General features: G+C 60.9%; 61 protein-coding genes and 1 pseudogene (2 of these 62 cut by a window edge). 38 read left to right on the top strand and 24 right to left on the bottom strand.

Annotated features, from left to right (window positions below):
- From H4P12_RS07955 to H4P12_RS07910, 10 genes and pseudogenes are all read left to right on the top strand, one after another.
- Positions 1-533, top strand: partial view of a GNAT family N-acetyltransferase gene (locus tag H4P12_RS07955; RefSeq protein ID WP_187793111.1) — the 3' portion only. It extends 223 nt beyond the left edge of the window; the window shows 533 of its 756 coding nt (coding positions 224-756); its start codon lies off the left edge, out of view; its stop codon occupies positions 531-533.
- 188 nt (positions 534-721) lie between these two features.
- A complete protein-coding gene (locus H4P12_RS07950; RefSeq protein WP_187793110.1) occupies positions 722-1,534 on the top strand; it encodes an urease accessory protein UreD in 813 nt (270 codons plus the stop codon).
- 1 nt (position 1,535) lies between these two features.
- Positions 1,536-1,846, top strand: a pseudogene (locus H4P12_RS07945) (urease subunit gamma).
- The gene (locus tag H4P12_RS07940; RefSeq protein WP_187793109.1) at positions 1,847-2,407 is read left to right on the top strand and encodes a HupE/UreJ family protein; all 561 of its coding nucleotides are present in this window, start codon (positions 1,847-1,849) and stop codon (positions 2,405-2,407) included. It begins immediately after the preceding pseudogene.
- Positions 2,408-2,411: 4 nt separating this feature from the next.
- Complete coding sequence (locus tag H4P12_RS07935) at positions 2,412-2,717, top strand: urease subunit beta (protein ID WP_187793108.1); 306 nt, start codon at positions 2,412-2,414, stop codon at positions 2,715-2,717.
- On the top strand, positions 2,718-4,406 hold the full coding sequence (ureC, locus tag H4P12_RS07930; protein WP_187793107.1) for an urease subunit alpha: 1,689 nt from the start codon (positions 2,718-2,720) through the stop codon (positions 4,404-4,406).
- 12 nt (positions 4,407-4,418) lie between these two features.
- Positions 4,419-4,898, top strand: coding sequence for an urease accessory protein UreE (locus tag H4P12_RS07925; RefSeq protein WP_187793106.1), 480 nt, complete (start codon positions 4,419-4,421; stop codon positions 4,896-4,898).
- Positions 4,885-5,526, top strand: a complete 642-nt coding sequence (locus H4P12_RS07920) for an urease accessory protein UreF (RefSeq protein ID WP_187793105.1) — start codon at positions 4,885-4,887, stop codon at positions 5,524-5,526. The genes H4P12_RS07925 and H4P12_RS07920 overlap by 14 nt, the downstream gene beginning before the upstream one ends.
- Positions 5,523-6,155, top strand: a complete 633-nt coding sequence (ureG, locus tag H4P12_RS07915; protein WP_187793104.1) for an urease accessory protein UreG — start codon at positions 5,523-5,525, stop codon at positions 6,153-6,155. Before H4P12_RS07920 ends, ureG begins: the two co-directional genes overlap by 4 nt.
- 17 nt (positions 6,156-6,172) lie before the next feature.
- Positions 6,173-6,622, top strand: a complete 450-nt coding sequence (locus H4P12_RS07910) for a hypothetical protein (RefSeq protein ID WP_187793103.1) — start codon at positions 6,173-6,175, stop codon at positions 6,620-6,622.
- Here H4P12_RS07910 and H4P12_RS07905 read toward each other — a convergent pair.
- The 3 genes from H4P12_RS07905 to H4P12_RS07895 form a co-directional block, all read right to left on the bottom strand.
- Positions 6,611-7,624: an acyltransferase family protein gene (locus tag H4P12_RS07905; protein ID WP_187793102.1), complete on the bottom strand. Its 1,014-nt coding sequence runs from the start codon at positions 7,622-7,624 to the stop codon at positions 6,611-6,613. The two genes, H4P12_RS07910 and H4P12_RS07905, sit on opposite strands and share 12 nt — an antisense overlap.
- A 125-nt stretch (positions 7,625-7,749) precedes the next feature.
- Positions 7,750-8,199 (bottom strand): DNA polymerase III subunit chi, encoded by a 450-nt coding sequence (locus H4P12_RS07900; protein ID WP_187793101.1) that lies wholly within the window; start codon positions 8,197-8,199, stop codon positions 7,750-7,752.
- A 6-nt stretch (positions 8,200-8,205) separates the two neighbouring features.
- Positions 8,206-9,792: a leucyl aminopeptidase gene (locus H4P12_RS07895; RefSeq protein WP_187793100.1), complete on the bottom strand. Its 1,587-nt coding sequence runs from the start codon at positions 9,790-9,792 to the stop codon at positions 8,206-8,208.
- A gap of 119 nt (positions 9,793-9,911) precedes the next feature.
- On the opposite strand from H4P12_RS07895, the gene lptF reads away from it, so the two are divergent.
- From lptF to rsmA, 6 genes are all read left to right on the top strand, one after another.
- A complete protein-coding gene (gene lptF / locus H4P12_RS07890) occupies positions 9,912-11,045 on the top strand; it encodes an LPS export ABC transporter permease LptF (protein ID WP_187793099.1) in 1,134 nt (377 codons plus the stop codon).
- Complete coding sequence (gene lptG / locus H4P12_RS07885; protein ID WP_187793098.1) at positions 11,042-12,151, top strand: LPS export ABC transporter permease LptG; 1,110 nt, start codon at positions 11,042-11,044, stop codon at positions 12,149-12,151. Before lptF ends, lptG begins: the two co-directional genes overlap by 4 nt.
- The gene (locus H4P12_RS07880; RefSeq protein WP_187793097.1) at positions 12,148-14,526 is read left to right on the top strand and encodes an LPS-assembly protein LptD; all 2,379 of its coding nucleotides are present in this window, start codon (positions 12,148-12,150) and stop codon (positions 14,524-14,526) included. The genes lptG and H4P12_RS07880 overlap by 4 nt, the downstream gene beginning before the upstream one ends.
- Before the next feature lie 33 nt (positions 14,527-14,559).
- Entirely contained in the window at positions 14,560-15,831 is a 1,272-nt protein-coding gene (locus H4P12_RS07875) for a peptidylprolyl isomerase (RefSeq protein ID WP_187793096.1), read from the top strand.
- A gap of 3 nt (positions 15,832-15,834) precedes the next feature.
- Positions 15,835-16,800 carry a 4-hydroxythreonine-4-phosphate dehydrogenase PdxA gene (gene pdxA / locus H4P12_RS07870; RefSeq protein ID WP_187793095.1) on the top strand — a complete coding sequence of 322 codons (966 nt, stop codon included), beginning with the start codon at positions 15,835-15,837 and terminating at the stop codon, positions 16,798-16,800.
- Between the two features lie 64 nt (positions 16,801-16,864).
- Positions 16,865-17,719, top strand: a complete 855-nt coding sequence (gene rsmA, locus H4P12_RS07865) for a 16S rRNA (adenine(1518)-N(6)/adenine(1519)-N(6))-dimethyltransferase RsmA (protein ID WP_187793094.1) — start codon at positions 16,865-16,867, stop codon at positions 17,717-17,719.
- Positions 17,720-17,772: 53 nt separating this feature from the next.
- Here rsmA and H4P12_RS07860 read toward each other — a convergent pair whose 3' ends face one another.
- The 4 genes from H4P12_RS07860 to speB form a co-directional block, all read right to left on the bottom strand.
- On the bottom strand, positions 17,773-18,501 hold the full coding sequence (locus tag H4P12_RS07860) for a DUF4167 domain-containing protein (protein ID WP_187793093.1): 729 nt from the start codon (positions 18,499-18,501) through the stop codon (positions 17,773-17,775).
- Between the two features lie 263 nt (positions 18,502-18,764).
- Positions 18,765-19,589, bottom strand: a complete 825-nt coding sequence (prmC, locus tag H4P12_RS07855) for a peptide chain release factor N(5)-glutamine methyltransferase (RefSeq protein WP_187793092.1) — start codon at positions 19,587-19,589, stop codon at positions 18,765-18,767.
- Positions 19,586-20,638, bottom strand: a complete 1,053-nt coding sequence (gene prfA / locus H4P12_RS07850; protein WP_187793091.1) for a peptide chain release factor 1 — start codon at positions 20,636-20,638, stop codon at positions 19,586-19,588. The genes prmC and prfA overlap by 4 nt, the downstream gene beginning before the upstream one ends.
- Before the next feature lie 10 nt (positions 20,639-20,648).
- Positions 20,649-21,611 carry an agmatinase gene (gene speB / locus H4P12_RS07845; RefSeq protein WP_187793090.1) on the bottom strand — a complete coding sequence of 321 codons (963 nt, stop codon included), beginning with the start codon at positions 21,609-21,611 and terminating at the stop codon, positions 20,649-20,651.
- A 274-nt stretch (positions 21,612-21,885) separates the two neighbouring features.
- Here speB and rpsF point away from each other — a divergent pair, with 274 nt between their 5' ends.
- The 4 genes from rpsF (at position 21,886) to bmt (ending at position 24,266) form a co-directional block, all read left to right on the top strand.
- Positions 21,886-22,275, top strand: a complete 390-nt coding sequence (rpsF, locus tag H4P12_RS07840; RefSeq protein WP_187793089.1) for a 30S ribosomal protein S6 — start codon at positions 21,886-21,888, stop codon at positions 22,273-22,275.
- Positions 22,276-22,289: 14 nt separating this feature from the next.
- A complete protein-coding gene (rpsR, locus tag H4P12_RS07835) occupies positions 22,290-22,517 on the top strand; it encodes a 30S ribosomal protein S18 (protein WP_187793088.1) in 228 nt (75 codons plus the stop codon).
- 12 nt (positions 22,518-22,529) lie between these two features.
- Positions 22,530-23,123 carry a 50S ribosomal protein L9 gene (gene rplI, locus H4P12_RS07830; protein ID WP_187793087.1) on the top strand — a complete coding sequence of 198 codons (594 nt, stop codon included), beginning with the start codon at positions 22,530-22,532 and terminating at the stop codon, positions 23,121-23,123.
- Positions 23,124-23,297: 174 nt separating this feature from the next.
- Positions 23,298-24,266, top strand: a complete 969-nt coding sequence (gene bmt / locus H4P12_RS07825) for a betaine--homocysteine S-methyltransferase (RefSeq protein ID WP_187793086.1) — start codon at positions 23,298-23,300, stop codon at positions 24,264-24,266.
- A gap of 4 nt (positions 24,267-24,270) precedes the next feature.
- On the opposite strand, the gene H4P12_RS07820 is transcribed toward bmt, so the two are convergent.
- Complete coding sequence (locus tag H4P12_RS07820) at positions 24,271-25,350, bottom strand: PA0069 family radical SAM protein (RefSeq protein ID WP_187793085.1); 1,080 nt, start codon at positions 25,348-25,350, stop codon at positions 24,271-24,273.
- Between the two features lie 114 nt (positions 25,351-25,464).
- Here H4P12_RS07820 and yghU point away from each other — a divergent pair, with 114 nt between their 5' ends.
- The 3 genes from yghU to H4P12_RS07805 all read left to right on the top strand — a co-directional run bounded on the left by yghU (position 25,465) and on the right by H4P12_RS07805 (position 27,900).
- Positions 25,465-26,337 (top strand): glutathione-dependent disulfide-bond oxidoreductase, encoded by an 873-nt coding sequence (yghU, locus tag H4P12_RS07815; protein ID WP_187793084.1) that lies wholly within the window; start codon positions 25,465-25,467, stop codon positions 26,335-26,337.
- 145 nt (positions 26,338-26,482) lie between these two features.
- Positions 26,483-27,520 carry a hypothetical protein gene (locus H4P12_RS07810; protein ID WP_223115735.1) on the top strand — a complete coding sequence of 346 codons (1,038 nt, stop codon included), beginning with the start codon at positions 26,483-26,485 and terminating at the stop codon, positions 27,518-27,520.
- A complete protein-coding gene (locus H4P12_RS07805; RefSeq protein ID WP_187793082.1) occupies positions 27,517-27,900 on the top strand; it encodes a barstar family protein in 384 nt (127 codons plus the stop codon). The genes H4P12_RS07810 and H4P12_RS07805 overlap by 4 nt, the downstream gene beginning before the upstream one ends.
- 74 nt (positions 27,901-27,974) lie before the next feature.
- On the opposite strand, the gene ilvC is transcribed toward H4P12_RS07805, so the two are convergent.
- On the bottom strand, positions 27,975-29,042 hold the full coding sequence (ilvC, locus tag H4P12_RS07800) for a ketol-acid reductoisomerase (RefSeq protein WP_187793081.1): 1,068 nt from the start codon (positions 29,040-29,042) through the stop codon (positions 27,975-27,977).
- 83 nt (positions 29,043-29,125) lie between these two features.
- Here ilvC and H4P12_RS07795 point away from each other — a divergent pair, with 83 nt between their 5' ends.
- Together H4P12_RS07795 and H4P12_RS07790 are read left to right on the top strand one after the other, a co-directional pair.
- Complete coding sequence (locus tag H4P12_RS07795; protein ID WP_187793080.1) at positions 29,126-29,581, top strand: Lrp/AsnC family transcriptional regulator; 456 nt, start codon at positions 29,126-29,128, stop codon at positions 29,579-29,581.
- On the top strand, positions 29,578-30,045 hold the full coding sequence (locus tag H4P12_RS07790; protein WP_187793079.1) for an Lrp/AsnC family transcriptional regulator: 468 nt from the start codon (positions 29,578-29,580) through the stop codon (positions 30,043-30,045). The genes H4P12_RS07795 and H4P12_RS07790 overlap by 4 nt, the downstream gene beginning before the upstream one ends.
- Before the next feature lie 64 nt (positions 30,046-30,109).
- Here the strand turns inward: H4P12_RS07790 and ilvD are convergent, their stop codons facing one another.
- From ilvD to H4P12_RS07770, 4 genes are all read right to left on the bottom strand, one after another.
- On the bottom strand, positions 30,110-31,948 hold the full coding sequence (ilvD, locus tag H4P12_RS07785) for a dihydroxy-acid dehydratase (protein ID WP_187793078.1): 1,839 nt from the start codon (positions 31,946-31,948) through the stop codon (positions 30,110-30,112).
- A 129-nt stretch (positions 31,949-32,077) separates the two neighbouring features.
- The gene (locus H4P12_RS07780; protein ID WP_187793077.1) at positions 32,078-32,392 is read right to left on the bottom strand and encodes a DMT family transporter; all 315 of its coding nucleotides are present in this window, start codon (positions 32,390-32,392) and stop codon (positions 32,078-32,080) included.
- 147 nt (positions 32,393-32,539) lie between these two features.
- The gene (locus H4P12_RS07775; RefSeq protein ID WP_187793355.1) at positions 32,540-33,739 is read right to left on the bottom strand and encodes a UbiH/UbiF family hydroxylase; all 1,200 of its coding nucleotides are present in this window, start codon (positions 33,737-33,739) and stop codon (positions 32,540-32,542) included.
- A 75-nt stretch (positions 33,740-33,814) separates the two neighbouring features.
- Complete coding sequence (locus H4P12_RS07770) at positions 33,815-34,483, bottom strand: pyrimidine 5'-nucleotidase (RefSeq protein WP_187793076.1); 669 nt, start codon at positions 34,481-34,483, stop codon at positions 33,815-33,817.
- 58 nt (positions 34,484-34,541) lie between these two features.
- Here H4P12_RS07770 and H4P12_RS07765 point away from each other — a divergent pair, with 58 nt between their 5' ends.
- From H4P12_RS07765 to H4P12_RS07755, 3 genes are read left to right on the top strand one after another with little or no spacing between them, the layout of a single operon-like run.
- The gene (locus tag H4P12_RS07765; RefSeq protein ID WP_343069785.1) at positions 34,542-35,180 is read left to right on the top strand and encodes a GntR family transcriptional regulator; all 639 of its coding nucleotides are present in this window, start codon (positions 34,542-34,544) and stop codon (positions 35,178-35,180) included.
- Positions 35,170-35,820, top strand: coding sequence for a DNA glycosylase family protein (locus H4P12_RS07760; RefSeq protein ID WP_187793074.1), 651 nt, complete (start codon positions 35,170-35,172; stop codon positions 35,818-35,820). The genes H4P12_RS07765 and H4P12_RS07760 overlap by 11 nt, the downstream gene beginning before the upstream one ends.
- Positions 35,817-36,470, top strand: a complete 654-nt coding sequence (locus tag H4P12_RS07755; protein WP_187793073.1) for an alpha/beta hydrolase — start codon at positions 35,817-35,819, stop codon at positions 36,468-36,470. Before H4P12_RS07760 ends, H4P12_RS07755 begins: the two co-directional genes overlap by 4 nt.
- A 7-nt stretch (positions 36,471-36,477) precedes the next feature.
- On the opposite strand, the gene H4P12_RS07750 is transcribed toward H4P12_RS07755, so the two are convergent.
- Positions 36,478-36,909 (bottom strand): VOC family protein, encoded by a 432-nt coding sequence (locus H4P12_RS07750; RefSeq protein WP_187793354.1) that lies wholly within the window; start codon positions 36,907-36,909, stop codon positions 36,478-36,480.
- 180 nt (positions 36,910-37,089) lie between these two features.
- Between H4P12_RS07750 and H4P12_RS07745 the strand changes: the two genes are divergently transcribed.
- Positions 37,090-37,689: an HNH endonuclease gene (locus tag H4P12_RS07745; protein WP_187793072.1), complete on the top strand. Its 600-nt coding sequence runs from the start codon at positions 37,090-37,092 to the stop codon at positions 37,687-37,689.
- A 6-nt stretch (positions 37,690-37,695) separates the two neighbouring features.
- Here the strand turns inward: H4P12_RS07745 and H4P12_RS07740 are convergent, their stop codons facing one another.
- Positions 37,696-38,061 (bottom strand): hypothetical protein, encoded by a 366-nt coding sequence (locus tag H4P12_RS07740; protein WP_187793380.1) that lies wholly within the window; start codon positions 38,059-38,061, stop codon positions 37,696-37,698.
- A complete protein-coding gene (dapA, locus tag H4P12_RS07735; protein ID WP_187793071.1) occupies positions 38,061-38,936 on the bottom strand; it encodes a 4-hydroxy-tetrahydrodipicolinate synthase in 876 nt (291 codons plus the stop codon). The genes H4P12_RS07740 and dapA overlap by 1 nt, the downstream gene beginning before the upstream one ends.
- 111 nt (positions 38,937-39,047) lie before the next feature.
- Here dapA and H4P12_RS07730 point away from each other — a divergent pair, with 111 nt between their 5' ends.
- Positions 39,048-41,141, top strand: a complete 2,094-nt coding sequence (locus tag H4P12_RS07730) for a lytic transglycosylase domain-containing protein (RefSeq protein ID WP_187793070.1) — start codon at positions 39,048-39,050, stop codon at positions 41,139-41,141.
- Between the two features lies 1 nt (position 41,142).
- Here H4P12_RS07730 and H4P12_RS07725 read toward each other — a convergent pair whose 3' ends face one another.
- The 3 genes from H4P12_RS07725 to H4P12_RS07715 all read right to left on the bottom strand — a co-directional run bounded on the left by H4P12_RS07725 (position 41,143) and on the right by H4P12_RS07715 (position 44,286).
- Positions 41,143-42,102, bottom strand: coding sequence for a DMT family transporter (locus tag H4P12_RS07725; protein WP_425498205.1), 960 nt, complete (start codon positions 42,100-42,102; stop codon positions 41,143-41,145).
- 387 nt (positions 42,103-42,489) lie between these two features.
- Positions 42,490-43,281 carry an inositol monophosphatase family protein gene (locus tag H4P12_RS07720; RefSeq protein ID WP_187793352.1) on the bottom strand — a complete coding sequence of 264 codons (792 nt, stop codon included), beginning with the start codon at positions 43,279-43,281 and terminating at the stop codon, positions 42,490-42,492.
- Positions 43,282-43,371: 90 nt separating this feature from the next.
- Positions 43,372-44,286, bottom strand: coding sequence for a LysR family transcriptional regulator (locus tag H4P12_RS07715; protein ID WP_187793351.1), 915 nt, complete (start codon positions 44,284-44,286; stop codon positions 43,372-43,374).
- An 88-nt stretch (positions 44,287-44,374) separates the two neighbouring features.
- Between H4P12_RS07715 and metF the strand changes: the two genes are divergently transcribed.
- Positions 44,375-45,253, top strand: coding sequence for a methylenetetrahydrofolate reductase [NAD(P)H] (metF, locus tag H4P12_RS07710; RefSeq protein WP_187793069.1), 879 nt, complete (start codon positions 44,375-44,377; stop codon positions 45,251-45,253).
- A gap of 44 nt (positions 45,254-45,297) precedes the next feature.
- On the top strand, positions 45,298-46,209 hold the full coding sequence (locus H4P12_RS07705) for a DMT family transporter (protein ID WP_187793068.1): 912 nt from the start codon (positions 45,298-45,300) through the stop codon (positions 46,207-46,209).
- On the opposite strand, the gene H4P12_RS07700 is transcribed toward H4P12_RS07705, so the two are convergent.
- The 4 genes from H4P12_RS07700 to H4P12_RS07685 all read right to left on the bottom strand — a co-directional run bounded on the left by H4P12_RS07700 (position 46,194) and on the right by H4P12_RS07685 (position 49,864).
- Positions 46,194-47,243 (bottom strand): DUF2235 domain-containing protein, encoded by a 1,050-nt coding sequence (locus H4P12_RS07700; protein ID WP_187793067.1) that lies wholly within the window; start codon positions 47,241-47,243, stop codon positions 46,194-46,196. The genes H4P12_RS07705 and H4P12_RS07700 overlap by 16 nt on opposite strands.
- A gap of 34 nt (positions 47,244-47,277) precedes the next feature.
- Positions 47,278-48,432 carry a type III PLP-dependent enzyme gene (locus tag H4P12_RS07695; protein WP_187793350.1) on the bottom strand — a complete coding sequence of 385 codons (1,155 nt, stop codon included), beginning with the start codon at positions 48,430-48,432 and terminating at the stop codon, positions 47,278-47,280.
- A 134-nt stretch (positions 48,433-48,566) separates the two neighbouring features.
- Positions 48,567-49,052 (bottom strand): PRC-barrel domain-containing protein, encoded by a 486-nt coding sequence (locus H4P12_RS07690; protein WP_187793066.1) that lies wholly within the window; start codon positions 49,050-49,052, stop codon positions 48,567-48,569.
- A gap of 146 nt (positions 49,053-49,198) precedes the next feature.
- Positions 49,199-49,864, bottom strand: coding sequence for a winged helix-turn-helix transcriptional regulator (locus H4P12_RS07685; RefSeq protein WP_187793065.1), 666 nt, complete (start codon positions 49,862-49,864; stop codon positions 49,199-49,201).
- 102 nt (positions 49,865-49,966) lie between these two features.
- Between H4P12_RS07685 and H4P12_RS07680 the strand changes: the two genes are divergently transcribed.
- The 6 genes from H4P12_RS07680 (at position 49,967) to H4P12_RS07655 (ending at position 53,689) form a co-directional block, all read left to right on the top strand.
- Entirely contained in the window at positions 49,967-50,689 is a 723-nt protein-coding gene (locus H4P12_RS07680; RefSeq protein ID WP_187793064.1) for a DUF1428 domain-containing protein, read from the top strand.
- A gap of 73 nt (positions 50,690-50,762) precedes the next feature.
- Positions 50,763-51,434, top strand: a complete 672-nt coding sequence (locus H4P12_RS07675) for a glutathione S-transferase family protein (RefSeq protein WP_187793063.1) — start codon at positions 50,763-50,765, stop codon at positions 51,432-51,434.
- Positions 51,435-51,444: 10 nt separating this feature from the next.
- Complete coding sequence (locus tag H4P12_RS07670) at positions 51,445-52,251, top strand: VOC family protein (protein ID WP_187793062.1); 807 nt, start codon at positions 51,445-51,447, stop codon at positions 52,249-52,251.
- A 62-nt stretch (positions 52,252-52,313) separates the two neighbouring features.
- On the top strand, positions 52,314-52,694 hold the full coding sequence (locus H4P12_RS07665; RefSeq protein WP_223115734.1) for a hypothetical protein: 381 nt from the start codon (positions 52,314-52,316) through the stop codon (positions 52,692-52,694).
- A 117-nt stretch (positions 52,695-52,811) separates the two neighbouring features.
- Positions 52,812-53,294: a VOC family protein gene (locus H4P12_RS07660; protein WP_187793061.1), complete on the top strand. Its 483-nt coding sequence runs from the start codon at positions 52,812-52,814 to the stop codon at positions 53,292-53,294.
- Positions 53,295-53,461: 167 nt separating this feature from the next.
- On the top strand, positions 53,462-53,689 hold the full coding sequence (locus tag H4P12_RS07655; protein WP_246449042.1) for a hypothetical protein: 228 nt from the start codon (positions 53,462-53,464) through the stop codon (positions 53,687-53,689).
- 277 nt (positions 53,690-53,966) lie between these two features.
- Here H4P12_RS07655 and H4P12_RS07650 read toward each other — a convergent pair whose 3' ends face one another.
- Positions 53,967-55,043: the 3' portion of a TRAP transporter large permease gene (locus H4P12_RS07650; RefSeq protein ID WP_187793060.1), read on the bottom strand. It continues 312 nt past the right edge of the window; the window shows 1,077 of its 1,389 coding nt (coding positions 313-1,389); its start codon lies off the right edge, out of view; it ends in the stop codon at positions 53,967-53,969.

The following is a 55,043-nucleotide window of genomic DNA, read 5'->3' as shown; positions in this document are numbered from 1 at the left end:
TACCGAACGGGCGGGATATTCACCGCAGCTATTCCGCGCAGTTCTACAACCTTGCCGCGCTGCAGGACTTTGATGGCCCGATGGTGGAAATGGGGCGCTTTTGCGTCCATCCCGAAAGCCGCGACCCCGATATCATCCGCATCGCATGGGCCGCGATGACCCGCTATGTCGATGACGCGGGAATCGAGATGTTGTTCGGCTGCTCCAGCTTTATCGGCACCGAACCCGAGGATCATGCCGAGGCTTTTGCCATGCTGCGCGAACGCCATCTGGCACCGCGGCGCTGGCTGCCAAGGGTCAAGGCGCCGAATGTCTTTCGCTTTGCCCGCAAGCTGCGCCTGCGCAAGCCGGACCCCAAACTGGCAATGGCCGCCATGCCACCGCTGCTGCGCAGCTATCTGGCCGTGGGGGGATGGGTCAGCGATCATGCTGTGGTCGATCCGCAGCTGAAAACCATGCACGTCTTTACCGGGGTCGAGATCCGCGCCATCCCGCCCGCCCGCAAGCGGTTGCTGCGCGCCGTGTCGCATTAGGCTTGCCTAAAGGACAGCTTCCGCTGAACGTGAATTGGGCATTCAACCGGCGAATACGTTTATCTTGTGCCTGTTTTGTCAGCAAAATGTCTGCCTGATACGCACTCATCACGTGTCAGGGCCGCACACGAACATCATCGCCAATCCGTCTGATTGACGCCCCCGGCTTGTGGGCGCCCTCTGCAGTCATGTTCGATGCACCGGTCAACAAGATCACAATGCAGCGCAGCAAAGGGTGCGCGGCAGTCACCATGGGATCGCGTGGGGTCATTGACCTTGCGCAATCGGGATCGGCCAAGGTCATGCTGCCGCGCATCACCGCCGGCCCGTCCGAGATCGTGTTTCTGAACACCTCTGGCGGGTTAGCCTCATGCGACAGGCTGGGATTTCATGTCGATTTGCGTCCCGGAACCAAGGCACTTGCAACGACACAAACGGCGGAACGCGCGTATCGTGCAAATGCCCCCGCCACTGCGCTGGTCACGCATAGCGTCGGCGAAAACGGCTGGCTGGATTGGCTGCCGCAGGAAACCATCCTGTTCGACGGCGCAAGGCTGAATCGCACGACAACCGTCGATCTGGCGTCTGGCGCAGGTTGCATGCTGCTGGAGATGATCGTTCTTGGCAGGCAGGCGATGGGCGAGCGGATCAACCGGCTGCATCTGCGCGACCGTCGCATCGTGCGGCAGAACGGACGCGCCATTCATCACGACGCTCTGGCGCTGGACGATGCCACCCTGCCGCGATTGGCTGGCCCAGCCCTGCTGGGTGGCGCGGCTGCAATCGCCAGTCTGGCAATCATTGCGCCCCATGCAGGCGATTTGTTGACGCCTGCCCGCGATGTTCTGGATGAACCCGGCGTTACCGCCGCCGCCAGTGCCCCACCGGGTCGTCTGGTCCTGCGCTTGCTGGCCGATGATGGCTGGCCGCTGCGGCGTCAGATCAACCGTCTTCTGGGTGCGCTGCGCCCTGACCCTCTTCCCCGTATCTGGCGGGTCTGACATGAACCTTACCCCCCGCGAGCGTGAAAAGCTGCTGGTATCCGTTGCCGCCATGGTCGCCCGGAACCGGCTGGCGCGTGGCGTCAAGCTGAACCATCCCGAGGCCATCGCCCTGATCAGCGATTTCGTGGTCGAAGGGGCGCGCGACGGCCGCAGCGTCGCCGATCTGATGCAGGCGGGCGCGCATGTCATCACGGCTGACCAATGCATGCCGGGCGTGCCCGACATGGTCGAAACCGTGCAGATCGAGGCGACCTTTCCCACGGAACAAAACTTGTGACCGTCCACCACCCGATCCGTCAGGAGGCCTGAGTGAAAAAACTTTCCATCATTACCGCTGCAATATTGCTGCCGCAGATCGCACTGGCCCATCCCGAGCATGAACAAGGCCAGTTCATCGGCGGCCTGTCACATCCCGTAGGTGGGGCCGATCACCTGTTGGCGATGGTCGCCCTTGGCCTGCTGGCCGCGCAAATCGGGGGGCGTGGGTTATGGGCATTGCCCTGCGTCTTTGTCGGCACCATGGTCGCGGGCGGCGTGGCCGGTTATGCAGGACTGCCCTTTCCGGGGGTCGAGCCGATGATCCTTGCCTCGGTCGTGATCCTTGGGGCGCTGGTCGCTATGGCCGCGCGTCTGCCGCTGCCGCTGTTGGTTCCGGGCGTCGCCTTGTTCGGATTTGCGCATGGCTGGGCGCACGGAGCCGAAGGTCCGGCGCAAGGTCTGGTGGCCTATGGCGCAGGTTTTGGCGTGGCCACGATGGCGCTGCATCTGGTGGGCATTGGCATGGGCAAGCTGCTGCAACGCGATCTGCTGCTGCGGGCCATGGGTGGCGCGACGACGCTGGCTGGTCTGGCGCTGACCGTTGCAGGGTGACGCCATGGTCCCCGGTGAAATCATCCTCGCCGATGGCAAGATTGTCCTGAACCAAGGACGCGACGCGATTACCCTGCTGATCGCGAACACTGCCGACCGGCCCATTCAGGTTGGCAGCCATTATCACTTTGCAGAAACCAACTCGGCGTTGCTTTTCGACCGCGCGGCGGCACGCGGGATGCGCCTGTCCATTCCCGCTGGCACCGCCATCCGGTTCGAGCCGGGACAGATGCGCGAAGTCAGGCTTGTCCCCTATGCCGGCAACCGCATCGTGCAGGGTTTTCGCCAAGACATCATGGGGGCGCTGTAAATGGCCCACACGCTTTCCCGCGCTGATTACGCGGCACTTTACGGTCCCACGACCGGCGACCGCATCCGGCTGGCCGATACCGAATTGCTGATCGAAGTCGAACGTGACCTGACCATTCCCGGCGAAGAGGTCAAGTTCGGCGGCGGCAAGGTCGTTCGCGACGGCATGGGCCAGTCCCAGATCAGCCGCGCGGATGGCGCCATGGACACCGTGCTGACCGGCGTCGTGGTCTTTGACCATCAGGGCATCGCCAAAGCCGATGTCGGTCTGCGTGATGGCCGCATCGCCGGGATCGGCAAGGCGGGCAACCCCGACATTCAACCGGGCGTGACGCTGATCATCGGGCCGGGGACCGAGATCATCGCGGGTGAAGGCCGCATTCTGACGCCGGGCGGTTTCGACTGCCATATCCACTATATCTGCCCGCAACAGGTCGATCACGCGCTGCATTCGGGCATCACGACCCTGCTGGGTGGCGGGACCGGTCCGGCGCATGGCACCTTGGCCACCACCTGCACGCCGGGGCCGTGGCACATCGCCCGGATGATCGAGGCTTGCGCCGAATTGCCCGTGAATATCGGCATCGCGGGCAAGGGCAATGCCAGCCTGCCCGCACCGCTGGTAGAACAGATCCGGGCGGGTGCCTGCGCACTGAAGCTGCACGAAGATTGGGGCACGACCCCCGCCGCCATCGACAACTGCCTGAACGTGGCGGATGCGATGGATGTGCAGGTGATGATTCATACCGATACGCTGAACGAATCCGGTTTTGTCGAAGATACCATGGCCGCCATCGCTGGCCGCACCATCCATGCTTATCACACCGAAGGCGCGGGCGGCGGCCACGCCCCCGACATTATCCGCATGGTCGGCATGGCAAATGTGCTTCCTTCGTCCACCAACCCGACCCGGCCCTATACGGCCAACACCGTCGAAGAACATCTGGATATGCTGATGGTCTGCCATCATCTTGACCGCCGGGTGCCCGAAGATGTGGCCTTTGCCGAAAGCCGCATTCGGCGCGAGACCATCGCAGCCGAAGATATCCTGCACGATCTGGGCGCGTTCTCGGTGATTTCATCCGATAGTCAGGCCATGGGCCGGATCGGAGAGGTCATCATCCGCACCTGGCAAACGGCCGACAAGATGCGCCGTCAACGCGGCAGGCTAGAGGGTGAGACCGGCCAGAACGACAATCTGCGCGCCCGCCGCTATATCGCGAAATATACCATCAACCCCGCCATCGCGCATGGCGTCAGCCGCCATATCGGCAGCATCGAACCCGGCAAACGCGCCGATCTGGTTCTGTGGTCGCCAGCCTTTTTCGGCGTGAAGCCTGAAATGGTGCTGGTCGGCGGGCAAATCAGCGTGGCGCAGATGGGCGATCCGAACGGCTCGATCCCCGTGCAGCCGATCTTCAGCCGCCCGATGTGGGGGCATAACGGCCGTGCCTCGGCGCTGTTCATCAGCCAAGCCGGGCTGGAGGCTGGGGCAGGCGCCGATTTGCGCAAAAATCTGATCGCGGTCGAACATACCCGCGACATTGGCAAGGTGGACATGCACCTGAACGACGCCATGCCCCGGATCGAGGTCGATCCCGAAAGCTATGAGGTTCGCGCCGATGGTCAGCTTCTGACCTGCGAACCCGCGACGCAGCTGCCAATGGCGCAGCGCTATTTCCTGTTCTGAGGCCCGGCACATATGACGATCTGCACCACCATCATTCGCGCCGCGCCCGGCCCCTTCGCGGGCCAGATCGCGCTGGATTACGAAGGCCGCCTGTTGCGGCGAAAACGGCTGACCTTCGAGGGGGGCGACTTTCTGTTGAACCTGTCCGAAGTCACCAGCATCGAAGACGGCGACGCCTTTGAACTGTCGGACTGTCGCCGGGTCGTCATGCGGGCCCTGGCCGAGCCGGTGCTGGTGGTGCGCGGCAATCTGCCCCGGTTGGCATGGCATATCGGCAACCGCCACACCCCCTGCCGGATCGAGGCGGATCGCCTGATCATCCGGCAGGATCATGTGTTAGAGGCGATGCTGCGCCAATTGGGCGCAAAGGTAGAGCGGACCGAACTGCCCTTCAGCCCCGAGGGCGGAGCCTATGGCCACGGCCGCACCTTCGGCCATGATCACGGGCATGAGAATGGGAACGGGCATTCGTATCATCATGACCACGCCTGACGCCGCACGTTTGCGAATAGCGCAATATCTGTCACCCGCCTTTCCGGTCGGCGGATTTGCGTGGTCGCAGGGGCTGGAATGGGCGATGGATCGGGCAGAGGTCACGCGCACCAGCCTGCCGCAATGGCTGGCGGATTGGCTGGACTACGGTGCGGGCTGGACCGATGCGGTGCTGGTCGCATTGTCGCTGCGACCAGAGGCGGATCATGGCGCACTGAACGATCTGGCCCACGCAACCTGTGTCAGCGCCGAACGGCTGACCGAAACCACGGAACAAGGTGCTGCGTTCACCGCCAATATCACCGCGCTGACAGGCGTGCGGCATAAACCAGCGGCATTACCGGTCGCCTTCGGCCGCGCCTGCGTCGACCTGCCGCTACCCCATGCCGAAATCATCGCCGCCTATCTGCAAGCTCAGGTCTGCGCCCTGATCAGCGCGGCGATCCGCTTCATGCCGCTTGGCCCGGTCGAGGGGCAGATGATGCTGACCGCCTTGCAACCCGCAATGTTGCACACAGCATCCCGCGCCGCCAATGCCAACGAGGATGACCTTGCCAGTGTCGCCTGGGGCGCCGACATTGCCGCCATGCACCACGAAACCATGTCCGTAAGGATTTTCAGATCATGAGCCATCATGGCCCCTTGCGCGTCGGGATCGGCGGCCCCGTTGGCGCGGGCAAAACAACGCTGACCGAACAATTGGCCCGCGCCTTGGCCCCGCGCCTGTCGATGGCGGTGATCACCAATGACATTTACACCCGCGAGGATGCCGAAGCGTTGATGCGGGCGCAGGTTTTGCCGTCCGAACGCATTCGGGGCGTCGAAACCGGGGGCTGCCCGCACACCGCGATCCGCGAAGATGCCAGCATCAATCTGGCCGCGATTGCCGATCTGAACCGTGCCTTTCCCGATCTTGATCTGGTGCTGATCGAAAGCGGCGGCGACAATCTGGCGGCGACTTTCAGCCCCGAACTGGCCGATCTGACCATCTATGTCATCGATACGGCGGCGGGTCAGGATATCCCCCGTAAACGCGGCCCCGGCCTTGCCCGTTCCGATCTGCTGGTCGTGAACAAGACCGATCTTGCCCCTCATGTTGGCGTCGATGCCGCGCTGCTGGAATCGGATGCACGCACCGCCCGCGGCCCCAGGCCAGTGGTCATGGCGCAACTGCGGCACGGGATCGGTGTGGATCAGATCGCCGATTTCATTGTTCAGGAAGGTGGGTTAGACTTTCACGACACCGCAACCGCGTAACGCGAAATGACCGGGCAATGGCTTTGATTAAGTCTCGCTTTCTGACACTCGCACTGATCAGCTTTCTGGGCGGAAACATCCTTCCCGCATTTGGACAGCAAACAATTGCACCGGAACAGGCCCAAAACGCCCAGCCACAAGACCTGCGGGAATGGACAAGACAGCTATCGGCCCAGCTCGCAGGTTTGCCGATTTCCCAGTTGATGCCCGAACTGAAGGATCGAACCCAGCCGTTGCGGATCGTCCTGCGACTGAAGGCAAACCCGAACGGTCATATCAGGGATGTCACCCTGAACCCCGCCACCGGCCGGGTGCAAACGGATCTGCGCATCATCATGGCGGTTCGCGATCTAAGCCCGCTGCCGGCCTTCAGCGCAGACATGGGGCAAGAGCCCAAAACCTTCATCCTGCCAATGGTGCTGGACCCTTCTGCGCCGCCAGCGGGGATCGAAAACTCAGCCCCGTGATTCGGGGAGGGGCGATGATGATGGCGGCGACACCCGCTTTTCGATCCGCCTGCCCAAATTCATGAAGTAACGCTCTAGCGTGTTGGTCGAGATATGGGCCACAACGAAGGTCAGGAATATCGCGATCGGGCGTTTGACCAGATAGAAGAACACTTTGGACCCCTGCTCGCCCAACCAACCAAGGCGGAACAGCGGGTGCCAGATATACAACGCATAAGAAATCCCCGCGATATAGGTGAACACATTCCAGCGCAGGAAGCGGCGCAACCATCCTTCCTGATGGTCCAGTAAAGCGGTCAGAACCATGAAGCCGAAAAGCGGGCGGAAATACATCAACCCCTCCATGGATCTATGGCACGACAGCAGCAGCAGGGCGAACCACAGCCAGAAACCTTTGCCAATCACGTGATAAAGCCTGCGCGTCCAGCCGTGATCGCGATTCTGCCACAGCAGTGCCGCCAGACTGCCGGCGAAAATCTCATCCACGCGCAAATGCGTGCGGATATTTGATGTTGCTCCCAGGTCCATGCGCAGCAGCAGGATGATCAGAAAGACGACCGGAACGGCCCAGAAGCCCCGTCGCCCAAAGGCCCAGATCAACAGGCCGATAAAGAGATAAAAGTGAAATTCGACGCAGATTGACCAAAGATGCGACAGGCCCGGCAAAATCTGGGCATCACGATAATTAAGGGTGAAGGTGACGATTGCACCAAAACTGTCCCACCGGTTGTAAATCAGCACGGCGACGATGAAGCCATAAACCCACAGAAGCGGCAGAATACGCATACTGCGGCGAATAAAGAACGGCGCGATCCTGTCGGGCGTCTGATACAGAAAGTTTGTAATCAGGAACCCGGACAGCGCGAAAAACAAGCTCATCCCCAGCAGACCGGACGAGAAATTAAGGTCCATCCAGCTGGGACCAAGCGGCAACAGATGGGCGGCTAGCACCGCAAGGATGCTCAACGCGCGAACGCCATCCAACTCGTAAATATACTTCACTCTTGCACTCGCCACTCGGATCACAGGACATATCGCTACACGATAAGCGTCCCCCGGAAAATACCGGTTGCGCGTCGTGCAATCACGATCCTGTCTGTGCCTGCAGGCGGTATCAGGTCAATATTCTAGCGCTTTCGTTCCCACCGTCCCGACTCTTCGGACCAATATTCGGCGGTGACGCCCGCGCCGGTCAATTCGCGCCATTGGTCGCGGGCACGGGCGACGGCAGCGCTGTCGCCGCCATCGAAGATGATACAGGCGCGGTTCAGGTTCGGGATTTCATCCGTTGAAACCGCAACGCCGTCCAACGCCATCAGACAGGTTGATGCATTCGCGGACGCCTGTCCTGCCACCGTCAAAAGAACGGGCTGCATGGCATCACGCGGGCCACCGGCCAGACCATGTGGCAGAAAGCCATCGCCCTGCCACAATTGCCGGTCCAGCCAGTCCATGCGCTCGGCATCCTTGCCGCGCAGTTCTACCCGCCAACCCGCCGCCAGCGACTTGCCGATCAGCACCGGCAACAAGTGTTCGGCCGGGGAACGGGTCAGGTGATAGAACAGCGCGTTTCCCATGCCGATCTACTTGCCCTCGAACTTGTCGCGAACCAGACGGTCCAGCGTCATCACGCCCCAGCCTGTCGCACCGCGTGGTGCAAGATCGGTCGCGCCCGGAGGCAGCGCAACCCCGGCGATATCTATATGCACCCAAGGCTGATCCTTGCGGATGAAGCGTTGCAGGAACTGCGCGGCCGTGATCGAACCCGCCGCGCGACCGCCGGTATTTTTCATATCCGCCAGTCGCGAATTGATCAGCGAATCATACCCCGGCCCAAGGGGCAGACGCCATGCGCCCTCATCCTCCGCCTTGGCGGCGGCCAGCAGATCACCGGCCAGCTTGTCGTCATTCGAGAAAATGCCGGCATTGTCATGGCCAAGCGCGATGATGACCGCGCCGGTCAAGGTCGCCAGATCAATCACGGCTTTGGGCTGGAACCGAGTCTGCGCATACCAAAGCACATCGGCCAGAACCAAACGACCTTCGGCATCGGTGTTGATCACCTCGATCGTATCGCCCTTCATCGACTTGACGATATCGCCCGGACGCTGCGCCGCACCATCGGGCATGTTTTCGACCAGACCGACCAGCCCGACGACATTCGCCTTGGCCCGGCGCAGGGCCAGCGTGCGCATGACACCCGCCACGACGCCTGCGCCGCCCATATCCATGGTCATTTCTTCCATGCCGGCAGCCGGTTTGATCGAAATACCGCCGCTGTCGAATACAACGCCTTTACCAACCAGTGCCAACGGAGCCTCGTCCCCGTTGCCGTTCCAGCGCATGACGACGACCTTTGACGGCGAGGCGCTGCCCTGCCCCACGGCCAACAATGCGCGCATGCCCAGCCTGGCCAGTTCGTCTTCTTCCAGAACCTCGACCGTCAGGCCGATTTCTTCCATCGCTTTCAAGCGGTCGGCGAAATCGGTCGTGGTCAGGATGTTTGCCGGCTCGCTGACCAGATCGCGGGTAAAGAATACACCCTCGGCCAGCGCGGCGCCATCCTTTGCGGCCTTGGCAAGGGCTTGGGGATCTTTGACCATGAACGTCACCCTGGCCTTTTCGGACACAGGCTCATCCGCAACGTCCTGCGTCGTATCGGCCTGCGCATCCGCAAGAACGGCAGTCTCCTGACCACGATTGATGGTCTGCGGCACGCTGTCGGTGGCAATGTCGGCAGCGCCTTCGGCATCGTCCTTCCGGGTCCGATAGACCGAGAAATCATAGCCGCGCAGCGCGATGCCCAACGCGATTTCCGACGCATGCTTGTGGGTTCCTGCCAGAACCAGCGTATGATCCTTGCCCAACTTGGCACCAATGGCAGCACCCGCCTTGCGCGCATCTATGCCCGAGGCATTTGCCGCAAGCCCGACCAGCATCAGTGCATCTGCCTGCATCCCGGCAGGATAGGCCAGTTCGATCACACCCCCTGATTTCAGCGATTTTCCCGTCTTTGATTCCATCGCCCGCTGGGCCGCTTCACGTGCGCTGCGCGGCAGGCCCGCTGGCAAGCGGCCACCGGGCGCCACGATCAGCGCAACGCGGCCCTTATGGCCGGCCAGCTTGTCCGTCGCGGTTTCGGTAAAGGTGATTTCGACTGGATGCGTCATGTCTTGCGTTCCTCGCGTCTGCTTGGTCATGAACCTAGACCCGCATCCGGCCCTTTTCCAGAGCCGCCCTTACCGCTAAAGCTTGCAAACCACTTCGTTTCAGAAAGTCAGCCTCGCCTATGCCTCGGATAGACCGATACATTCTTAGCCTGCTGCTGACACTGTTTGGCTTTTTCGCGCTGGTGCTGGTTTCGGTTTACTGGATCAACCGGGCGGTCAGCCTGTTCGATGATCTGATGAACGACGGGCAAACAGCGCTTGTGGTGCTGGAATTCACCGCGCTGACGCTGCCCTTGGTGATTTCGGTGGTGCTGCCGGTCGCGGCATTCGTGGCGACGGCATATGGCACCAACCGGCTTTCCGGCGAAAGTGAGCTGGTCGCGATGCAGGCGGCGGGCCTGTCGCCCTGGCGGCTGGCGCGGCCCGTTCTGATTTTTGGCGTCTTTGTCGGTGTGATGGTCGCTGTGCTGGTGCATGGGCTGGTGCCAATGGCACGGGCGCGCTTGGCCGATCGTCAGTCGGAACTGGCCGAAAACATGACCGCGCAATTCCTGCGTCCCGGCACGTTCCAATATCCGACCGATGGGCTGACGCTGTTTATCCGCGATATCGCCAATGACGGGCGTTTGCTTGACGTGTTCATCGAAGATGCGCGCAATCCGAACGATCAGACCCTCTACACCTCGGAAGAGGCACTTCTGGTGCGCGCAGATAGCGGCCCGGTGCTGGTCCTGTTGCAGGGGATGGTGCAGAACCTGACCCAAAAGGACGATAAGCGAAACTTGGCGATCACGCGATTTGAGGAACTGAGCTATGACATGGGCGACGTCCTGCCCGAAGGCAGCAGCAAAGGCCGCGATTTGCGTGATTATGGCACGCTGCGTCTGCTGAACCCCGATGCCCAGCTTCTGAAGGCAACCGGCGCCACTGCCGGTGATGCCCGCCGAGAGGCGCATGAACGCATCGCCCAACCGCTGCTGTCGCCGGTTGCCGCAATGATCGGCTTTGCGACACTGATGATCGGTGGCTTCTCTCGCTTCGGGGTCTGGCGGCAGGTGCTGTGGGCCATTCTTGGCCTGATCGTCGTGCAATTCATCAGCAATGCTGCCGCCAATCAGGTTGGCCGCAATACCGATCTGTGGCCGTTGCTATACCTGCCCGCGATGGTCGGCGCCGGTATCTGCATCGTCCTGCTGTGGCTTGCATCAAAGCCACGGCGAATGAAATGCGGCACGACAGGGGATGCGACATGATCCTTGCCCGGTATGTTTCGCGTCGCTTTGTGCGCAGCTTCCTGATGGTGGCCGGGGTCTTTCTGTTGATCCTGTTCCTGATCGACATGATCGAAATGATCCGCCGTTTTTCGGCCCATGATATCGGCCTTGGCGGGGCCGCGCGGCTGGCAACGCTGAACATCGCCTCCAGCTTCTATTCGATTCTGCCGTTGCTGACCGTGCTGGCGGGAATTGCGCTGTTTCTGGGGCTGGCGCGCAGTTCGGAGATGGTGGCGATCCGCGCCTCGGGCCGGTCGGCCCTGAAGGTCGTGACGGCACCGGCGCTGACGGCTGGCATGATCGGCATTATTACCGTGGGCCTGCTGAACCCGCTGGTCGCTGTCACCGGGGCGCAATTTGACGATGCCGTCGCCGAAATCGAAAGTGACGGACAGCAAACGGTTTCGGTGGGCGACAGCGCGGTCTGGTTGCGTCAGGCCGATACAGTGGATGGCAAGCCAAACGGGCAGATTGTCATTCGCGCCCGCCGCGCCAGCCCGGATGCGACAACATTGTATGACGCAACCTTTATGGTTTTTGACGAAGACAGCGGGCCGGTTCGCCGGATCGAGGCACGCCAAGCCAGATTGCAGCCCGGAGAATGGGCGCTGACGCAAGTCCGCGATTTCCCGCTGACCGCCGAAAACCCCGAGGCCGAGGCCCAAACGCAGGAAACCCTGACGCTTGAATCCGAACTGACAGCGCAGCGCATTCGCGACGGCTTTGGCCGCCCGGAGGCCGTGCCGATCTGGCAGTTGCCGGGTTTCATCGCGGGCCTTGAACGCGCAGGTTTTTCCGCAGAACGCCACCGCGTCTGGTTGCACATGGAACTTGCACGGCCATTTCTGATGGCCGCAATGGTGTTGATCGCCGCCGCCTTCACCATGCAGCATATCCGTGGCAGAAATACCGGCATCGCAGTTCTTCTGGCCTTTGGGGCCGGGATCGGACTGTTCTTTTTACGAAATCTGGCGCAGGTTTTGGGCGATAACGGGCAGGTTCTGCCAGCAATTGCAGGCTGGACGCCACCTTTGATCGGTGGCCTGCTGGCGGTGGCAATGATCCTTGCACGGGAGGATGGATGACGCGACGGGGGCAGAACGGCTGGCGGTGGTCCGCGGGCCTTGCGGGGCTTGCCCTGATGCCGGGGCTTGCCCTGGCGCAGGACGTGTTGACCGAAGATCCGGGCCTCGGCGCGGGCAGCATGGTGCAATCGACAGACCTGAACTGGTCTACCCAATCCGCGCTTGCCCCAGCGGCCGACGCGCTAAGCGACAGTGTCATCAATGATGGCACGCCCGAAGCAAACGCGTTGGAATCGGTCGCGCCCACGTCGAATGTCACCATTCGCAGCCGCCCGACGGTTGGCGATACCGGCGACTCGGCGACGGTTCTCGCCGATACGATGACGCTGCAGGGGGATCGCACGCTGATTGCTGCCGGTGGCGTTGTGGTCTGGTATCAGGGATCACGGCTGGTGGCATCGCGCATCGTCGTTGACGGGGCCAGCGGCGATCTGACCATTCAGGGCCCAATTCACCTGTCACGGCCCGGCGCGGTCAAGCCGGATGAAGAGGCGATCCTGATCGCTGATTCCGGCCAGTTGGACAGCGAATTGCAAGATGGCATCATTCGTGGTGCACGATTGGTCATTGCCCGCGAATTGCAGCTTGCCTCGGATGAACTGACGCGGACCGGAAACGGCCGCATGACCAACCTGACGAATGTGGTTGCCTCATCCTGCCAGATCTGTGCCAGCGACCCGACCCCGCTGTGGGAAATCCGCGCCCGCAAGATCACCCACGATGCCGAAACCCGGCTGATCACGTTCGAGCACCCCCAGTTTCGTGCATTCGGCGTGCCAATCGCGGCAGCCCCCTTTACCGTCACCGCACCCGACCCCACGGTCGAACGCCGCACAGGCTTTCTGCGACCAGAGTTCCGCACGACCTCCCGTCTGGGTTTCGGGATGAAGCTGCCCTATTTCATCACGCTGGGCGATAGTGCCGACCTGACGCTGACCCCCTATCTGTCGACCAGCCGGACGCGGACGCTGGAACTGCGCTATCGCCGCGCATGGAGCAATGCCGTCACCGAATGGAACGGCGCGATCAGCCGGGACGACATCGAACCGGATGAGACCCGCGGCTATCTGTTCGGCAACGCGCTGGTCGAACTGCCGCGCGACTATCAACTGGGCATTCAGGTGCAGGTCGCGTCCGACCGCAGCTATTTGCTGGATTATGACGTCACCGATGCCGACCGTCTGTGGAGTGGTGTGATCCTGAACCGTGTGACCCGCGACAAGTTGGTATTTGCGCGTGTCGGCAACTATCATTCGCTGCGCGACGACGAAGATAACAGCGTCTCTCCCGCGCAGGTGGCCGACGCCATCTGGCTGCGCCGCCTGACGCCGGGCTGGATCGGCGGCCAAGCGTTGATGGAATGGTCGGCCCACGCCCATCGCCGCCCTTCGGACGAAGATATGATCGGCCGTGATGTTGCCCGTGGATCGTTTGGCCTGGACTGGCGCCGGACGGAAATTCTGCCCGGCGGCATCGTCGGTGCGGCGATTGCCGGTCTTGACGCGGACATCTATCGCATCTCGCAGGACAGCAATTACGATGACATCGTGACCCGCGCGGATCCTGTCGTGGGTGTGGAACTGCGCTGGCCACTGGCAGGCAGCGATGGCAGCGCCACCTATATGCTGGAACCCGTTGCCCAGATCCTGTGGTCGCCGCGTGGCAACGACGAAGACATCCCGAACGAAGACAGCCGCCTGATCGAATTCGACGAAGGCAATTTAATTTCGGACAATCGCTTTCCCGGCTACGACGCGCGTGAAACCGGATTGCGGGCCAATGTCGGCGTCACCTGGACCCGGCTTGACCCAAGCGGCTGGTCGTTGGGATTGACCGGCGGCCGCGTGTTTCGCGATCACGTCGAGGAAGCGTTTGGCCGGCAATCACCGCTTTATGGCCGTCAATCCGATTGGCTGCTGGCGGCGAATTACGACAGCGGCGATGGTCTGGCCGTCGTGAACCGCGCGCTGTTCGATGATTCGCTGGAGATGTCGCGCAATGAATTACGATTGGGTTGGCTGCGTCAGGATCTGCAGGTGTCAGCCGGACATCTTTGGATCAATGGCGACACGGACGAGGGTCGCGACGCCGATATCAATGAGTTTACCGGCAATGTTGGCTGGCAAATCAAAGATGGCTGGTGGGGCAACGCGGAAACACGCTATGACTTTGTCGCGGACAGTGCGCAAAGCGCGGCACTGGACCTTACCTATCGCAATGAATGCATCACGGTCGACATGGGCATCGAAAGACGCTTTACCTCCTCTGACAGCGTTCAGGCTGAAACCAGCGTGGGCTTTTCGGTTCGCCTTGGTGGTTTCGGCTCACAAAAAGACGGTCCCGGCACAGTGGCGCGGCGCAGCTGCTTGCGCTAATCTGACCGGCAAAGAATGATTTGGGGGCAGCATATGCGGCATTTACTTTCTGGCATCGCCATTTCGGCGACCTTGCTGATGGGCTCGGTCACGCCGGTGCTTGCGCAGAACCTGTTCGAGCCGGTGATCTATATCAACGATTCTGCCGTAACCCGTTACGAGGTGCAGCAACGCCAACGTTTCATGCAAATCCTTGGCGCATCGCAAACCACGGCCAAGGAGGCGCAGGACGCCCTCGTTCAGGACCGACTGCGCACCTTTGCCGGCAAGCAGATGGGAATGGAACCGACCGATGAAGCCATCCAGACCGGGATGGAAGAATTTGCGGGCCGTGCAAACCTGTCGGCCGCCGAATTTGTCGCCCGTCTGGAGCAGGCTGGCGTGGATGTTTCAACCTTCCGCGAATTCATCGCCGCCGGCACCGTCTGGCGTGAGGTTATTCGCCAGCGTTTCGTTGGCATGATCAACGTCTCGGATGCCGAGATTGATCAGGAACTGAAGCGTCAGATCGAAACCCCGATCCTGTCCCGCGTGCTGGTGTCGGAACTTGTGATCCCCGCCCCCGCCGGCCAAGAGGAACAGGCCCTGAACCTGGCCCGCCGCATTTCGGGCTCCAACCTTAGCGAAAATCAGTTCGCCGCTGCCGCGCGCGAATATTCAGCCTCGGAATCGGCCCCCGCCGGGGGGCGTCTGGCATGGATGAATGTCGACAATCTGCCGCCCGGCCTGTTGCCGGTCCTGTCCTCGCTGCAACCGGGTCAGGTCAGCCAGCCATTGCCGGTTCAGGGCGCAGTCGTCCTGTTTTACATGCGCGACACTCAGGGCACCCTGCGTCCGGGCGCGACCGATCAGGTCATTGACTACCTGACGCTGCGGATGGCCAACACGACCGACGCCGCAACCCTTGCCGCCCGCGCCAATAGCTGTGACGATCTTTATGTGCAGGCAGGTCCACAGGTCGCCGCACAGGTCCAGCGCCAGACAATGCCGCAGGGCCAGATCCCAACCTTGATCGCCACCCGCCTTGCATCCCTGGATGATGATGAGGCAGGCTTCGTAAACTATGGCGGCTCGGTCGATCTGGTCATGCTCTGCTCTCGTCAACCCGCGCTGGTCGCCGAAATGCAGAATGACGTTGCCACCACCGCACGGCCCGAAGATGGGGTCGAGGCCGCGGTGCCTAACGCGAATGCCCTGCCCAGCCGTGAACAGGTCCGCAGCGCGATTTTCAATCGCAAGGCGAATGCCGCAGCAGAAGCCTATCTGGCGGAACTGCGCGCGGATGCGATTGTCCGGCGCCCCTGAACCATGGACCGCCGCATCCTTCTGACCTGTGGAGAGCCAGCCGGCATCGGACCAGAGCTGGCGCCGCTTGCCTTGGCCTCGGGGGTGGAATTTGCATGGATCGGGGATCCCCGCCATTTGCCCGCAGGCACGGCTTTCACCAGGATTGCGGCTCCGAACGACCCGGTTCCCGCAGGGCATCTGCCGGTGCTGCCACATCAATTCGCAGCACCCAACACACCTGGCCGGGCCAATCCGGCCAACGCCACGGGCGTGATCGAGGTTATTGCCCGCGCCGTCCAACTGGTGCAGCAGGGTCAGGCCAGTGCCATCACCACCCTGCCGATCAACAAGCAGGCCTTGAAAGAAGGGGCCGGGTTCGCCTTTCCGGGCCATACGGAATATCTGGCCCATCTGGCAGGTGATGTGCCTGTCGTGATGATGCTGGCCTCGACAACGGTGACGCCGGCTTGCCGCGTGGTTCCGGCAACGATCCATATCCCGCTGGCAGAAGTTCCCGCCGCACTGACCGATGAGACATTGGAAAGCGCGATTCGCATCACCCACGCGGCGCTGATCCGTGATTTCGGCATCGCCGACCCACGCATCGCGGTTGCCGGCATCAACCCGCATGCCGGCGAAAATGGCGTCATGGGCCGGGAAGAGATGACGCGCTTCACTCCTCTGTTGAAACGCCTGCGCCAAGAGGGTCTTGACCTGACCGGCCCCCTGCCCGCCGATACGATGTTTCACCCGGCCGCGCGCGCCCGGTATGACGCCGCGATCTGCGCGTATCACGATCAGGCATTGATCCCGATCAAGACACTGGATTTTGCGGGCGGTGTGAATGTCACACTTGGCCTGCCCTTCATCCGCACCTCACCGGATCACGGCACAGCCTTCGACATTGCGGGCAAGGGTTTGGCCGATCCTGAATCGACCATCGCAGCCCTGCGCATGGCCCGCGATATGGCGGCGACGCGCGCATGACGCTTCTTCTTTGTCAAAATACCCTGCGGGGGTTTGGGGGCGCAAAGCCCCCAAGGCTGCCAGCATGAGCACGATCGACAATCTGCCCCCCTTGCGCGAAGTTATCCAGAAACACGACCTGCGCGCCAGGAAACAGCTTGGTCAGAATTTCCTTCTGGATCTGAACCTGACCTCAAAGATCGCGCGGCAGGCGGGCGAGCTGTCGGGACATGACGTGCTTGAAATCGGTCCCGGTCCCGGCGGCCTGACCCGTGGATTGCTGGCCGAAGGCGCACGCCACGTCCTCGCCATCGAAAAAGACGCCCGCGCCCTGCCTGCTCTGGCCGAGATCGCCGCGGTTTATCCGGGCCGCCTGACCGTCATCAACGGCGATGCGCTGAACATCGACCCGCTGGCACATCTGACGCCCCCGATCCGCATTGCGGCGAACCTGCCCTATAACGTGGGCACGGAATTGCTGGTTCGCTGGCTGACACCGCCGGAATGGCCGCCGTTCTGGCAATCGCTGACACTGATGTTCCAGAAAGAGGTGGCGGAACGCATCGTCGCCACGCCGGGCAGCAAAGCCTATGGCCGCCTTGCCCTTCTGGCGCAATGGCGTGCCGATGCACGCATCGTGATGACACTGCCACCCGAAGCCTTTGTTCCGCCGCCCAAGATCAGCTCGGCGGTCGTTCACCTGACCGCGCTGCCGGAACCGCGTTATTCGGCCGATCCGGCGGTTTTGTCACAGGTAACTGCTGCCGCCTTCAACCAGCGGCGCAAAATGCTGCGTGCCTCGCTGCGCGGCCTGCACCCCGATATCGAGGCACTCCTTGCACAGGCCGGTATTGCGCCAACGCAACGGGCCGAGGAAGTGGATCTGGAACATTTCTGTGCGCTGGCCCGTCTGCTGAAAGCCGCGCGAAGCAGCGCATAAGAAAAGGGCCGCTGGCAATGCCGCGGCCCTTGTTCATTATCATAAGCTGATAATCAGTCCTGATCCGGTGTTTCGGGCTCGGCCTGCGGCGCAGCAGCGGCACCCTCATCCGCATCGGTCGCCTTGCGACGGCCACGCGTAGCGGTTCCCGGCGCACGTGGCGTTCGGGGACGAGGAGTCCGTGCCCGCGCCGGTTTCGGCGCATTTTCCGGAGTCTCGATCAGGCCGGTTGCGTCATCCTCGTCAGATGCAGCCAAGGCAGCCGGAAGGCCATCCTTTTCACTGTCATCCACGGCAAGAATACCCTGTTCAGGCTCTTGCATATCCTGACGCGAAGGTGACGCACTCTCTTCATCGCGAGAGGTGCGCTCACGGTAAGTATCCCGGCCACCCTGATCGCGATTATTGTCGCGGTTATGGTTCCGGCCATGCCCGTTATTGCTGGTATGACCATTTCCATTGCCATCATGCGCCGGCGCGGTGCCGTCATCATCCTGGCGTTGGTGCTGATTATGCTGTTGCTGTCGTTCAGCCATCTCGCGCTGAGCTTCGCCCAACATCCGCGTGTAATGTTCGGCATGTTGCAGAAAGCTCTGCTCGGCCACACGGTCGTTGGACAGCTGCGCGTCCCGCGCCAGCGTCAGATATTTTTCAATGATCTGTTGAGGGGTGCCACGCACCTTACCTTCGGGTCCTGAACTATCAAAAACCCGATTAACGATATTCCCCAACGAGCGCTGGCGATTCGACTTGTTACGCGAACGTGATTTCGATGATCTCATCAGTTTGTCTGTCAGTGGTTCCAGTTTGGTCTGGACGGCGTTTCAGGAGGCATTGGCAGCTTTAAAAATGATCGCCTCGCCGTTCAGCCCGACCTTAACCCGTGCAGTGCTTTGTCCTAAGCACCAGTTCGGCTATAGCTGTGTCAGGCTGACCTGTGCAGCAGCGTTTCCGCCCCTTGCACAATGCCGAATAATCATGCCCCGGCGGGTCTGACAAGGGAAAACTTGTAAATTATCGGCGATCTCGGCCCAAACTGCCTATTTCAGGCTGGATATTGCGCCAAAACCACACGATCCCGCCCGTCCAGATCCGGGATCACGCGCGTCAAGGCACCGGCATCATTGAACAATGCCGATACATCGCTTGCTTGGCTTGGGCCGATTTCGACAAGCATATTTCCGCCGGGCGTCAGATGCCTTGCCGCCCCTGCAGCGATGACTCGATAGGCAGACAATCCATCCTTGCCGTCTGTCAGGGCCGATTCAGGCTCCCACAGCCGCACATCGGGGGCCAATCCCGTCATCTCATCCAGGGCGATATAGGGTGGATTCGATACAATCAGGTCAAAGCGCCCGTCAACGCCATCATACCAATCGGCACGATGAAACGCCGCCGTCACCCCTATGATTTGGGCATTCCGCCGCGCCACATCAAGCGCAGCTTCGGAAATATCGGTGCCCGTTCCGCTGGTCCCGGTGCGCGCCGCCAGAAGTGAAATCAGGATCGCACCGGTTCCCGTGCCCATATCCAGAACCGATTTCCAAGGCAGGGACAACGCGGCCTCGACCAGGGTTTCGGTATCGGGTCGCGGGTCCAGCGTATCGCGCGTCACCATGAAGCGATGCGCATAGAAATCGCGAAACCCGACGATCTGTGCGACAGGCTGGTGCTGCGCCCTTGCGGCAATTCCGCCCCACAACCGGTCCTCCTCTGCGTCAGACAGATCGCGGTCCGGCATGATCCGCAGCCGCCCCGGCTCGACCGCCAGGACCGCCGCAAGGATACGGTCGGCATCACGGGCAAAGCCTTCGATCCCCGCCTGCTGCAAACGCGTGGCCGCCTGCACCCGAGCGTCGGACAGCTTCATTGGTCAGCAGCCAGCCGCGCCGCCTGATCATGTGCGATCAGCGCGTCGATGATCTCGGTCAGATCCCCGGCCATCACCCGGTCCAGCGCATAAAGCGTCAGGTTGATGCGATGATCGGTCATCCGACCCTGAGGGAAATTATACGTGCGGATGCGTTCGCTGCGATCGCCGCTGCCAACCTGGTTTTTGCGATCGGCCGCGCGTTCGGCATCAACCCGCTGGCGCTCCATGTCATACAGCCGCGCACGCAGCACCGCCATCGCATTGGCCCGGTTCTGGTGCTGCGACTTTTCGGAACTCGTCACCACGATCCCGGTCGGGATATGCGTGATACGGACCGCCGAATCCGTGGTGTTGACGTGCTGCCCGCCCGCGCCACTGGCGCGCATGGTGTCGATGCGGATGTCACCTGCAGGGATGTCGATATCAACATCTTCGGCCTCGGGCAGAACGGCGACGGTCGCCGCACTGGTATGAATACGCCCGCCGGATTCGGTTTCAGGCACCCGCTGAACGCGGTGCACACCAGATTCGTATTTCAACCGGGCAAAGACACCCTCGCCTTCGATCCGGGCCGTGGCTTCCTTGATCCCACCCAATTCGGTTTCAGTCAGTTCCAGAAGCTGAAATTTCCACCCCTGCGATTCGGCATAACGGCGATACATGCTGAGCAGATTACCCGCGAACAAAGCCGCCTCATCCCCCCCGGTGCCGGGCCGGATTTCGACGATCGCAGGCCGCGCATCCGCCGCATCCTTGGGCAGCAGCGCAATCCGCAACTTCTGCTCCAGCCGGGGCAGTTCCTGGTGCAGCCGGGCCAGTTCATCTTCGGCCAGTTCGCGCATCTCGGGATCGGCCAGCATCAGCTGCGCCTCGGCGATGCCGTCGCGCGCTGCGCGCCATTGATCGATTTCCTCGACCACCGGTTTCAACTCGGAATATTCGCGGCTGATCCGGGCGATCTGATCCGGGGCGGCACCAGCATTCAACTGCGCTTCGAGATATTCGAAACGCTGGCTGATCTGGACAAGGCGATCTTCTGGCAACATGCAGCGCGAATTATCCCCGCCGCGTCCAGCCGTAAAGCGCAATCAGCTCGGTCGCGACATGCGCCCCGGAAATCGCGGTCGCGCCGGTCGTGTCATAGGGCGGCGAAACCTCGACCACGTCGCCACCGATCAGATCGACGCCCGCCAGACCGCGCAACAACGCGGCCGCCTGCCAGCTTGCCAGACCACCCCAAACGGGTGTGCCCGTGCCCGGCGCAAAAGCCGGGTCCAGCGCATCAATGTCAAAGGTGATATAGACAGGCCGATCCCCGATCACCTGCCTGATCCGCGTCAAGGTCGCGTCCACCCCGTCACGATGCAGCGATGGCGCATCCAGGATCGTCACGCCCAAAGTATCGGGATTATCCGTCCTGATCCCGACCGACACACTGGCTGCCGGATCGACGACCCCTTCCTTGATGGCCTTGTAGAGAAACGTCCCATGGTCGATCCGGTCTGGATCATCATCGACCCAGGTGTCGGAATGGGCATCGAACTGAATCAACGCCACCGGCCCCCGCCGCACGGCGACGGCGCGCAAGATCGGCAGCGTGATGAAGTGATCCCCGCCCAGCGTGACCGGAGCGGCGCCGCTGTCCATTATGCCACCGATATGCGCCTCGATCCGGGCAGGAACCTCACGCGTATTGGCATAATCGAACGCCATGTCGCCGTAATCGACGACATTCAGCAGGCCAAGTGGGTCATAGCCCCACCCGTAGGGCTGATCATAGGGCTGCAGGGTCGAAGCCTCGCGGATCGCGCGCGGCCCAAAGCGGGTGCCGGGCCGATGCGTCACCGCCTGATCGAAGGGGATGCCAGTCACGGCAATATCAACGCCAGCCAGATCCTTGGTATATCGCCGCCGCAAAAAGCTGACGGCCCCACCAAAAGCGTTCTCATAGGACAGCCCGCGCGGATCGCTGCGCGTAAAAGCCTGATCTACCTGATTTTTCGCATCTTCCAGTGCCATGCGCATCCCTCTGATCCAAACCATCAGACTGCCCAGCAACGCGCCAGACCGCAAGTGATGTCGGGCCGCCCGAATTCTTCTTTGCAAAAATACCCCACGGGGGTCCGGGGGTGTGCAACCCCCGGTCTCGCCACCCCGAATCACCTTGCATCTGCAGCATTCGCAGCTATAAGACCCCATCCTTCCGCCGGGATATCGCAACCGGCGCAACCTCTCGTGGCGGGTGCGGAAGGGTTACCGCCTATGAAGTGCGCCTGAACATGAAAGGGATGCCATGCCTCTGTACGAGCATGTGCTGATCGCTCGCCAGGACCTGTCGAACACGCAGGCCGAAGGGCTGATCGAACATTTCTCGACCATTCTGGCCGATAACGGCGGCAAGGTCGTAGAGAACGAATATTGGGGGGTCCGCACCCTCGCCTACAAGATCAACAAGAACCGCAAAGGCCATTACGCCTTCCTGCGTTCGGACGCGCCTTCGGCCGCCGTGCAGGAAATGGAGCGTCTGGCCCGTCTGCATGATGACGTCATGCGCGTCATGACCATCAAGGTCGACGAGCACGAGGAAGGCCCCTCGGTGCAGATGCAAAAACGTGAAGAGCGTGGTGAACGCGGTGAACGCGGTGAGCGTGGCGAGCGTCGTGAACGCCGCGAGCGCAGCTAAGGAGATCTGAGACAATGGCGAACAAACCATTCTTCCGTCGTCGCAAGGTCGATCCGTTTGGCGGCGAAAACGCCCCGAAAATCGACTATAAGGACACCCGTCTGCTGCAACGCTACATTTCCGAGCGTGGCAAGATCGTTCCTTCGCGCATCACTGCTGTTTCGGCAAAGAACCAGCGCAAACTGGCACAGGCAATCAAGCGCGCTCGTTTTCTGGCGCTGCTGCCCTATGTCGTGAAGTAAGGAGACCTGAACATGCAAGTCATCCTGCTGGAACGCGTCGCGAAACTTGGCCAGATGGGCGAAGTCGTCAACGTGAAACAGGGCTATGCCCGCAACTTCCTGCTGCCTCAGGGCAAAGCACTTCGTGCGTCGGACGCCAACATCAAGGCATTCGAAAACCAGAAAGTGCAACTGGAAGCCCGCAACGCCGAATCGAAAGCTGACGCGCAGAAGATCGCCGACAAGCTGGACGGCGAAACCTTCGTCATCATCCGTTCGGCATCGGACGCTGGCGCGCTGTACGGTTCGGTGACGACCCGTGACGCCGCCGACGTGGCGACCGAAGCTGGCTTCACCGTCGACCGCAAACAGATCGTTCTGGGTCAGCCGATCAAGGAACTGGGTCTGCACGACGTCGCTATTGTGCTGCATCCTGAAGTCGAAGCCACCATCGTTCTGAACGTCGCACGTTCGACCGAAGAGGCTGAACTGCAAGCGCAGGGCAAATCGATTCAGGATCTGGCCGCAGAAGCCGATGCAGAGGCAGAATTCGAGATCGCCGAATTGTTCGACGATATCGGCGGTGCTTCGTCGGACGACGACGCCCAGGATAACGACCGGAACTGATTTCCTGCACCTGACAATTATCAAGCCGCGCCAGTCCTCTGGCGCGGTTTTTTATTCTTTGAATTGCCGATAAGTTGTGGTCGGCCCTATTGATACAAAGCAGATTTTGATATGGACCTGATATTAGGCGATCGACCAACGACGGCGGGTGCGCCGTTTCTGGAAGGAGCAGGAATGCCCGACCCACTCGGCCAACTTCTGACGGATCGCGATTGGCTGATGGCCGATGGCGCGACTGGCACAAACCTGTTCAATATGGGTCTGCCCTCGAATGAGCCGCCCGAACTTTGGAACGCCGAGCATCCCGATCGCATTCGCAAACTGTATCAGGATTCGGTCGATGCAGGCGCTGATCTGTTCCTGACCAACAGTTTCGGCGGCAATGCCAGCCGGCTGAAACTGCGTAATGCCGCATCGCGGGTCACCGAACTGAACCGCATCGCCGCTGAAATCGGGCGCGAGGTTGCAGACCGCGCAGGCCGTCCGGTCATCGTTGCGGGCAGCATGGGACCAACGGGTGAGATCATGGCCCCGATGGGCGGGCTGACGCATGATCGCGCCGTCGAAATGTTCCATGAACAGGCCGAAGCCCTGAGGGCCGGAGGCGCAGACGTCTTGTGGCTGGAAACCATCAGCTCGGAAGAAGAATTCCGGGCGGCGGCGGAAGCCATTGATCTGACCGGCATGCCATGGTGCGGGATGATGAGTTTTGACACCGCGGGTCGCACCCTGATGGGGCTGGCGCCCGCCAAGCTGGCATCGCTGGTCGAACGGCTGCGCAACCGCCCACTTGCCTATGGGGCCAATTGTGGAGTGGGGGCGTCCGATCTGTTGCGGGCGGTGTTGGCGCTGACCGCCACGGGCACTGAACGCCCGCTGATCGCCAAGGGCAATGCGGGCATTCCGCGCATGGATCACGGTCACCTGCACTATGACGGCACCCCGGAACTGATGGCGAAATACGCGGTTCTGGCCCGCGATCTGGGCGTCAGGATCATCGGCGGCTGCTGCGGCACCAGCCCCGCCCACCTGCGTGCCATGCGCGATGCGCTGGAAAATCGCCCACAAGGGCCACGACCGACGCCCGAGTTGATCGCGGCGCAACTGGATGGAACCGGCCCCGACCGCGACGGCGGCCTTTGAGCTTTCAGAATAATGACAGTTGATCCCCGGCTTTTGGCGGGGGGCCAAACCTGCTGCAATCCAATGGCGGGCTCCCTTCACGATAGCCAAGCCGTTTGCGGGCCAGCCGAAAGCGTTGCAGCGCCAATTGCGCCTCGGCCCCCTGCCCTTTGAAGCGCTGTCCAAAGCGCGGATCATTGTCGCGCCCGCCGCGCATGGCCTGCACCCGGTTCATGATATGCGCGGCCATTCCCGGCTTGTGCCGTGCCAGCCAATCCCGAAACAGCGGGGCGACCTCATGCGGCAGGCGCACCGGGATCATGCTGGCGGTGGTGGCCCCGGCATCCCGCGCGGCAGTCAGGATCGCTTCGATTTCAGGTTCATTCAGCACCGGGATAATCGGGGCGACCATGACGCGAACCGGAATGCCCGCCTTTGCCAGATCATGGATCATCTTCAATCGCGTGGCTGGCGCGGGTGCCCGCGGCTCCATCGCGCGGGACAGTTCGGCGTCCAGCGTGGTCACGCTGACACCGACAGCCGCCTGGTCCTTGGCCGCCATTTCCGCCCACAGGTCCAGATCGCGCAACACCGTCCGTCCACGTGTCACCAGCGTTACCGGATGGTTCCAGTCGCGCAGCACCCGCAGGATGCCCGGCATAATCGCCAGCTTCGATTCAATCGGCTGATAGGGGTCGGTATTCGTGCCAAGCGCAATCGGCGCGACCCGATAGGACGGGCGGGCGATTTCTTTTTCCAGCAATGCCGGGGCCGTCGGCTTGGCGGTAATCTTGGTTTCAAAATCCAGCCCCGGCGACAGCCCCAGATAGGAATGGCTGGGCCGTGCAAAGCAATAGATGCAGCCATGCTCACACCCGCGATAGGGGTTGATCGACCGGTCAAACGGAATATCGGGCGAGGTATTGCGGGCAATGATGCTGCGCGGGCTCTCCGATACCACCTCGGTCCGCAAAAGACGTTCTTCCTCGGGGATGTCCCAGCCATCATCTTCACGCTCTCGCCGATATGGCTCAAACCGTCCATCCGGGCGTTTGTCGGCCCCGCGGGCCTTCAGGATTTCATCTGGATTGCGTCTTGGTAGCATGTCTGAAGATTAGAACATATCAAGAACACTTTCCAGAGATTCGTTAGCGGTTGAAATCCACGGCCTGCGGTTACAACTTGAACCAAAGCGATATGCCAAAGGACAGGACAAGACATGACCGACGAATATAACCCGCCTCAAATCTGGACGTGGGAGGCTGGCAATGGCGGTCAATTCGCCAGCATCAACCGCCCCGTCGCCGGTCCGACCCATGACAAGGACCTCCCTGTCGGTAAACACCCTTTGCAACTGTATTCGCTGGCGACGCCCAACGGGCAAAAGGTCACCATCATGCTAGAGGAATTGCTGGCCAAGGGTCATACCGGCGCGGAATATGACGCATGGCTGATCGATATCGGTGACGGCGATCAGTTCGGCAGCGGCTTTGTCGAGGTCAATCCGAACTCGAAGATCCCGGCGATGATGGATCACTCGATCAGCCCGCCGTTGCGGCTGTTCGAATCCGGTTCGATCCTGCTGTATCTGGCCGAAAAATTCGGGGACTTCCTGCCCACAGATCTTGCCGCGCGCACCCAAGCCCTGAACTGGCTGTTCTGGCAGATGGGATCGGCGCCCTTCGTCGGTGGCGGTTTCGGCCATTTTTACCATTACGCGCCGATCAAGATCAAATATGCCATTGATCGATATGCGATGGAAACAAAACGGCAGCTTGACGTGCTGAACCGCCATCTGGCCGATCATCGCTTCATGGCGGGCGATGAATATTCCATTGCCGATATGGCGATTTTCCCGTGGTATGGCCGACTGACGACCGGCGGCGTTTATGGCGATGCGGCGACGTTCCTGCAGGGGGCCAGCTATGAACACGTCCTCCGCTGGAACAAAGAGATCGAAGCCCGCCCGGCGGTTCAGCGCGGCATGATGGTCAACCGAACCTCGGGCGATCCTTCGGGGCAATTGCATGAACGGCACGACGCGACGGATTTCGACACACGCACGCAGGACAAGCTGGAAACGCAATTGTAGCCTGCGGCTTTACCGAAAAACCGCAAATCCTTTACAAAGCCGGGTGGTTAACGCTTGGCTTTGCAAGTCATTAGCTGCTTAATGCCGCCAAAGGATTAATCTGTAATGGCTTTTGGAGGGACGTGTGCAGCTACCCAGAATTGCAATGGATATGGTGCCCAGCGGCGATGGCGCGGTCACGAAATATATCTCTCCTGAAGTTCGCAACAAATCCTGGTTCAATCCCGGCAAGCCGGTGATCTTCGTCAACGGGATGTTGAACTCGGGCGACGATCACATGAAAAGTGCCAACGCCCTGTCACTGATGCTGGGTGTCCCGGTGATCGGTGTATACAACAAGAAAGACGGTTTCTGGCGCGACCTGTTCCAGTGCATCTCGGACAAGGCGCAGATGACCTCGATGCAGACGTCGAACATCCACACGAATGACCAGTGGATCAAGACCTATGACGCCCTGTATCAGATCGAAAAGGGCAAGCGTCCGGGGCTGACCAAGGAGGCTTATGTCTATGAACTGCTGGCCTCGAACAAGGCTGCGCAGTCGCTGTTCGCCCTGCTTGCAGCACCGGGCGGCATGCTGGGCACGCCGATCTATTGCCACAGTCAGGGAAATCTTGTGACATCCAACGCACTGACCGGCGTCACGATGGCAAAGGGTGTTGGCGCCGTCCAAGGGATCGAGGTGAACAGCTTCGGCTCACCCGCGCGCGGATGGCCGGCCGGGCTGCGCCGCGTGAACAATGCCTATACCTTCGATCCGGTCAGCTTCCTTGATCTGCGCATGGACTGGAGCAGCTCGAAAGTGGGTTTCAAGGCGGCGCATGGTTTTCTGAACTACGTCGATCAGGATGGCGAGTTTATCGTGAACCGGTTCCGCACCGGTGGTTGGGGCATGACCGTCAACATGGACGAGGCTGCACTGGCCAAATTCTGTGCCAGTCAGGGCACCAACACCCGCCGTTTGCGTGCCGTCTTCGACCGGCTGGAAAAAGCGCATTGGAGCGATAGCGACGACATCGCGGTTGCCTATGTCAATCTGCTGACCGATGCCCAGATCGCGGCGCTGCAACAGACCGATCCAACCTTCATTGCGCAGTTGATCCGCCTGATGCAGGCCGGGATCGAAACAGGCGACGAAACGCGTGCGATTTCGCGATTGAAGTCGGTTCAGGTCGGGGCTTGATCCTGATTCTGGACGGAAGCCGGTTCGACGACATCACCGGCTTCTATTCAGAAATCAATCGCGTCTTCATGGCGAACGAAACCTGGCGGCTGGGCGAAAGCCTGGATGCGCTAGATGACATGTTGCGCGGCGGCTATGGTGCGCTGCATGACACCGACACCGCAACATTGCATTGGCTGCATTTCGACAAAAGCCGCCACGATCTGGGCTATGCGGCGACGCGAGGATGGCTGCAGGCAAAACTGAACAGACCGGGCTTCGATCGCGGTCACATCCAAGCCCAGCTGGAGGCGCTGGAACGGGGCGAAGGGCAGACCTATTTCGACATCATTTTGCACATCATCGCAGAGCATCCGCACATTCGGCTGAAAGCGATGTAACCCGGCGATTATCGCACCGTGAAGACGCACCGGCACCCGAATAAAAAAGCCCCGCCGAAGCGGGGCTTTTGATATCAGTTGCGGGCTTTATCGACCATCTTGCCCTTGGAAATCCAGGGCATCATTTCGCGCAGCTTGGCACCGACCTGTTCGATCTGGTGTTCGTCGTTGATGCGGCGGGTTGCCTTGAACGACGGCTGGCCGACGGCGTTTTCCTGCATGAAGTCGCGAACGAATTTGCCGTTCTGGATGTCGGTCAGAACATCTTTCATGCGCTTCTTGGTTTCTTCATAGGGCAGAACGCGCGGACCCGACACGTATTCGCCGTATTCGGCCGTGTTCGAGATCGAGTAGTTCATGTTCGCAATGCCGCCTTCGTAGATCAGGTCCACGATCAGCTTCACTTCGTGCAGGCATTCGAAATAGGCCATTTCCGGCTCGTAACCCGCTTCAACCAGCGTTTCAAAGCCCATACGGATCAGTTCAACCAGACCGCCGCACAGAACAGCCTGCTCACCGAACAGGTCGGTTTCACATTCTTCGCGGAAGTCGGTTTCGATGATTCCCGAACGACCGCCACCGATGGCCGAGCAATAGGACAGCCCCAGATCCAGCGCCTTACCCGATGCGTCCTGATGCACCGCGACCAGACATGGCACGCCCCCCCCTTTGACATATTCGCCGCGCACGGTGTGGCCGGGGCCTTTCGGAGCCATCATGATGACGTCGACGCCGGGCTTCGGCTCGATCAGGCCGAAATGCACGTTCAGACCATGGGCGAAGGCGATGGCGGCGCCCTCGCGCAGGTTGTCATGGACGTATTTCTTGTAGGTATCGGCCTGAAGTTCGTCGGGCATGGTGAACATGATCAGGTCGGCCCATTTGGCGGCCTCGGCGATTTCCATCGTTTTCAGGCCTTCGGCTTCGGCCTTGGCTTTCGATGGGCTTCCCTCACGCAAGGCGACGACGACATTCTTTGCACCCGAATCGCGCAGGTTCAGGGCATGGGCGTGACCTTGGCTGCCATAGCCCAGAATAGCCACTTTCTTGTCCTTGATCAGGTTAACGTCACAATCACGGTCATAATAAACGCGCATTTCGGATTTCCTTGCTTTACGTTGTCGCTTTTGTAGCCCGATCATCGCATCGGGGATGTTCAATTTTCGCAAATTTCGTTAGATATATGAAAAATTCATGCCTCTGAAATTAACCCAACGAGATAATCATGCCCGATGCAACTGACCTGCGCATACTTCGTCAGCTTCTGGCCGATCCTGATGCCAGCAACGCGCTCTTGGCCGAACGGGCTGGCGTGACTGCCGCAAGCTTATGGCGTCGGCTGGAAAAAATGAGCGAAACCGGTGTGATTTCCGCAGTTCAGAATCAGATCGACTGGCGCGCCCTTGGCTGGGAGGTTCAGGTCAGCCTGCGTTTTACGTTGGACAAGACCGAGCCACGTGCCTTTGACGAATTCATGGCCGCCGCCCGAAAGGTTCCGGAAGTCACTGAAATTCAGACATTTCTGGGCAGTGTTGATCTGCGCCTGTCGGTCATCGCCCGCGACATGGCACATTGGCAGCAGATCTATCGCGACCGTATCCTGACGCTGCCGCATGTGTCAGACAGCGATGCGCTGATGTTGGTATCGACCATCAAGGACAGTCAGGAAATGGCGCTATGACCACGGCATTGGATGCGACAGACATGGCGATCTTACGAATATTGGCGACGGACGCGACCAAAAGTGCCGCAGAAATCGGTCGGGCAGTTGGCATCGGTCAACCGGCGGCGTGGCGACGTATCCGCAAGCTGACTGATTCGGGTGTGCTGGGCCAAAAGCGCATCGTGATCGACAATGCGGCTGTCGGTTTTGGTGTCACGGTCTTTCTGGGCATCCGTCTGGCCGCCAAGGGTCGCACCAGCCTGGAAGATTTCGAACGTGCCGTCACCGCCATCCCCGAGGTTCAGACCGTTCAGCACGTCCTTGGCCAATTCGATTACCGCCTGCGCGTCATCGCGCGCGACATCAGCGATTTCGAACGTATCCTGCGCCGCCGCATCATGACCCTGCCCGGGATCGGACAGGTCGAGGCGAACGTGATGTTATCAGAAGAGCGGCGACCGGGGCCGCTGGCCGCTCTTTAGCTTGTCGTCGCAGACCTTGCGGACTGGCCCCGCCTTTTGGCCGATCACCCCGCCTTTTGGCCAATCATTCAGGCACCACCCGCACCGCGCCCTTGGCAGCACTGGTCGTCATGGCCGCATAGGCACGCAGCGCGGTCGTGATCTTGCGCTGCCGCGGCTTGGCGGGTTTCCAGCCCTCGGCCTCGCGCTTTTCGCGGCGTGCAGCCAGTGTCGCATCGTCTACGGCCAGATGGATCACGCGGTTCGGAATGTCGATCTGGATCAGGTCGCCCTGTTCGACCAGACCGATGGTACCGCCTTCGGCCGCCTCGGGCGAGACATGACCGATGGACAGCCCTGACGAGCCGCCCGAGAAACGACCGTCTGTCACCAAGGCGCAATCCTTGCCCAGCCCCTTGGATTTCAGGTAGCTGGTTGGATACAGCATTTCCTGCATCCCCGGCCCACCGCGCGGGCCTTCGTAGCGAATCAGAACAACTTCGCCGGCCTTGACCTTGCCGGTCAGAATGCCCGACACGGCGTCGTCCTGACTTTCAAAGATATGCGCCGGGCCTTCGAATTTCAGGATCGAATCGTCCACACCGGCGGTTTTGACGATGCAGCCATCTTCGGCCAGATTGCCGTAAAGCACGGCCAGACCGCCATCTTGCGAAAAGGCATGTTCCAGATCGCGGATCACACCGCCCTTGCGGTCCATGTCGACATCGTCATAGCGGCGATCCTGCGAAAACGCCGTCTGTGTCGGCACCCCGCCGGGGGCGGCACGGAAGAAGTCGTGGACGGATGCCGCATCGGTGCGCATCACATCCCAACGATCCAATGCTTCGGCCAATGTGCCGGAATGGACGTTGCCCACGGTCGTATCCAGCAAGCCGGCACGGTCCAATTCGCCCAGAATCGCCATAATCCCGCCAGCGCGGTGAACATCTTCCATATGCACGTCGCTTTTGGCCGGGGCGACCTTGCACAGGACCGGAACCTTTCGCGAAAGCTGGTCAATATCGGACATGGTGAATTCCACCTGCCCCTCATGCGCGGCGGCCAACAGATGCAGAACCGTATTCGTCGATCCGCCCATGGCGATATCCAGCGTCATGGCATTCTTGAAGGCTTCAAAACTGGCGATGGAACGAGGCAGCACGCTGGCATCATCGCCTTCATAGTAACGGCGGGCCAGATCGACGACCAGATGCCCAGCCTCGACAAACAGGCGCTTGCGGTCGGCATGGGTGGCAAGGGTCGATCCATTGCCCGGCAGCGACAGGCCCAATGCCTCGGTCAGGCAGTTCATCGAGTTCGCGGTGAACATGCCCGAACACGACCCACAGGTCGGGCAGGCCGATCGTTCGATCGCCTGCACATCGGCATCAGAAACCGCGTCGTCAGCAGCGGCGACCATGGCATCCACCAGATCCAGCGCCTTGACCCTGCCGTCCTGCAACACGACCTTGCCCGCTTCCATCGGACCGCCAGACACAAAGACGACGGGGATATTCAGCCGCAGCGCCGCCATCAGCATGCCGGGAGTGATCTTGTCGCAGTTACTGATACAGACCATGGCATCGGCGCAATGGGCATTGACCATGTATTCCACCGAATCCGCGATGATTTCGCGCGATGGCAGCGAATACAACATCCCGTCATGGCCCATCGCGATGCCGTCATCGACGGCGATGGTGTTGAATTCCTTTGCAATACCGCCTGCTGCTTCAACCTCGCGTGCGACCAACTGACCCAAATCCTTCAGGTGGACATGGCCCGGCACGAATTGGGTAAAGCTGTTGACAATGGCGATGATCGGCTTGCCAAAATCGCTGTCCTTCACGCCGGTCGCCCGCCACAATCCGCGTGCGCCCGCCATATTTCGGCCGTGGGTGGTAGTGCGTGAACGATATGCAGGCATGGCTCGACTCCTTTGGCTGGCAGGCGGTGTATCACCCCTACCTTCGGAAGGAAATTACTGAAATGCCGGGTTTCAAGGTGTTTTTATGTCGTAAAGGGTGCCGTTTGGATTCGGCCCCCCGTTATTCTATCACGAAGCCAGCTTCATCGCGACGATCCCGGTCAGAATCAGCCCTGCCGCAATCAGGCGTCCCGTCGTCACGGGTTCACCGAACATGAACACGCCGACCACAAACGCGCCAACCGCGCCGATGCCGGTCCAGATCATATAGGACGTGCCCAACGGCAGGCTGCGCATCGAAAGCGCCAGCAACCAGATAGAGGCGATCATCCCGACCACCATGATCCCGGTCGGCAGGATGCGCGTAAATCCATGCGATTGTTTCATCGCGGTTGCCCAGACAATTTCCAGCAAACCGGCAAGAAGAAGAAGAATCCAAGGCATGACAAACCTCTGTCGTCAAGCCGGGCCGTCCCGGCGGTTTTTCCATGAAGGAGAGGTCGTCCTCTTGTCAAAGCAAAATAGGGAGCGCCGCGACAAGGGCAAGCTGGCACGGAGTGGATTTCCGGGGTGGTTGCCCAAAGGCAACCATCAGCGCAGGCCCAACCCCGCCCGCATCATCAGCCGCCGCACAGGTGCCACGCCGTAAAGCCCGCCAAGAGCGGCGGCCCGAAGATCACGCAAGGGTCGCAACGAGGCCTGACTGGCGCGGTTCAGCGCGTCGATCCCCAACAACCGGGCATAGGCATCCGGGCGGCGCGTGCGGTTATATTCCGCCAGGCCTGCCGCATTGCCGGGATCGTTACGGTTCAAGTCGATCAGCGCGCCCAGATCGGCAAGGCTCAGGTTCAACCCTTGCGCACCAATGGGGGGCAGAACATGCGCGGCCTCGGCGATCAGGGCGGTGCGCGGGCCGGTAAAGCTGTCTGCGATCTGGCTGATGATCGGCCATTGGGTCAGGCGTGTCGCCTGTGACAGATGGCCCAGAATACCCGCCGACCGGGCATTTAGCTCTGCCTCAAACTCAGCGGGCGGCAGGGCGGCCAGCCTAGCAATCTGCCGTCCATTCTCCATCCAGACAACGGCAGAGCTGTGCTTGCCATCGCGATCCGGCAGCGGCACCAGCGTGAACGGCCCGCCCGAGCGGTGCACCTCGGTTGAAACATTATCATGCGGCAGATCATGGGTGACGGCGAATGCCAGCGCCTTTTGACCATAGCGAAAGGTCCGCACGCCAATGCCAAGCGCCTGACGCACCGGCGAATTGCGCCCATCCGCGCCAATCAGCAGCCTTGCTCTGATCCGTCGCCCATCGGACAGCGTAACCAGCGCCCCTTCGTCACGCGCGACCACATCGGTGGTGGCGGTCCCCGGTTGAAAGCGCACCGTTTGCAACTGTTCCAGCCGTGCCGAGATCTCGCGCCGCAGCAGCCAGTTGGGCAGGTTCCAGCCAAAGGGCTGGTCACCAATCTCGCTGGCATCAAAATCGCGGATCAGCCGCGCGACAGGGTCGGCCCCGCCCGCATCCACAATCCGCATCACCTGCAAGGGCGTGGCAAAGGGTGACAGCCGTTCCCATAACCCAATCTGCCCAAGAAGCGCGACGGAGGGCGTCAGAAATGCCGTGCTGCGCAGATCGGCGCCATCCGTGCCTTCGTCCGTCACGGGGGAGGCCGGGTCAACGCACAGCGTGGTCAACCCCTCGGCCCCAAATCCGGCAGCCGCAATCAGCCCGGCAATCCCCCCGCCCGAGATCAGAACATCGACCTGTTCAAAGCTGCTATCCGTCATTGCCATCATCCCGATTGCGTCGCAGCGATCATGCCCCGAACATGCGCCCAAGGCCAGCATCGCCGTTGTCGCAGCCTATTTGCGTGCAGCCGCAAGCGATTGCAGGAACGCGGTCAGATTATCGATATGCACATCGACATAGGCGGGGACTTCCCCCTTCAACAGGCTTGGCCCATCACGTGCAGGCCCCACCAGAACCGTGCGCATCCCCATGTCATGCGGCACGGCCAGATTGCGGGGATCATCCTCAAAGAAGGCGGCGCGGCGCGGGTCGATGCCACTTTGGGCAATCACCGCCTCGAATGCCTCGCGGCGGGGTTTGGGATAATAATGCGTTTCTTCGACGCCATAGATATCCTGGAACATATCCAGACATCGCGCCGCCAGAACCTTGCGGGCATAGGTTGAATCGGCATTGGTGTGGATCAGCTTGTGCCCGGGCAGCGCGTTGATCGCGTCAGCCAACTCGGGCGCGGGCATCAGCACGTCAAAGTCGATATCATGCACATCGGCCAGATAATCGCTTGGGTCAACACCGTGCCGGTCCATCAGCCCCGCCAAGGTCGTTCCATGACTGCGCCAATATTCGCTGCGCACCTGATCGGCGCGGGCATGTTCGCATTCCAGCGTGCGCATGACATAGGCCGTCATCCGCTCCTCGATCTGCGGGAACAGCGCCATTTCGGGCGGGTAAAGCGTATTGTCCAGATCAAAGATCCAGACATCGACATGAGAGAAATCCATGCCCCTCGGATACAGCCCAAACAGCGCGCTTGCAATCGCGCACGCCCCGGCCAAATCTGTGGCGTATGAAAGTGACGCATATTCCCTGATCCTTGCCGCGATCGAAGTCGGCACCTATCGCCCCGGTGACCGTCTGGTGGAAGCGGAACTGGCCGACCGTTTCGGCGTGTCCCGAACCCCGGTCCGCGAGGCGTTGCAGCGGCTGGAAACCCAGCAGATGGTCGTCCGTGACGGTCGCAGCCTGATCGTGGCGACGCTGGATCACAACCAACTGGCCGAACTTTACGTTGTCCGGGCCGAGCTTGAGGGCCTGGCCGCCCGTCTTGCCGCCCGCCATGCAACGCCCGAAGAGGTGCGTGTTCTGGCCCAGATGGTGTCCGAGGATCAAAAGGCCATCAACGATCCGCAAGCCCTTGCCCGTGCCAACAAACGCTTTCACCACCAGATCCATCTGGCGTCGCATAATCGCTATCTGGTGCAGCAACTGGATCTGGTTCATCGCAGCATGGCGCTGATGGCCAGGACATCGCTTGCCGCCGAAGGGCGCAGCGAAACCGCGCTGGCGGAACATAAGCGTATCGTTGACGCCATCGCAGCGGGTGATGGCAATGCTGCGGATCAGGCTCTGCGTCAACATATCTCGATGGCCTGGGAAACCCGGCTGAAGCTGGAAGCACAGGCAGATCGTGACGCCTGAGACTGGGGCATATACGGGCCGCCTGATCGAAACGCCGGACGACCTTGCCGAGGGCGTGGCCTATCTGGCCCGCGTCTGTCCGGTCTGGGCGCGGACCCTGCCGGAGCTTGGCCCGCTGCCCATGCGCCGACGCCCCGATGGATTCGAGGCGATTGCAAGCGCCATCGTCGGTCAGCAAATCTCGATCGCGGCAGCCGCTGCGATCTGGCAGCGCATGCAGGATGCTGACCTGCTGACCGCAGATGCCATCGCCGCCGCCAGCGACGACGATCTGCGCACCGCAGGCCTGTCACGTCCCAAGGCCCGCTACCTGAAGGGGATCGCCGCAGCAGGGCTGGACTGGTCCGCCCTGCGCGGCATGCCTGACGATCAGGCCATCGCGGCGCTTGTCGCGCTGCCCGGCATCGGCATCTGGACCGCCGAAATCTACCTGAAATTCGCCCTTGGCCGCGCCGATGTCATCGCCGCCGGCGATCTGGCCCTGCAAGAGGCCGCGCGGGTGATGTATGACCTGCCCGAACGCCCCACCCCCGCCGCGCTACGTGCGCTGGCCGAACCGTGGCGTCCGTGGCGTGCGGTTGCGGCGCGGGGCTTGTGGGCCTATTACCGCTATGCAAAAGGACGCGAGGGGATCACATGACCGACCTGAAATCAGCCCGCAAAGGCCCGGAAAACGCAGATGCCGTTGTTGTCTTTCTGCACGGATATGGTGCGGATGGCGCCGATCTGCTGGGCCTTGCCGATCCCCTGTCCCAACACCTGCCCGGCACGGCCTTTTACGCCCCCGACGCGCCTGAACGCAGCCTTAACAACCCCATGGGCTACCAATGGTTTCCGATCCCGTGGCTGGATGGTTCGTCCGAAACGCAAGCCAAGGAATCCATGGGCCATTCCATCACCGCCGTGAACGCCTTTCTGGACAAGGTGTTGACCGACGAAGGCCTGACCGCCGATCGGATGGTCGTCATCGGCTTTTCCCAGGGCACGATGATGGCGTTGCATGTCCTGCCCCGTCGGGATCAGGAAGTCGCTGGCATCATCGGCTTTTCAGGTCGCCTGTTGATCCCCGAACTGCTGGCGGAGGAAGCCAAAGTCAAACCACCCGTCCTGCTGATCCATGGCGATCAGGATCCGGTCGTGCCCTTCGATGACATGAAACTCGCGGGCCAGGCACTGCAACAGGCGAATTTCCCGGTCTATGGTCACGTCATGGAAGGCACGGGCCATGGCATTTCACCCGACGGTCTGGGCGTCGCATTGTCATTCCTGAAAGAGCGGCTGGGCAAATAACCCGCCGCTACTCCCACATCTTCGGCTCACCCAACTCGATGGAATTTCCTGCCGGATCGCGCACATAAATCGACCGCGCTCCTGTGGGCCAGCGGAAATCGGCTTCGATCGCAATGCCCCGCACTTCAAGATGGCTGCGCCACGCATCCAGACTGTCCGCATGGACGGCCAGACAAAAATGCCCCGGCCCGCGCGCCCCGTGCGGTGGCACCGGCAGCCGTGCATCGGGATCCGGCGGCACCTCGGTCGCCGAAGCACGAAAGATCAGCAAAACCTGCGGATACGGTTTATCCGCCACCCGAAAGAACACATGACGATCAGGCAGGGCGGTTATGACCTTCAGTCCCATGATGCCGGTCCAGAACGCTTTGGCCGCGTCAAGATCATCGGCATATAGCGCACTTTCCAAAGTGCCGATTACAGGCGGAATATCCTTCATCATGGCGGCACAGTGGCACGCAAACAGCCAGGTCGCAATCCGTCACACCCTTGTCATGCATGTTTGTTAATTCAGGACCACAGTTCGGGGCTTGTCAGTTTCCCGGCACGATATATAGTCAAACACATGATCTGGTTGACACCCCGGACCTTGCACTTCGGGGCAGGCAGGGAAAGCGATATGCTGGACGAGCATCATCAGACCGAATTTCGAACCCAGTTCGTCCGCGAGCCTGCCTCGCTACGGCGACACCCGGCATTGGTTCTGAACGCCGATTTCCGACCGCTCAGCTACTACCCACTGTCCCTTTGGCCGTGGCAAGAGGCGATCAAGGCGGTGTTTCTGGACCGGGTCACTATCATCGCCGAATATGATGATGTCGTCCGAAGTCAGCGACAAAGCTTTCGGATACCCTCCGTCGTCGTTCTGAAAGATTATGTAAAACCCCAAAAGCGCGTGGCCTTCACGCGCTTTAATCTTTTTCTGCGGGATGAATTCTGCTGCCAGTATTGCGGTGCCAAGGACGATCTGACCTTTGACCATGTCGTGCCACGCTCCAGGGGTGGGGTCACAAGCTGGGAAAACGTCGTCGCGGCCTGCAGTCCTTGCAATCTGCGCAAGGCCAATCGCAGCTTGCGCCATTCGGGCCTGCATCTTCGCAGCAAACCCCGTCGCCCCACATCCGAAGAAATGCACGCCGCCGGCAGGCGCTTTCCGCCCAACCACCTGCATGACAGCTGGATGGATTTCCTGTATTGGGATGCGGAACTGGAGAGTTGAGGCGGATTATCCGTCGTGATCGTGGTGATCGCGCTGCGTGTAATGCAGCAACGCCGCCGCGCCTAACGTGACCAGAAGAACGGCAAACATCGGAACGCCTGCGGAAACGGTAGCCCACAGGGTAACCATGGCGGCAAGAACGACCGCCACCAGCATCAGCAAGAATTGCGGCAAGGGCATGATGAGTCTCTCCTTGCTCTCAATATGGGCCGCGAAACCGGGCTTGAAAACCCCAACAGGAAAATTCATCGGATTGTGACGTGAATCCACCAAAAAAAGCGGCAGCGCCCAGTGACAGGCGCTGCCGCTTCTTCTTTGCTTAAATACCCAAATCCCGCCCGATCCCCCAAGCGGCAAGGGCAGTAGGTGCATCACAGCAGTCCAGCATGCTCCAACGCCGCGTCGATCTGACGGCGTGTCGCGTCGGTCAGCGGGGTCAGCGGCAGGCGCACCCGCTCTTGGCACAGGCCCAGACGCGACATCGCGTATTTCACGCCAACCAGTCCCGGTTCGACAAAGATCGCGGTATGCAACGGCATCAGGCGGTCCTGATAGTCCAGCGCGGTGGCGAAATCGCCGGCCAGCGTGGCATTCTGAAACTCGGCGCACAGCTTCGGCGCGACGTTGGCCGTGACCGAAATACAGCCCACGCCGCCATGCGCATTAAAGGCCAGTGCGGTGGCATCTTCGCCCGACAGCTGGATGAAATCCTTGCCGCAGGTCATGCGCTGCAGGCTGACCCGCTCCAACTTGCCGGTGGCATCCTTGACGCCGACAATACGCGGAAGTTCGGCCAGCTTGCCCATGGTTTCCGGGCTCATGTCGATGACCGAACGCGGCGGGATATTGTAGATGATGATCGGCAGGTCGCTGGCGTCATGCAGCGTGGTGTAATGCGCGATCAACCCATCTTGCGTCGGCTTGTTGTAATAGGGCGTCACGACCAGCGCGCCCTGCGCCCCGGCCTCTTGGGCAAATTGCACCAGGCCGGTTGCTTCACGGGTCGAGTTTGATCCCGCACCGGCGATCACCGGAATGCGGCCGTCAACGGCGCGGATCACTTCTTCAATGACCTGACGGTGTTCGTCATGGCTCAGCGTCGGGCTTTCGCCGGTGGTGCCAACCGGGGCCAAACCGTGGCTGCCTTGTTCCACATGCCACTCGACCAGCTTCTTCAGCGTGCCCAGATCCAGCTCGCCGTCCGGGGTGAACGGCGTGACGAGGGCGGGAATAGACCCTTTGAACATGACACGCTCCTTGAGGTTTGCTGATAAATCCGGGCTTAACTAGCGCCCAAGGCCAATCTTGCCAAGGTTGTGAATTGCGTCCCGCCGAAATGCCATAGACACATGAGGGTGATGCGACTTCTGCGTAACATGTTATCCGTCGGCCTTCTGGCCAGTTTATCCCTCACCGCGCCCGCCCGGGCCGAAGATCTGGGAGCGATGGCGCTGGCGCTGGCGGCGGCCGATGTCCGCGACTGGACAACGGCCCGCAATGCTGCGACGCGGTCCGGTCCGATGGCCCAAGCCTTGATTGGATGGCAGGCCTTGCGGGCCGGTTACGGTGATTTCGGCGACTACCTTGCTTTTGTCAAAACCAATGGCGATTGGCCCGGTCTGGCGGTGCTGCGCGAACGCGGCGATGCCAAGCTGCGGCCCGACCTGCCGGCACAGGATATCAAGGATTGGTTCGGCGACCGCCTGCCCACAACGCTTGGTGCCGAAGAGGCCTATCTGAAAACCTTGTCTGCGGATGACGCCAAGGCAGAGCGTGCGCGTTTCTGGCTGAGCCAGCCTCTGGACGGCCCCGAGGAAGCGGCCTTTCTGCAAGCGCATTCCGCAGAATTGACGCCTCTGCTGACCGCCCGCGCAACCGCCATGCTGGATCGGCAGGAATGGCCGCAGGCACAACGATTGCTGGCCAAGCTGCCCGAGGCGGATCGCCCCCTGCTGGCGGCCCGCATCGCCCTGCAAAGCGGGCGCGATGGTGTTGACGACCTGATCCTTGCTTTACCCCAAGCCCAACGTACCGATCCCGGCTTGACGCTGGACCGCTTTCTGTGGCGCGTCCGTGCCAAACAGCATGACGGCGCACAGGCGCTGATGCTGGACGCCTCGACCAGTGCCGATGCCTTGCGTGTTCCCGATGCCTGGGCCGCAATGCGCGTCGATTATGCCCGCCTTGCCATGCGCAACGGCGATTGGGCGCGGGCGGAAAAGCTGGCCACGCCGCATTTTCTGGACAAAAGCAACAAACATTATTCCGATCTAGAATGGCTGGCTGGTTTTGCGGCGCTGCATCAGGACGCCCCCGACCGGGCCTTGAGCCATTTTCTGCATCTGGAAACCGTGGTTGGCAGCGCCATCAGCACCGCACGCGCCCTGTATTGGCAGGGCCGTGCCTATGAGGCATTGGGTGATACCACTGCCGCGAATGCGGCCTTTTCTCGCGCTGCCGCGATGCCCGGCGTCTACTACGGTCAGCTTGCGGCGGAAAAAGTCGCGGCCCCTATGCCCGCCAGCTATGCTGTTCCCGGTCGCGCGACCGAAACCCTGCCCGACTGGCGCGGCACGAAACTGTCTGAAAACATCGTGTTCGAGGCAGGCCTGTGGCTGCTGGCCACGGGCCGCGCGGATGAGGCACAGCGGTTCTTTCTACACCTGTCGGAAACCGCCGAGCCCGAAGATACCGTCCGCATGGCCCGCCTGATGATCGAGGCGGGGGCACCCTGGCACGGCCTGCGCCTGTCGAAACGCGCGGCGGACAAAGGGTTGATCTATCCCGCCGCCCATTTCCCGCTGACAGGACTGGAATCGGCGGAACTGGGGCTGCCGCCGGAACTGGTATTGTCAATTTCCCGGCAGGAATCCGAATTCAACCACACGGTTCGCAGCCATGTCGGCGCACGCGGGTTGATGCAGCTGATGCCCGGCACCGCCGAAGAAATGGCCCGGAAGCTGCGCGTCCCTTATGAAGTTGCGCGACTGACCACCGATCCCGCCTATAACGCCCGTCTGGGTGCGGCCTATCTGCAAGGGCTGAAGGATCGTTTCGGTTCATCCACCGCACTGATCGCTTCGGGTTATAACGCAGGTCCGGGGCGTCCGGCGAAATGGCTGGGTGATTTCGGCGACCTGCGCCGCGACTTTGACCCCGTGGATTGGGTCGAGCTGATCCCGTTTGACGAAACCCGCAACTACGTCATGCGCGTTACCGAGGCGATGCCCATCTATCGTGCCCGCATCCTTGGCAAGCCTGCGCCTATCGTGCCGACATTCGACCTGACCGGCGGTGGCCTGATCCCTGCCCCGCCCGTGCGGTTGACGCTGGCACTGTCGAAGCGCCCTGTGGAAAAACCATTCATCGGTCCACGCCTGCCCGATGGGTGGAAAGACCCCATCACCTCGGCAGCGACATCTGCGCCCAACGCCCTGCTTCAACAGCCGTAAATCAGGCGGATCTGACCCGTGCACGCCACAGGGTAAACAGACCCGCCGCGACGACAATCGCCGCCCCGATCACGACATTGGGGCGCAAAACCTCACCGAAGGCCAGAACGCCGATGATACTGGCCCAGACAAGCTGCGTATAGGCAAAGGGTTGCAGCGTCGCCGCCTCGGCCAGTTCATAGGCGCGGATCAGCAGGTAATGTGACAGGATTCCGCACACGCACAACACCGCCATCCACAGCCAATCCGTGGGTGCCAGCCATTCCCAATGCCATATGCCCAGCAAGGTAATCATCGCCGCCCCTGAAATCCCGGTCCAGAAAAAGCTGACGATTGCCGGATCGTCGCGCGACACCAGCCGGGTCAGCAGCCCGTAGACGGCAAACATCATCGCCGCGCCAAAGGGCAGCAAAGCCTCGATCCGCATGACGCCGCTGCCGGGCTGCAGGATCACCAGAATGCCGGAAAAGCCGATGCCAATGGCGGTCCAGCGCCGCCAACCGACCGTTTCGCCAAGAATTGGCCCGGACAGGGCAGCGACCAGCAGCGGATAGACCGTGAAAACGGCATGGGTTTCGATCAGGCCAAGACGCACGAACGCCTCAACCATGATAACCGTTTCAAGGACCAGCAGCGTACCACGGATGATTTGGATGACAGGACGTTTGGTCCTGATGGCACGCCGCAACCCGCCCGGCTGACGCGCGACCAGCCCAAACACGAAAATCGCAAAGACCCAGTAACGGATCATCACGACCAGCAGCGGCGGATAGTTTTCCCCCAGGATGCGCGAGGCGCCGTCTTGCAGGGCAAAGATAAAGCTGACCAGACACATCAGCATGATCGCCAGCCCGGTGCGATCGGGTCCGACAGAGGTCGCCAACGGCGGAACGGGCGGCGCCGCCGCTGTTGTCGCTGCGGTGGCGGGATAAGCTGTCTGGCCGGTATCTTCGTCTGACATGATCGCCCCTCTTGCCTGTCCGCCCATGCGCTTCCCCGCAGGCAAGGTCAAGACAGGCGCCGCGTTGCCGTGCTATTTAGCAAAAGCCTGCGGTTTTTCTGTCAGATCTCAGCCCCAGATCTCAGCCTGGGAAATGCGCGACATGCGTTTCCGCACTGCGCCCGCAATACGGGACGCGTCAGTCCGGAAATGAAACGATATAATCGGCGCAGCCACGGGCCTTCACGTTTCGGGAAAAACCCTTGCAGGTAGAGCCCGGCTCACTGGTCTGCGCCGCGCGCATCTGTGCCGCGATGCCATCTGCATCGCTGCAGCAGCGCCCTGCGCGATCCCGGCAAGCTGTCGGTCCACTGATGTCCCGTTCCGCAGAAGATCCGCGCAGCGACCTTAGTCGCGGGCGCGAATGATCTTGGCCAAAGGCTCGAATATCTGGACGTTCGCGGCGATCATGCGGCCCGATTCCAGCGGATCGTCACCATCGCGGATACCTTCGACAAAACCACCGGCCTCGCGCACCAGCAAGATCCCTGCGGCCACGTCCCACGGCTGGTTGCCACGTTCCCAATAGCCATCGAAACGACCGGCCGCGACATAAGCCAGGTCCAGCGATGCCGCACCAAAGCGGCGCACCCCTGCGGTCAGCGGCATCAGGCGCGCCAAATCCTGCAAGGCGGCGGGCAGCGGTCCGCGACCGGCAAAGGGAATGCCTGTGGCAAAGACAGAATCAACCAGTTGACGGCGGCCCGACACACGCAGGCGCTGATCGTTCATGAACGCCCCGCCGCCTTTTTCGGCGACGAAAAGCTCGTCCTTGGCGGCGTCAAAAACAACCGCGGCGACAATCTCGCCCTTGTGTTCCAGCGCGATGCTGACCGCCCAATGTGGCAAGCCGTGCAGGAAGTTGGTCGTCCCGTCCAGCGGGTCGACGATCCAGCGGCGGGTGGGATCTTCACCAGCCTCTTCGCCGGTTTCTTCTCCCAGCCAACCATAATTCGGGCGCGCGCCGCGCAACTCTTCCTTGATGATCCGTTCAGCCTCACGGTCCGCCTTGCTGACGAAATCGCCCGCGCCCTTGACGCTGACCTGCAGGTTCTCGACTTCACGAAAGTCTTTGACAAGGCTGCGCCCGGCCTTGCGGGCGGCCTTGATCATGATGTTCAGATTGGCGCTTGCCATCAGATGCTCCGATATGGGGTTGGCAGGGTCATAGGCGCAGATGCGCGAAATGTGAAGCGGGACAGTAAAAAACTGCGTCGCGGCATGACAAGTTTACCCAACCGGCCCCCGCAGCATGCGCAATGGCTCGGTCCGCGACAGGCGCAGGACATGGGCCATATAGGGCTGCGCCAGATCTTCGGCCCGAATGGCGGCATACAGACGGCGCAGGATTCCACCCTGCCCCAATGGCAGCATCGCCAATTCCGGATTGGCAGCTTCCCGGCGCAGAACCCAGTCGGGCATCACGGCCACACCGCGCCCCGACGCCACCAGCATCAGCGATACGGCGGTCAACTCGACCGTGCGCTGGTGGGCAGGTTCGACCCCGGCCGGCGTCAGGAACTGGCTGAACACATCCAGCCGCGCCCGATCCATCGGATAGGTAATCAGCGTCTCGGCCGCCAGATCCTGCGGGTCGGCATAACCCTTTTCCACCAAGGGATGCCCGGCGGGCACGACCAGCGTGGGCGCATAATCGAACAAGGGTTGATAATGAACGCCCGCCATGTCCTCCGGGTCGGATGAGATCACCAGATCAACCTCTTGCCGCGCCAATGCGGGCAACGCGCCAAAGGCCAGACGCTGACGAATATCGACATCCACCTCGGGCCATGCACGGCGGAAAATGTCCAGAACCGGCAGCAGCCAGTCGAAACAGGCATGGCACTCCATGGCGATATGCAGCCGCCCGATGCGCCCCGCCTCGACCCCTTTGAACTCTGCCTCGGTCGCGGCGACCAGTGGCAGCACCTGTTCTGCCAGACGCAGCAGACGCATCCCGGCGGGCGACAGGCGCATGGGCTTGGCCCGGCGGACGAACAATTCGACGCCTGCCTGTTCCTCTAACGCTTTGATCTGATGCGACAGCGCGGATTGTGTTATGTTCAGCACATCGGCCGCACGGGCCAGACCGCCCTGTTCGTGGACCGCATGAACCGTTCGCAAGTGACGCAATTCCAGATGCATATGAATAACACTCAAGTTGATCTTGAAGATTATGAATTTGTCTCACGCCGACCTATGTGAGACAAGACCGCAAATGAAAGGAATCGCCATGTCCGCCGCCGCGCCCAGAATCAGCTTCGAGTTTTTCCCGCCGCAGACGCTGGATGCCTCGTTCCGGCTGTGGGAAACGGCGCGTGCACTGGCTCCCCTCGCCCCGGATTTCGTGTCGGTGACATATGGCGCGGGCGGCACCACCCGCAAGCTGACGCACGAGGCAGTCACGACGATCGCCAAGCATTACGGGCTGGAGGTTGCAGCGCACCTGACCTGCGTCGAGGCGACGCGCGAAGAAACCATGTCCATCGTGCAATCCTATGCCGATGCGGGCATTCGTGAAATCGTGGCCCTGCGCGGCGATGCGCCCAAGGGTCAGACCAAGTTCACACCCTATCCCGAGGGCTTTGCCAGCTCGGTCGAGCTGATCGAGGCGATTGCAGCCCGTGGCGACATGCAGATCCGCGTGGGCGCCTATCCCGAACCGCACCCCGACAGCCCTGATACCGACGCCGATGTCGCATGGCTGAAGCGCAAGATCGACGCGGGCGCGACCAGCGCGATGACGCAATTCTTCTTTGACGCCGATACCTATTTCCGCTTCCGCGACAAATGCGTGGCGGCAGGGATCGACGTTCCGATCATTCCGGGCATCCTGCCGATTCAGGGCTGGACCGGCACCAAGCGTTTCGCGGCTGCCTGCGGGACCAATATTCCCGATTGGGCGGAACACGCCTTTTCCGCCGCCGCAGCCGAGGGCCCCGAGGCCGAACGCCGTCTGGCCGCAGATACCTGCATCAAGCTGTGCCAGGATTTGATCGCGGGCGGCGTGGAGCAGTTGCATTTCTACACGCTGAACCGTCCCGATCTGACATTCGAGGTTTGCGCAGCCCTTGGCGTTCGTCCGACCCGCAGCCTTGAACATGTCGCCTGACAACCTGACTTGACGCGGCATGATACGCGGCCTAGCGGCGTATCATGCAAGCCATCAGCACCCCAAAATTTCGACTGTCACGACAGGAACTGGCGCTGATCCTGATCACGATGATCTGGGGCGGCACGTTTCTGGCCGTGCATATCATGATGCGCTACAGCGGGCCGCTGTTCTTTGTCGGCCTGCGCTTTGTCATCGCGGGGCTGGCAACGCTGTTGGTCTTTCGCAAGTCGATGACCGGCATCACGCGGCACGAAATCATCGCGGGCTGCGCCATCGGGGTGGCGATCTTCCTCGGCTATGGCATGCAAACCTGGGGCCTGCAGACCATTACCAGCAGCCAATCGGCCTTCATCTCGGCCCTTTACGTGCCCATCGTGCCGCTGTTGCAGTGGATCGTGCTGCGAAAACCGCCCCATGTCATGAGCTGGGTCGGGGTCACGCTTGCCTTTATCGGGCTGACCCTGCTTGCGGGGCCGGGTGCAGGGTCCGTCGGGTTCAGCAAAGGCGAAATCGTTACCCTGCTCAGCGCCGCGGCCATCGCTGCCGAAATCATCCTGATCGGCCATTTCGCCAACAGCGTGGACAGCCGCCGCGTCACCGCGATCCAGCTATTCGTGGCTGGCATCGTATCGCTGGCGATGATGCCTGTGGTTGGCGAAAGCATTCCACCATTTTCATGGTTCTGGGTGATGGGTGCGATTGCACTGGGACTTGCCAGCGCGTTGATTCAGCTGACGATGAACTGGGCGCAAAAGTCCGTCTCGCCCACCCGCGCCACCGTCATCTATGCAGGTGAGCCGGTCTGGGGCGGGGTGGTTGGCCGTATCGCGGGCGACCGTCTGCCCGCATTGGCGTTGCTTGGCGCGGCATTCATTCTGGCCGGTGTTCTTGCCAGCGAGTTCCGCCCGACGAATTGGCGGAAACGGCAACAAAGCGATCAAACCGACGCCTGATCGGCTACCTTGACCTGGGCCGCACGCGGCCTTGCCAGATGCCCGATCAACCTGGCCGGGCCGGTATAGTCCGGGGGCACCGTGGAATGCAGCGCCTCATTCTGATGCGCCCCCGCCAGCCGATGTGCGCGGACCCAAAACGCCTTGCCCCAGTTGCGCCATGTGCCGATCGGCGGGGCGGTCGCATCGCAGGGAAATCGGTTCCTCCACCCCGGCGGCAGCGGCAGGCCGCATTCTTCTGCCCGGCCCAGCATCCAGACCAGCGGAATATTCGACAGGGGCCGGGCAAACTCCATCCCGCTGAGCTGTCCGCCAATATCGGGATGCGCCCCACGAAACCACATCTGCTCGATCCGCCCCGGATGTCCCGGATCGTCGTCCCACAAGGGGGGCGCAAAGGCCGCACGGGTTTCGTCCAGCGCCAGTGCATGCAGGCCGTGTTCCACCTCTGGCCCCAAGGCGGCATCGTGGAACCGGAAACGCGATGCCGTCAGCCGCCCCAGGATGGGAAAAGGTATCCCCAGGCTTTGCACCGTATCAAAGCACCCGATCAGCCGGATCGGCACATGCGGCAGGCATCGTCTGCGCCGAAACGCCCCGATCGCGTGTTCCGACCCGCCTTCACGATAATAGCGCCACGCCAGCCGGACATTGCGTTCCGTGGCCGAATGCGGACGCACCAGCCCGATCCGGCCAATCATCCCGGCAAGGCTTCGCACGGCAAAGGCGCCGCGCGAATAGCCAAAGAAAAAGATCAGATCCCCTTCGCGATAGCCCGAGGCCAGCCAGCCATAGGCATCTATGATCCGCACCTCTAGCGCACGGCCCATTGCCAGCTCGGGCAGGGTGTGCCAGCGATCCCATTGCTGGCCAAGCCCGTAATGCAGCCGGATGCGACGACCCGTCATTGTAGGAGTTTCACCGCGCAACAATCGATAGATGCGGCCAATCGAACTGCTCTGACCTTCGACCAGCGACGCGAAGGTGCCGTCGATCAGAATGACATGGATCATGGGTGGGCGAATCTCATTCATCCGCCCAGCCTAGCATCTCTGTCTGACGAAAGGATTACGCCAGTGACATCACAGTCGCGTGGCCCAACGCGCCAAAGCCGTTGAACCGCGTATTGGTCACGACCGAGTAAGCGCCGGCACCCTGAAAAATCACGTAATCGCCTTCGGCGATATCTTCGGGCAGGCTCAGTTCGCCCGGCAGACGGTCCACGGAATCGCAGGTCGGGCCAAAGATCACCCGGCCAACAGGGGGGCCCTGACGAGGGTTTCCTTGTGGATCGAAGACTTCGATGCGGTCGATATTGCCGATGATCGGCAATTCGGCCAGACCGCCATAAACGCCGTCATTCAGGAACACCGCCGCACCATCGCGCACGGCCTTGACCCGCGTGATCAGCGCATAGGCATCTGCGCACAGCCCACGGCCCGGCTCGCAGACCAGCAGCGGCGCGTCATCGCCAAAGGCTTCGGCCACGGTGTCGCCGATCTCGGCAAAGATCGAGGCCAGATCGGGTTCAACACCGACCACGCGATGCGACGGAAAACCGCCACCGACATTCAGACGACGCGCCCGGACACCCGCCATGTCGCAGATTTCTCGGGCAACCTTGATGTAGCTTTCCCACGCAATCGGGTCGGTGCATTGGGTGCCCGGATGGAAGGTCAGCGACGGGATATAACCGCGATCCGCGACCAGCTTCAGCATCTCGGCGGCATATTCGGGGCCAGCCCCGAATTTTGAGCCGAAATCATAGACCGCACCCAGAACCGGCAGCTTGAAGCGCGGCGAAATCTCGACCCCTTCGCCGTCAACCTCGGTCGGGACATGGGCAAGCAGTTTTTCCAGCTCGGACATGCTGTCCACGGACCAGGCCCGGATCTTGGCATCAACGGCCTGCCGGATTTCGGACTGCGATCGCACCGGGTTGTGATAGTGCCGCGCCGCGCGCGGGGCCAGACGCCCGATCAGATCAATCTCGGCTGGCGAGGCGACGTCAAAGCCCTGAACGCCAGCGGTCACCAGATTCTGGATCACGGCCTCTTCCGGGTTCGACTTGACGGCGTAGGTTACAAGGCCAGGAAAACCCTCTAGAAATGTCCGTGCCCGTTCTTGCAGAACGGTCGGAGCAAAGACCAGAACCGGATTTTCCGGCTGCGTTTCGCGAATGATTTCGGCTGGGTTTTGCCATACGGTCTTTGAATTTGTCATCGCACCTTCCATGATCGCGGGTGACGTGGCGCAGTAAGTCTGCGCCGCCAGATAAGACATCTTCACCTGCGTTTCAAACAAGAACGCCCCGAATTTCTTCGGGGCGCCTGATGTATCAGAAATTCTGACGCAGATTAATCTCCGCGCAGCTCTTCTGCTATTTCCTCACGCTGCTCCAAGGCTTCTTTGCTCAGCCCGGACACAACCGCAATTTTGTCAGCCGTCACGACATAGCCGACTTCTTCCGGCTTCAGGACGACTTCTTTTTCGCCCAGACCCAGGAAACCGCCGACCTCGGCGATTGCGCCGACAACGTCCCCATTGGCATCAAGAACCAGATCCTCGATTTCGCCGATCTTGTCCCAGTTGGTATCAATCTCGGTATAGGCAACGCCATCGTCCCAGGTGGTCTGGCCGGTTGCATCAATGGTGTAAACGTCAACGCCTTCCAGCGCCGACGCGCGCAGCAGACCGGTTTCCATCGCCTCGCCGGGATTGCTGGCCGCAGCCGTAGCCGCAGGGGCAGTTGCATCAGCCGGAGCCTCGGTCGTCGCGGTTTGCGCAACAGCAGCGCCGCCCAGCGACAGGATCATAGCGGTCGAGAGGTAAAGGTTTTTCATATCTGCAATCCTTTCCAGGTTTTGTAAGCTATTAACCCGACCAGGCGCAAAACCGTTTCGTTCAGCCATGAAATATTCGGACGAATTATCAAAAATCATGTGGTTGTGATCTGCGCTTTGCGCGGCTGCCAAACCAATCCACGCAGTCACGCGACCGCAGATCGTTTATCCAGCCAAAACAGATCAACAAATTCCTGCGCCCTTGCCATGTCACCGGTCACCCCGACAACACCCTCGGAAACCAGCGTCGTCAGCGACACGGTCCCATAGACCGCAATCGCCAGCGTATTTCCGTTACCTTTCAGGACAAACGGCGTATTGGGGGTTTTGACCGCAACCGTTTCGACGCGCCCCTCGGCGACCCGCATCTGAAACGCCTCGACCCCGAAATCGAACCCGGCCAGCGCGACGCGACCAATCTCAGGTTCAGCAGCAAGGCCGACCCCCATCGAGACCATCAGCGCCGATGGACTGATGAATTTGGTATGGTCATGCCCCGGCACGATCAGCGCCCAGCGGCACAAAGCCTCTAACACCGGCAGCAATGCGCGCCCCGCATCGGTCAGCGCATAGAGGCCCAGCTTTTCGTCATGCGCGATCACACCAGCGTCACGCAACTGTGCCAGACGTGCTGTCAGCACGCTGGCCGAAATGCCCGGCATCCCGGCCCGCAGCGTCTGAAACCGCTTCGTCGCGAACATCAGTTCGCGCACCACCAGCAGCGCCCAGCGATCCCCGATCAGGTTCAGCGCATGGGCTGCCAGACAACCTTCGTCATATCGCAAACGCGGATTTTCGCCATGCCTAGTCATATTTAAATACTAACAGTTGTTTTTTGCTACTGCAAGTGAGATAGTCCGATTCGGAGACAAGATGCGATGCATCCCTTGCACCGCAGAATGGGAGAGATCGAGATGACCTATTACACAGGCATGGTCGCAGCCGTTCCGACCGCCAATCGCCAGAAATATATGGACCATCTTCAGGTCGCATGGCCGATGATGCAAAAATACGGCGCCACCCGCATGATCGAAAACTGGGGGGTCGATACGCCCAAGGGGAAAGTCACCGACTTTCAGGGCGCGGTGAATGCCAAGGACGACGAGACCGTGGTTTTCAGCTGGCTGGAATGGCCCGACCGGGCCACAGCCGACAAGGCCTGGGCCGAGATGCAGAACGACCCTGACATGGCCGCCATGGGCGAGATGCCCTTTGATGGCAGCCGCATGATCTTTGGCGGCTTTGATCCGGTGATGGAAGCAGGCAAGACCGCCGGCGCGCCCTATTATCAGGGCTTCCTGCTGGCTGTTCCTGAAACGAACAAGACCGCCTACGAAGAGATGGCGCGGGATGCCTGGGGCATGTTCGAGAAGTTCGGCTGCCTTGGCATTGCCGAAAACTGGGGCGCGGACGTTCCTCATGGCAAGCAGACCGATTTCTATCGCGCGACCAAGGCCAAAGAGGGTGAGGCCGTCCTGTTCAGCTGGACCGCCTGGCCGGACCGCGCCACCTGCGAAGAAGCCAGCAAGAAAATGGAGGCCGAGATGGACGGCCAGCCGATGCCCGAAATGCCCTTTGACGGCATGCGCATGATGTGGGGCGGTTTCGAAAACATCTTCGATTCCACCAAAGCCTGACAATCCACCCCTTTTTTCCACCCTTTTTTCCGGCGTGGCGTAGACTGCGTCGGAGTCAGACCGGAGAAAGCAGATGACCGCTCGGAAACTGACGATCTACACCTATGACTGGCTGCCAGAATTTCCTCGCGGTTTCGTGCGTGACTTGCGCGCGCGATGGGCAGCCGAGGAAACAGGACGCAGCTACGACATCGCAACCGTTCCGGTGAACCCCAAAAGTGATGCTCACAGGGCGATGCAACCCTTTGCACAGGTGCCCATGATCGAAGACGGCGATGTGACGCTGTTTGAAACGGGCGCCATCGCCTTGCATCTGGCCGAGGGCACGCCCCTGCTGCCGCCGGAAAAACGGACTGAAATCACTCAGTGGGTCATCGCTGCGCTGAACAGTGTCGAACCGTCCGTCAGCAACTGGATGAATACGCAAATGTCCAAGGATCTGCCGCAGATTTTCGGCCCACCCGCCTCGGCCGAGCTAGAGGCGCATATGCTGAAGTTCATGAACAGTCGCCTTGCCGCGTTGGAAATGCTGATGGCGGATCGCGAATGGATCGCGGGCGATTTCAGTGCCGCCGATATCATCATGGTCGATGTCCTGCGAGTGCTTCAGGATTCCGGGGCGCTGAACAATTTTCCCGCGCTGACGGATTATGTCGAACGCGCCACGGCACGGCCGGCCTTTGCGAAAGCCATGCAGGACCACATGGCGCATTGGACGGCGGCAGATGCCGCCAAAGCAAATTGAGGAGAGAGCCATGAGCTATCACGGAAATCCCTGTTGGTATGAACTAGGCACAACCGATCTCGACAAGGCCGGAGAATTCTATCGCAAGATCCTCGGCTGGAACGTCGCTGACTCCGGAATGGAAGGCTTCGAATATCACCTCGCCAAGATGGGCGACGGGATGGTTGCGGGGCTGATGTCGAATGCCGATCAGGAAGGCGAGCATCCACCGAACTGGGTGATCTATTTCGCCGTCGATGATTGCGACAGGACAACGGCGGATATCAGGGCGGCGGGCGGTAGGATCTATAAGGAACCGGCCGACATCCCCGGCACCGGCCGCTTTGCCATCGTCGCCGACCCGCAAGGCGCTGTCTTTGGCATCCTGCAAGCCGACATGAGCCAGATGAGCGAGGCCGACCGCGCCAAGGCCAATGCTGGTGAAGGTGCTTTTGACCAGCAGAAGGCAGGGCATGGCAACTGGAATGAACTGATGACGCCCGATCCCGAGGCTGCCTATGCGTTCTATTCCAAGCTGTTCGGCTGGACCAAGGGCGATGCGATGGACATGGGTGACATGGGTGACATGGGCACATACCAATTGATCCGCCACGACGGCAAAGATATCGGCGCGATTCAACCGCAAGGAAACGCCCCCGTGCCGGCTTGGCTTCCCTATTTCGGTGTCGATGGCAGCGTCGCCACCAAAATTGACGCCATCAAGGCCGCAGGCGGTCAGATTTACGTCGGCCCACAAGAGGTTCCGGGTCCGGCCTGGATCGCCATCGGCGCAGACCCGCAGGGGGCAGCCTTCGCCATTGTCGGCCCCGAAAAATAACGCGCGTGGGGCCGGGCCACCCGGACCCGGCCGCGTTTCCCTGCTGAAACTGAGGATATCTGATGAACGATCACAAACCGCCCCACGCCATCCGTCCCGGCCAGAACATTGCGATCAAGGTTCCCCTGCACAAATGGGCTGACACGGTTGCATTCTACCGCGATAAAATCGGCCTGAGCGTCACCCGAGAGCTGGAGAGCAGCACCGGCTTTGACTTCAACGGCTTTACCTTGTGGATCGACAGGGTGCCGCATCAATCACAGGTCGATGTCTGGCTGGAACTGTTCAGCGACGACCCAAGCTCTGCATTGGCGGCACTTGGCAGCCCGCCGCGCGATGAGCTGGAGCCGCTGGACAGCGTGACCGGCCACTGGACATCGGACCCGGCGGGGGTTGTGCTTCTGGTGCGAAAATCCGGCAAGGATCAATCCGAAAACTCTTGATCTGGCAGTCAATCGGCTGCTGTCAAAATTCGACGAAGCCACAGCCGATATCCACCGATATGCAGAATGATCTGGTAACAGAAACCCAGCAATCACCAACAATCGAAAGGACATCCCATGCCCGCGATCAGCAACCATGCGGTCCGAACCTGCCTGTGGATGGAAAAGGACGGCGTCGCCGCCGCCACGTTCTACACCAATCTGATCCCAAACAGCGCCATCGAAAACACGGCAGGTTTTCAGGGCGACGACGTTCCCGCGCTGGTCGTCAACTTCCACCTTGCAGGAACTCCCTACATGATCCTGAACGGCGGTCCGGATTTCACACTGTCACCTGCGGCCTCGATTTCCGTTCTGACGGACGATCAGGCCGAAACCGACCGGTTGTGGAATGCGCTGACGGCTGACGGTGGCCAGGAAAGCCAATGCGGTTGGCTGATCGACCGATGGGGTCTGTCCTGGCAGATCACGCCCCGCGCGGTGATCGAGATGAACTTCTCGGACGATGCCGAGGCGGCCGAGCGTGCGCGTCAGGCGATGTACAAGATGAAAAAACTGGACATCGCAACCATGCGCGCAGCGTTCGAGAACAAAGGCTGAGTTGCCTATCGCCCCCGGATTGGACTGATTGACCAATAGTTTGGCACAGAGCCTTGCACCAGACGCAACCCGGAGCTGCGGGCTTGTGCCTTGTCCCCCGCCGCGATCCGCTGCCATATTGCCCTTAGGGGAGGAAACCACCTGTGAAGGGCACAAGGAGTTTCCAAATGGCACGAACCGCAACATTGAATAATTCCGGTTTTGCTGACGGCGTTCGGTGGGGTTTTACTGCTCCGTTCCGTGCAATTGGCGGTTTTCTGATCCGCTTGGCTGAAAGCAGCCCACGCGCCAAGGCCGTCCGTCGCCTGAATGCAACCAGTGACGCAGAACTGGCGGCCCGCGGTCTGACCCGCGAAGGCGAACTCCGGCGCATCTTCGGGGCACTGTATTACTGATCGCGCAGCGTGTCTTTCGGTGTTTGCCCGCAAAGATCGAAGCGCCTTTCTGGACTTTCTGGACGCGCCCGTTCGCAGGCGCCCATATGCCGTCATCGAATATCAGGGAAATGTGATCGCCTGACGGTGCATGTCACGCCGGATGGTTATCGCCCCGGTCTGGATCGTTGGGATATGATTTTGCACCTGACATAGCCCGGCATTCTGCCGAGGCTTGGTCCGTTGCCATTGCCTGCAGCCACCAAAAAAAGCCCGCCATTCCGGCGGGCTTTTTGCGTTATTTAATCAGCACTTCCGGCCCCATGACCTTTGTTGGCAACCACGTCGACAACCACGGCACATAGGTAATCAGGATCAGGAGGAGGAACAGGACCATCAGGAATGGCAACGACGCCTTGACCACGCGCATGATCGACATGCCCGCCACACCCGAGGTCACGAACAGGTTCAGCCCGACCGGCGGGGTGATCATGCCGATCTCCATGTTGACGACCATGATGATGCCCAGATGGATCGGATCGACACCCAGTTCGATGGCAATCGGAAAGACCAGCGGCGCGACGATCAGGATCAGGCCGGACGGTTCCATGAACTGACCGCCGATCAGCAGGATCAGGTTCACGATCACAAGGAACATGATCTTGTCAAAGCCCGCGCCGAGCATCGCCCCGGCGATATGTTGCGGGATCTGTTCATCCGTCAGCACATGTTTCAGAATCAGCGCATTGGCGATGATGAACATCAGGGTGATGGTCAGTTTGCCCGCCTCATACAGCACATCGCGCGTGCCGGGATGGAAAAAGGCGGTGATCAACGCCTGCGGTTTTTTCCACAGCGGAATCCGTGTTTCACCGTCCCGCAGCGGACCCATGTCGCGGTAAATGAACATCGCCACGATAAAGGCCCAGACGGCAGCAACGGCAGCGGCCTCGGTCGGGGTGAAGATCGCCCTGGTGATCCCGGGGATGCCATACAGGCCAACCATGATGATGACGATCAGCATCAGGCCCCAGAACGCCTCTTTGAAGCTGACCCAGATTTCGCGCCAACCCCGCCACGGCTCTCGCGGCATGCCCTTCCAGATGGCAAAGAACAGAATCGCGGCCATCAACATGAAGCCCGCCAGAAGTCCGGGGATCACACCGGCAAGAAACATCCGGCCTACTGACACATCGGTCGCACTGGCATAGACGACCATCACGATGGAGGGCGGGATCAGAATGCCCAATGTGCCCGCGTTACAGATCACGCCCGCCGCAAAATCCTTGGTATAACCCACCTGCCGCATCGCCGCGATCACGATCGAGCCGATGGCAACCACGGTTGCAGGCGATGACCCGGACAGGGCCGCGAA

Source organism: Paracoccus amoyensis (assembly GCF_014490725.1).
Taxonomy (GTDB): domain Bacteria; phylum Pseudomonadota; class Alphaproteobacteria; order Rhodobacterales; family Rhodobacteraceae; genus Paracoccus; species Paracoccus amoyensis.
The sequence above is the reverse complement of the archived record's forward strand: the minus strand, read 5'-3'. Positions and strand labels throughout refer to the sequence as shown.

Bases quoted from the DNA above. Each gene is read 5' to 3' on its own strand.
- H4P12_RS07950 (WP_187793110.1), top strand. From the start codon at position 722: ATGTTCGATGCACCGGTCAACAAGATCACAATGCAGCGCAGCAAAGGG.
- H4P12_RS07935 (WP_187793108.1), top strand. From the start codon at position 2,412: ATGGTCCCCGGTGAAATCATCCTCGCCGATGGCAAGATTGTCCTGAAC.
- ureC (WP_187793107.1), top strand. From the start codon at position 2,718: ATGGCCCACACGCTTTCCCGCGCTGATTACGCGGCACTTTACGGTCCC.
- H4P12_RS07925 (WP_187793106.1), top strand. From the start codon at position 4,419: ATGACGATCTGCACCACCATCATTCGCGCCGCGCCCGGCCCCTTCGCG.
- H4P12_RS07920 (WP_187793105.1), top strand. From the start codon at position 4,885: ATGACCACGCCTGACGCCGCACGTTTGCGAATAGCGCAATATCTGTCA.
- ureG (WP_187793104.1), top strand. From the start codon at position 5,523: ATGAGCCATCATGGCCCCTTGCGCGTCGGGATCGGCGGCCCCGTTGGC.
- H4P12_RS07910 (WP_187793103.1), top strand. From the start codon at position 6,173: ATGGCTTTGATTAAGTCTCGCTTTCTGACACTCGCACTGATCAGCTTT.
- H4P12_RS07900 (WP_187793101.1), bottom strand. From the start codon at position 8,199: ATGGGAAACGCGCTGTTCTATCACCTGACCCGTTCCCCGGCCGAACAC.
- H4P12_RS07895 (WP_187793100.1), bottom strand. From the start codon at position 9,792: ATGACGCATCCAGTCGAAATCACCTTTACCGAAACCGCGACGGACAAG.
- lptF (WP_187793099.1), top strand. From the start codon at position 9,912: ATGCCTCGGATAGACCGATACATTCTTAGCCTGCTGCTGACACTGTTT.
- lptG (WP_187793098.1), top strand. From the start codon at position 11,042: ATGATCCTTGCCCGGTATGTTTCGCGTCGCTTTGTGCGCAGCTTCCTG.
- H4P12_RS07880 (WP_187793097.1), top strand. From the start codon at position 12,148: ATGACGCGACGGGGGCAGAACGGCTGGCGGTGGTCCGCGGGCCTTGCG.
- H4P12_RS07875 (WP_187793096.1), top strand. From the start codon at position 14,560: ATGCGGCATTTACTTTCTGGCATCGCCATTTCGGCGACCTTGCTGATG.
- pdxA (WP_187793095.1), top strand. From the start codon at position 15,835: ATGGACCGCCGCATCCTTCTGACCTGTGGAGAGCCAGCCGGCATCGGA.
- rsmA (WP_187793094.1), top strand. From the start codon at position 16,865: ATGAGCACGATCGACAATCTGCCCCCCTTGCGCGAAGTTATCCAGAAA.
- H4P12_RS07860 (WP_187793093.1), bottom strand. From the start codon at position 18,501: ATGAGATCATCGAAATCACGTTCGCGTAACAAGTCGAATCGCCAGCGC.
- prmC (WP_187793092.1), bottom strand. From the start codon at position 19,589: ATGAAGCTGTCCGACGCTCGGGTGCAGGCGGCCACGCGTTTGCAGCAG.
- prfA (WP_187793091.1), bottom strand. From the start codon at position 20,638: ATGTTGCCAGAAGATCGCCTTGTCCAGATCAGCCAGCGTTTCGAATAT.
- speB (WP_187793090.1), bottom strand. From the start codon at position 21,611: ATGGCACTGGAAGATGCGAAAAATCAGGTAGATCAGGCTTTTACGCGC.
- rpsF (WP_187793089.1), top strand. From the start codon at position 21,886: ATGCCTCTGTACGAGCATGTGCTGATCGCTCGCCAGGACCTGTCGAAC.
- rpsR (WP_187793088.1), top strand. From the start codon at position 22,290: ATGGCGAACAAACCATTCTTCCGTCGTCGCAAGGTCGATCCGTTTGGC.
- rplI (WP_187793087.1), top strand. From the start codon at position 22,530: ATGCAAGTCATCCTGCTGGAACGCGTCGCGAAACTTGGCCAGATGGGC.
- bmt (WP_187793086.1), top strand. From the start codon at position 23,298: ATGCCCGACCCACTCGGCCAACTTCTGACGGATCGCGATTGGCTGATG.
- H4P12_RS07820 (WP_187793085.1), bottom strand. From the start codon at position 25,350: ATGCTACCAAGACGCAATCCAGATGAAATCCTGAAGGCCCGCGGGGCC.
- yghU (WP_187793084.1), top strand. From the start codon at position 25,465: ATGACCGACGAATATAACCCGCCTCAAATCTGGACGTGGGAGGCTGGC.
- H4P12_RS07810 (WP_223115735.1), top strand. From the start codon at position 26,483: ATGGATATGGTGCCCAGCGGCGATGGCGCGGTCACGAAATATATCTCT.
- ilvC (WP_187793081.1), bottom strand. From the start codon at position 29,042: ATGATCGGGCTACAAAAGCGACAACGTAAAGCAAGGAAATCCGAAATG.
- H4P12_RS07795 (WP_187793080.1), top strand. From the start codon at position 29,126: ATGCCCGATGCAACTGACCTGCGCATACTTCGTCAGCTTCTGGCCGAT.
- H4P12_RS07790 (WP_187793079.1), top strand. From the start codon at position 29,578: ATGACCACGGCATTGGATGCGACAGACATGGCGATCTTACGAATATTG.
- ilvD (WP_187793078.1), bottom strand. From the start codon at position 31,948: ATGCCTGCATATCGTTCACGCACTACCACCCACGGCCGAAATATGGCG.
- H4P12_RS07780 (WP_187793077.1), bottom strand. From the start codon at position 32,392: ATGCCTTGGATTCTTCTTCTTCTTGCCGGTTTGCTGGAAATTGTCTGG.
- H4P12_RS07775 (WP_187793355.1), bottom strand. From the start codon at position 33,739: ATGACGGATAGCAGCTTTGAACAGGTCGATGTTCTGATCTCGGGCGGG.
- H4P12_RS07770 (WP_187793076.1), bottom strand. From the start codon at position 34,483: ATGGATTTCTCTCATGTCGATGTCTGGATCTTTGATCTGGACAATACG.
- H4P12_RS07755 (WP_187793073.1), top strand. From the start codon at position 35,817: ATGACCGACCTGAAATCAGCCCGCAAAGGCCCGGAAAACGCAGATGCC.
- H4P12_RS07750 (WP_187793354.1), bottom strand. From the start codon at position 36,909: ATGAAGGATATTCCGCCTGTAATCGGCACTTTGGAAAGTGCGCTATAT.
- H4P12_RS07745 (WP_187793072.1), top strand. From the start codon at position 37,090: ATGCTGGACGAGCATCATCAGACCGAATTTCGAACCCAGTTCGTCCGC.
- H4P12_RS07740 (WP_187793380.1), bottom strand. From the start codon at position 38,061: ATGCACCTACTGCCCTTGCCGCTTGGGGGATCGGGCGGGATTTGGGTA.
- dapA (WP_187793071.1), bottom strand. From the start codon at position 38,936: ATGTTCAAAGGGTCTATTCCCGCCCTCGTCACGCCGTTCACCCCGGAC.
- H4P12_RS07730 (WP_187793070.1), top strand. From the start codon at position 39,048: ATGCGACTTCTGCGTAACATGTTATCCGTCGGCCTTCTGGCCAGTTTA.
- H4P12_RS07725 (WP_425498205.1), bottom strand. From the start codon at position 42,102: ATGTCAGACGAAGATACCGGCCAGACAGCTTATCCCGCCACCGCAGCG.
- H4P12_RS07715 (WP_187793351.1), bottom strand. From the start codon at position 44,286: ATGCATCTGGAATTGCGTCACTTGCGAACGGTTCATGCGGTCCACGAA.
- metF (WP_187793069.1), top strand. From the start codon at position 44,375: ATGTCCGCCGCCGCGCCCAGAATCAGCTTCGAGTTTTTCCCGCCGCAG.
- H4P12_RS07705 (WP_187793068.1), top strand. From the start codon at position 45,298: ATGCAAGCCATCAGCACCCCAAAATTTCGACTGTCACGACAGGAACTG.
- H4P12_RS07700 (WP_187793067.1), bottom strand. From the start codon at position 47,243: ATGAATGAGATTCGCCCACCCATGATCCATGTCATTCTGATCGACGGC.
- H4P12_RS07695 (WP_187793350.1), bottom strand. From the start codon at position 48,432: ATGACAAATTCAAAGACCGTATGGCAAAACCCAGCCGAAATCATTCGC.
- H4P12_RS07690 (WP_187793066.1), bottom strand. From the start codon at position 49,052: ATGAAAAACCTTTACCTCTCGACCGCTATGATCCTGTCGCTGGGCGGC.
- H4P12_RS07685 (WP_187793065.1), bottom strand. From the start codon at position 49,864: ATGACTAGGCATGGCGAAAATCCGCGTTTGCGATATGACGAAGGTTGT.
- H4P12_RS07680 (WP_187793064.1), top strand. From the start codon at position 49,967: ATGACCTATTACACAGGCATGGTCGCAGCCGTTCCGACCGCCAATCGC.
- H4P12_RS07675 (WP_187793063.1), top strand. From the start codon at position 50,763: ATGACCGCTCGGAAACTGACGATCTACACCTATGACTGGCTGCCAGAA.
- H4P12_RS07670 (WP_187793062.1), top strand. From the start codon at position 51,445: ATGAGCTATCACGGAAATCCCTGTTGGTATGAACTAGGCACAACCGAT.
- H4P12_RS07665 (WP_223115734.1), top strand. From the start codon at position 52,314: ATGAACGATCACAAACCGCCCCACGCCATCCGTCCCGGCCAGAACATT.
- H4P12_RS07660 (WP_187793061.1), top strand. From the start codon at position 52,812: ATGCCCGCGATCAGCAACCATGCGGTCCGAACCTGCCTGTGGATGGAA.
- H4P12_RS07655 (WP_246449042.1), top strand. From the start codon at position 53,462: ATGGCACGAACCGCAACATTGAATAATTCCGGTTTTGCTGACGGCGTT.